At 59.3% G+C, this 57,671-nt stretch carries 52 protein-coding genes (1 of these 52 running past the window's edge); 33 read left to right on the forward strand and 19 right to left on the reverse strand.

Annotated features, from left to right (window positions below):
• Positions 1-1,266, reverse strand: a 1,266-nt coding sequence (locus AC781_RS10545; RefSeq protein ID WP_218107272.1) for a helicase-related protein, incomplete at its 3' end; no start/stop codon positions are given.
• 31 nt (positions 1,267-1,297) lie between these two features.
• On the opposite strand from AC781_RS10545, the gene AC781_RS10550 reads away from it, so the two are divergent.
• The 9 genes from AC781_RS10550 (at position 1,298) to AC781_RS10590 (ending at position 12,638) form a co-directional block, all read left to right on the forward strand.
• The gene (locus tag AC781_RS10550) at positions 1,298-2,179 is read left to right on the forward strand and encodes an HAD family hydrolase (RefSeq protein ID WP_067777166.1); all 882 of its coding nucleotides are present in this window, start codon (positions 1,298-1,300) and stop codon (positions 2,177-2,179) included.
• 55 nt (positions 2,180-2,234) lie between these two features.
• A complete protein-coding gene (locus tag AC781_RS10555) occupies positions 2,235-3,632 on the forward strand; it encodes an alpha-L-fucosidase (RefSeq protein ID WP_083076972.1) in 1,398 nt (465 codons plus the stop codon).
• 19 nt (positions 3,633-3,651) lie between these two features.
• Positions 3,652-4,566 carry an alpha/beta hydrolase gene (locus tag AC781_RS10560; RefSeq protein ID WP_141675885.1) on the forward strand — a complete coding sequence of 305 codons (915 nt, stop codon included), beginning with the start codon at positions 3,652-3,654 and terminating at the stop codon, positions 4,564-4,566.
• Positions 4,567-4,600: 34 nt separating this feature from the next.
• The gene (locus tag AC781_RS10565; RefSeq protein WP_172801777.1) at positions 4,601-5,512 is read left to right on the forward strand and encodes an alpha/beta hydrolase; all 912 of its coding nucleotides are present in this window, start codon (positions 4,601-4,603) and stop codon (positions 5,510-5,512) included.
• Between the two features lie 21 nt (positions 5,513-5,533).
• Positions 5,534-6,880 (forward strand): NADase-type glycan-binding domain-containing protein, encoded by a 1,347-nt coding sequence (locus AC781_RS10570; protein WP_067777538.1) that lies wholly within the window; start codon positions 5,534-5,536, stop codon positions 6,878-6,880.
• 58 nt (positions 6,881-6,938) lie between these two features.
• Positions 6,939-8,303, forward strand: a complete 1,365-nt coding sequence (locus AC781_RS10575) for a hypothetical protein (RefSeq protein ID WP_141675886.1) — start codon at positions 6,939-6,941, stop codon at positions 8,301-8,303.
• Positions 8,304-8,346: 43 nt separating this feature from the next.
• The gene (locus AC781_RS10580; protein WP_067777540.1) at positions 8,347-9,699 is read left to right on the forward strand and encodes a DUF4424 family protein; all 1,353 of its coding nucleotides are present in this window, start codon (positions 8,347-8,349) and stop codon (positions 9,697-9,699) included.
• A 71-nt stretch (positions 9,700-9,770) separates the two neighbouring features.
• On the forward strand, positions 9,771-11,174 hold the full coding sequence (locus AC781_RS10585) for an NADase-type glycan-binding domain-containing protein (protein ID WP_141675887.1): 1,404 nt from the start codon (positions 9,771-9,773) through the stop codon (positions 11,172-11,174).
• A 30-nt stretch (positions 11,175-11,204) separates the two neighbouring features.
• Positions 11,205-12,638, forward strand: coding sequence for a DUF4424 family protein (locus tag AC781_RS10590; RefSeq protein WP_141675888.1), 1,434 nt, complete (start codon positions 11,205-11,207; stop codon positions 12,636-12,638).
• Between the two features lie 17 nt (positions 12,639-12,655).
• Here the strand turns inward: AC781_RS10590 and AC781_RS10595 are convergent, their stop codons facing one another.
• The 5 genes from AC781_RS10595 to AC781_RS10615 all read right to left on the reverse strand — a co-directional run bounded on the left by AC781_RS10595 (position 12,656) and on the right by AC781_RS10615 (position 21,146).
• Complete coding sequence (locus tag AC781_RS10595; RefSeq protein WP_083076978.1) at positions 12,656-13,966, reverse strand: Lcl C-terminal domain-containing protein; 1,311 nt, start codon at positions 13,964-13,966, stop codon at positions 12,656-12,658.
• Between the two features lie 21 nt (positions 13,967-13,987).
• On the reverse strand, positions 13,988-15,394 hold the full coding sequence (locus AC781_RS10600; protein WP_067777543.1) for a sulfatase-like hydrolase/transferase: 1,407 nt from the start codon (positions 15,392-15,394) through the stop codon (positions 13,988-13,990).
• Between the two features lie 154 nt (positions 15,395-15,548).
• Positions 15,549-16,364, reverse strand: coding sequence for a hypothetical protein (locus tag AC781_RS10605; protein WP_067777544.1), 816 nt, complete (start codon positions 16,362-16,364; stop codon positions 15,549-15,551).
• Positions 16,365-16,982: 618 nt separating this feature from the next.
• On the reverse strand, positions 16,983-17,804 hold the full coding sequence (locus tag AC781_RS10610) for a hypothetical protein (protein WP_067777545.1): 822 nt from the start codon (positions 17,802-17,804) through the stop codon (positions 16,983-16,985).
• A gap of 582 nt (positions 17,805-18,386) precedes the next feature.
• A complete protein-coding gene (locus AC781_RS10615; protein WP_067777546.1) occupies positions 18,387-21,146 on the reverse strand; it encodes a hypothetical protein in 2,760 nt (919 codons plus the stop codon).
• 248 nt (positions 21,147-21,394) lie between these two features.
• Between AC781_RS10615 and AC781_RS13795 the strand changes: the two genes are divergently transcribed.
• The 5 genes from AC781_RS13795 to AC781_RS10640 all read left to right on the forward strand — a co-directional run bounded on the left by AC781_RS13795 (position 21,395) and on the right by AC781_RS10640 (position 35,187).
• Positions 21,395-24,037, forward strand: coding sequence for a CapA family protein (locus tag AC781_RS13795; protein WP_067777547.1), 2,643 nt, complete (start codon positions 21,395-21,397; stop codon positions 24,035-24,037).
• A gap of 111 nt (positions 24,038-24,148) precedes the next feature.
• Positions 24,149-25,558, forward strand: a complete 1,410-nt coding sequence (gene mpl / locus AC781_RS10625) for a UDP-N-acetylmuramate:L-alanyl-gamma-D-glutamyl-meso-diaminopimelate ligase (protein ID WP_067777548.1) — start codon at positions 24,149-24,151, stop codon at positions 25,556-25,558.
• A gap of 22 nt (positions 25,559-25,580) precedes the next feature.
• Entirely contained in the window at positions 25,581-26,162 is a 582-nt protein-coding gene (locus AC781_RS14370) for a sugar O-acetyltransferase (protein ID WP_067777560.1), read from the forward strand.
• A 389-nt stretch (positions 26,163-26,551) separates the two neighbouring features.
• Positions 26,552-34,408, forward strand: coding sequence for a hypothetical protein (locus AC781_RS10635; protein ID WP_067777549.1), 7,857 nt, complete (start codon positions 26,552-26,554; stop codon positions 34,406-34,408).
• A gap of 353 nt (positions 34,409-34,761) precedes the next feature.
• Positions 34,762-35,187, forward strand: a complete 426-nt coding sequence (locus AC781_RS10640) for a hypothetical protein (protein WP_141675889.1) — start codon at positions 34,762-34,764, stop codon at positions 35,185-35,187.
• Between the two features lie 204 nt (positions 35,188-35,391).
• Here AC781_RS10640 and AC781_RS10645 read toward each other — a convergent pair whose 3' ends face one another.
• The 13 genes from AC781_RS10645 to AC781_RS13805 all read right to left on the reverse strand — a co-directional run bounded on the left by AC781_RS10645 (position 35,392) and on the right by AC781_RS13805 (position 42,978).
• Entirely contained in the window at positions 35,392-35,964 is a 573-nt protein-coding gene (locus tag AC781_RS10645; RefSeq protein WP_067777551.1) for a hypothetical protein, read from the reverse strand.
• A gap of 58 nt (positions 35,965-36,022) precedes the next feature.
• Positions 36,023-36,490: a hypothetical protein gene (locus AC781_RS10650; protein ID WP_067777552.1), complete on the reverse strand. Its 468-nt coding sequence runs from the start codon at positions 36,488-36,490 to the stop codon at positions 36,023-36,025.
• 7 nt (positions 36,491-36,497) lie between these two features.
• Complete coding sequence (locus AC781_RS10655) at positions 36,498-37,016, reverse strand: host-nuclease inhibitor Gam family protein (RefSeq protein ID WP_067777553.1); 519 nt, start codon at positions 37,014-37,016, stop codon at positions 36,498-36,500.
• Between the two features lie 45 nt (positions 37,017-37,061).
• On the reverse strand, positions 37,062-37,307 hold the full coding sequence (locus tag AC781_RS10660) for a hypothetical protein (protein WP_067777554.1): 246 nt from the start codon (positions 37,305-37,307) through the stop codon (positions 37,062-37,064).
• A gap of 46 nt (positions 37,308-37,353) precedes the next feature.
• Positions 37,354-37,647: a hypothetical protein gene (locus tag AC781_RS10665; RefSeq protein ID WP_067777555.1), complete on the reverse strand. Its 294-nt coding sequence runs from the start codon at positions 37,645-37,647 to the stop codon at positions 37,354-37,356.
• A complete protein-coding gene (locus AC781_RS13800) occupies positions 37,644-37,874 on the reverse strand; it encodes a hypothetical protein (RefSeq protein ID WP_156850336.1) in 231 nt (76 codons plus the stop codon). The genes AC781_RS10665 and AC781_RS13800 overlap by 4 nt, the downstream gene beginning before the upstream one ends.
• Before the next feature lie 122 nt (positions 37,875-37,996).
• Positions 37,997-38,242 carry a hypothetical protein gene (locus tag AC781_RS10675; RefSeq protein ID WP_067777557.1) on the reverse strand — a complete coding sequence of 82 codons (246 nt, stop codon included), beginning with the start codon at positions 38,240-38,242 and terminating at the stop codon, positions 37,997-37,999.
• Positions 38,243-38,244: 2 nt separating this feature from the next.
• Complete coding sequence (locus tag AC781_RS10680) at positions 38,245-39,252, reverse strand: AAA family ATPase (RefSeq protein WP_067771830.1); 1,008 nt, start codon at positions 39,250-39,252, stop codon at positions 38,245-38,247.
• Between the two features lie 20 nt (positions 39,253-39,272).
• Positions 39,273-41,309, reverse strand: coding sequence for a hypothetical protein (locus tag AC781_RS10685; RefSeq protein ID WP_067771827.1), 2,037 nt, complete (start codon positions 41,307-41,309; stop codon positions 39,273-39,275).
• A complete protein-coding gene (locus AC781_RS10690; RefSeq protein WP_141675644.1) occupies positions 41,306-41,998 on the reverse strand; it encodes a hypothetical protein in 693 nt (230 codons plus the stop codon). The genes AC781_RS10685 and AC781_RS10690 overlap by 4 nt, the downstream gene beginning before the upstream one ends.
• Positions 41,999-42,069: 71 nt before the next feature.
• Positions 42,070-42,348, reverse strand: coding sequence for a sigma factor-like helix-turn-helix DNA-binding protein (locus AC781_RS10695; RefSeq protein WP_071133351.1), 279 nt, complete (start codon positions 42,346-42,348; stop codon positions 42,070-42,072).
• A gap of 1 nt (position 42,349) precedes the next feature.
• Positions 42,350-42,754, reverse strand: coding sequence for a hypothetical protein (locus tag AC781_RS10700; RefSeq protein WP_141675643.1), 405 nt, complete (start codon positions 42,752-42,754; stop codon positions 42,350-42,352).
• Between the two features lie 8 nt (positions 42,755-42,762).
• On the reverse strand, positions 42,763-42,978 hold the full coding sequence (locus tag AC781_RS13805; RefSeq protein ID WP_156850337.1) for a helix-turn-helix domain-containing protein: 216 nt from the start codon (positions 42,976-42,978) through the stop codon (positions 42,763-42,765).
• A gap of 86 nt (positions 42,979-43,064) precedes the next feature.
• Here AC781_RS13805 and AC781_RS13455 point away from each other — a divergent pair, with 86 nt between their 5' ends.
• From AC781_RS13455 to AC781_RS10790, 19 genes are all read left to right on the forward strand, one after another.
• A complete protein-coding gene (locus AC781_RS13455) occupies positions 43,065-43,382 on the forward strand; it encodes a helix-turn-helix domain-containing protein (RefSeq protein ID WP_083076310.1) in 318 nt (105 codons plus the stop codon).
• 19 nt (positions 43,383-43,401) lie between these two features.
• The gene (locus tag AC781_RS10705; protein ID WP_067771815.1) at positions 43,402-44,043 is read left to right on the forward strand and encodes a hypothetical protein; all 642 of its coding nucleotides are present in this window, start codon (positions 43,402-43,404) and stop codon (positions 44,041-44,043) included.
• Between the two features lie 14 nt (positions 44,044-44,057).
• Complete coding sequence (locus AC781_RS10710; RefSeq protein ID WP_067771812.1) at positions 44,058-44,633, forward strand: hypothetical protein; 576 nt, start codon at positions 44,058-44,060, stop codon at positions 44,631-44,633.
• Complete coding sequence (locus AC781_RS10715) at positions 44,630-44,905, forward strand: hypothetical protein (RefSeq protein WP_067771809.1); 276 nt, start codon at positions 44,630-44,632, stop codon at positions 44,903-44,905. Before AC781_RS10710 ends, AC781_RS10715 begins: the two co-directional genes overlap by 4 nt.
• A gap of 88 nt (positions 44,906-44,993) precedes the next feature.
• On the forward strand, positions 44,994-45,248 hold the full coding sequence (locus tag AC781_RS10720) for a hypothetical protein (protein WP_067771806.1): 255 nt from the start codon (positions 44,994-44,996) through the stop codon (positions 45,246-45,248).
• 170 nt (positions 45,249-45,418) lie between these two features.
• A complete protein-coding gene (locus AC781_RS10725) occupies positions 45,419-45,718 on the forward strand; it encodes a hypothetical protein (RefSeq protein ID WP_071133352.1) in 300 nt (99 codons plus the stop codon).
• A 49-nt stretch (positions 45,719-45,767) separates the two neighbouring features.
• Positions 45,768-46,382, forward strand: a complete 615-nt coding sequence (locus tag AC781_RS10730) for an N-acetylmuramoyl-L-alanine amidase (protein WP_067771800.1) — start codon at positions 45,768-45,770, stop codon at positions 46,380-46,382.
• A 4-nt stretch (positions 46,383-46,386) separates the two neighbouring features.
• Entirely contained in the window at positions 46,387-46,800 is a 414-nt protein-coding gene (locus AC781_RS10735) for a hypothetical protein (protein WP_067771797.1), read from the forward strand.
• A gap of 58 nt (positions 46,801-46,858) precedes the next feature.
• A complete protein-coding gene (locus AC781_RS10740; RefSeq protein ID WP_067771794.1) occupies positions 46,859-47,122 on the forward strand; it encodes a hypothetical protein in 264 nt (87 codons plus the stop codon).
• A gap of 67 nt (positions 47,123-47,189) precedes the next feature.
• A complete protein-coding gene (locus AC781_RS10745) occupies positions 47,190-47,750 on the forward strand; it encodes a phage protein Gp27 family protein (protein WP_067771791.1) in 561 nt (186 codons plus the stop codon).
• On the forward strand, positions 47,747-49,360 hold the full coding sequence (locus AC781_RS10750; protein WP_067771788.1) for a hypothetical protein: 1,614 nt from the start codon (positions 47,747-47,749) through the stop codon (positions 49,358-49,360). The genes AC781_RS10745 and AC781_RS10750 overlap by 4 nt, the downstream gene beginning before the upstream one ends.
• A 3-nt stretch (positions 49,361-49,363) precedes the next feature.
• The gene (locus AC781_RS10755) at positions 49,364-51,637 is read left to right on the forward strand and encodes a phage portal protein family protein (protein WP_067771785.1); all 2,274 of its coding nucleotides are present in this window, start codon (positions 49,364-49,366) and stop codon (positions 51,635-51,637) included.
• 123 nt (positions 51,638-51,760) lie between these two features.
• Positions 51,761-53,011, forward strand: coding sequence for a phage protease (locus AC781_RS10760; protein ID WP_083076308.1), 1,251 nt, complete (start codon positions 51,761-51,763; stop codon positions 53,009-53,011).
• A 21-nt stretch (positions 53,012-53,032) separates the two neighbouring features.
• Positions 53,033-53,464: a hypothetical protein gene (locus AC781_RS10765; protein ID WP_067771779.1), complete on the forward strand. Its 432-nt coding sequence runs from the start codon at positions 53,033-53,035 to the stop codon at positions 53,462-53,464.
• Between the two features lie 14 nt (positions 53,465-53,478).
• On the forward strand, positions 53,479-54,417 hold the full coding sequence (locus AC781_RS10770; protein ID WP_067771776.1) for a hypothetical protein: 939 nt from the start codon (positions 53,479-53,481) through the stop codon (positions 54,415-54,417).
• 68 nt (positions 54,418-54,485) lie between these two features.
• Complete coding sequence (locus AC781_RS10775; protein WP_071133353.1) at positions 54,486-54,914, forward strand: hypothetical protein; 429 nt, start codon at positions 54,486-54,488, stop codon at positions 54,912-54,914.
• A complete protein-coding gene (locus tag AC781_RS10780) occupies positions 54,911-55,351 on the forward strand; it encodes a DUF1320 family protein (RefSeq protein ID WP_067771770.1) in 441 nt (146 codons plus the stop codon). Before AC781_RS10775 ends, AC781_RS10780 begins: the two co-directional genes overlap by 4 nt.
• 163 nt (positions 55,352-55,514) lie before the next feature.
• Entirely contained in the window at positions 55,515-56,306 is a 792-nt protein-coding gene (locus AC781_RS10785) for a hypothetical protein (RefSeq protein WP_067771767.1), read from the forward strand.
• 22 nt (positions 56,307-56,328) lie between these two features.
• Positions 56,329-57,671: the 5' portion of a hypothetical protein gene (locus tag AC781_RS10790; protein ID WP_067771764.1), read on the forward strand. 688 nt of this gene lie beyond the right edge of the window; the window shows 1,343 of its 2,031 coding nt (coding positions 1-1,343); its start codon is at positions 56,329-56,331; its stop codon lies off the right edge, out of view.

Raw genomic sequence — 57,671 nt, forward strand, 5'->3', positions numbered from 1 at the left:
GGGCAGGGGGAATTCGGAGAGGGGCGGGAGGTTCAGGTCCGCCATGCGGAGGATGACTCCGGCGAGGGCGCTGCGCCGGATTTCCGGGTCGGTGAAGGGGGGGCGTTCTTCCCAGTTTTCTTCGCTGTACAGGCGGATGCAGACGCCTTCGCAGACGCGGCCGCATCGCCCGGCGCGCTGGCGTGCGCTGGCCTGCGAGATTTCTTCGATCTGGAGCCGCTGTACCTGCCGGGCGGGGCTGTAGCGGCTGAGGCGGGCGAGGCCGCTGTCGATCACGTAGATGATGCCGGGGATGGTCAGCGAGGTTTCGGCGACGTTGGTGGCGAGGACGATGCGGCGTTCTCCGCCCTTGGGCTGGAAGATGCGCTGCTGTTCCGCCAGTCCGAGGCGGGCGAAGAGGGGGAGGATGGCGGTGCGGGGGAGGTTTTCTCCCGCGAGTTTGTCGGCGACTTCACGGATTTCGCGTTCGCCGGGCAGGAAGACGAGGACGTCCCCCCGGTTGTCCATGCTGCTGAGCCAGTGGACGGCGCGGGCGACGTGTTCGGGCAGTTCCTCCTGTTCGTTGCGCGGCGGCATGTAGTGCATGTCCACGGGGTAGGTGCGGCCTTCGACGCTGACGACGGGTGCGCCGTCGAAGAATTCCGCGAAGCTGCCCGCGTCCATGGTGGCGGAGCTGATGATGAGTTTGAGGTCGCGCCTGCGCTGCAGGAGGAGTTTGAGGTAGCCGAGGAGGAAGTCGATGTTGAGGCTGCGCTCATGGGCTTCGTCGAGGATGATGGTGTGGTATTTGCGGAGGTCGCGGTCGGTCTGCGTTTCGGCCAGCAGGATGCCGTCCGTCATCAGCTTGAGGCGGGTTTCCTCGTTGCATTTTTCGTCGAAGCGCACCTGGTAGCCCACGTAACCGCCCAGCGGGCATTTGACTTCTTCCGCGATGCGCCGCGCAACGGCGACGGCGGCAAGGCGGCGGGGCTGCGTGCAGCCGAGGATGCCCCGGCGGTCTCCGGCCACTTCGAGGGCGATCTTGGGGAGCTGGGTGGTTTTGCCGGAGCCCGTTTCCCCGACGACGACGACGACCTGATGCTGCCGCAACGCATCCGCGATCGCCTGCCGGTGGCGGGCGATGGGGAGGTCGGGATAGGCGAATTCGGGCGGCATCGGCGGCCTATCGTACTGGCTGCAAGGCTGGGGCGCAAGCCTCGCGTGCGTCTTGGCGCATGGTGGGTGCGGGGCGGATTCGATGGCGAAGGCGGCTTTTCCGGTTGACACCGGGCGCGTTTGTGAGAAACTGGAGGAGAAAATGTCCGTCCCCCAGAATACCATTGCTCTGATTTTCGATTACGACCAGACCCTCAGTCCGCATAACATGCAGGAGGATACCGTGTTCCCCGAGTTCGGCATTTCCGCGCCGGAGTTCTGGAAGAAGTGCAACAGGCGCAGCGCGGAGGAAGGCTGGGACGGGGAGCTGAGCTATCTGAAGGAGCTGCTGGACGAGCTGCGGCTGGACGGCGTGAGCAATGCGGATCTGATGCGCCTTGGGCAGAAGCTGACCTATTTCAACGGGATTCCCGAGTTCTTTTCCGAGTTCGAGCAGCGCGCCCTGCTGGACGATCACAAGGCTGCCGGGCTGAAACTCGAATATTATATCGTTTCTTCCGGCCTCAAGGCGATTATCGACGGTTCTTCCATCCGCCCGCATCTGAAGGCGGTGTTCGGCTGCGAGTTCAGCGAGCGGGATGGCTGCATCGACTTTCCGAAGCGCGTGATTTCCCATACGACAAAGACGCAGTTCCTCTTCCGCATCAACAAGGGGATGCTGGACTACACGCAGGACGTGAACGACCACATGCCGGAAGATATGCGCCCCATTCCCTTCAAGCACATGATCTACATCGGCGACGGGCCGACGGATGTGCCGTGCTTCACCGTGATGCGTGCGCAGGGCGGCCACACCGTCGCCGTGTACAATGCGGACGACCTGACGGGCGCCAGCTTCCGCAAATGCTTCCACTTGAAGGCGGATTCGCACCGGGTCGATTTCTTTGCTCCGGCGGACTACCGCGAAGGCAGCCATCTGTCGCTCATTCTTGAAGAGATCGTGCGCACGGTCGCCCACGGCATTCTGGAATCGCGCCGCCGCACGGTGGAGGAATCCCTGTATTCCGCGCCCAAGATCTATTGATCGTTTTATTTCAATCAATGATAAAACATGATAGCCATGTGCGTAGTATGATGGTATGTCTACAATATCTCATCTATTGAAATCGGTTGTTGTGGCGGTCGCCTCGGCAAGCATGCTGCATGCGGCGCCAGCTGAAACGGAGCAGGAGCGGGATGGCAGAATGCAATGGTGGCGCGACGGAAAATTCGGTATGTTCATCCATTACGGGTTGTATTCCGGGCTGGCCGGTGAGGTCGACGGCAGGAAGTATGACGGCTGCGTGGAGTGGATACAGAACATGGCCGGCCTCGACAGCGACAGCTACGCGGCCAAGGCTCTCCCGCTGTTCAAGCCGCAGCGCGGTTGCGCCAAGGCATGGGTCGAGCTGGCCCGGGATGCCGGATGCAAATACATCGTCCTGACGAGCAAGCACCATGAAGGCTTTGCCCTGTTTGATTCGAAGGCGAGCGAGTTCAACAGCGTGAAGGCAACAGGAGCCGATATCGTGAAGGAATATGCCGAAGCATGCCGGGCAAACGGCATCAAAACGGGCTACTATTATTCCCTGCTGGATTGGCACCATCCCGACTATGACGGCAAGCTCGCCCTGTCGCGCGGCATCTCGTATCCTTCCGGCAATCTGAAAACCCACCGTTTCGGCAATCATGATGCCTACAAGGCTTTCCTGAAACGGCAAATCGGTGAGTTGACGTCGAACTACGGAGCAGTCGATCTGATCTGGTGGGATTTCAGTTCCCGGGGATTTCAGGGTGACGAAGCATGGGGTGCGTCCGATTTGCTGCGCATGGTCAGGGACAAGCACCCGCAGGTTGTCATGAACAACCGGCTTTACGATGCGGCTACGGTCAAGGACCACGGGCCGATGACTGCCACGGCTCGCGAAAAGGGCGATTTCACCACGCCCGAACACTATATTCCCGAGAAGGGCGTGCGTGGCGACTGGGAAGCCTGCATGACGCTGAACGGCACATGGGGCTATTCAGCGACCAATAACGACTGGAAGACGCCCGAAGTTCTCGTCCGGCAACTGGCGGACACCGTCAGCCGGGGTGGCAATTTCCTGCTGAATCTCGGGCCGAAGGCGGACGGCAGCATTCCGGAAGAATCGGTTCGCCTGTTTCAGGCCATCGGCGCATGGATGAAGATCAATCAGGAGGCCATCTACGGTACGACGGCGAGTCCGTTCGCCGAGCCGTTCCCGTGGGGCGTGGTCACCGGAAAGGGAGATGCGCTTTACCTCATCATGTACGAGATGCCGAAGGACGGCATCCTGAAGCTTCCTTATGCCATGCAGGGCTCTCCTTCGGCTCAGGCTCTGGCTGACAGCTCGTCCGTGCCTGTGCGGCAGGAGGAAGGCGGAACCGTGCTGGATGTCTCGAAAATCCGCATGATGCCCTGTGCAACGGTCGTCAAACTTGCAGGCAAGGGAGAAGTGCTTCCCATGCGCCAGTAAAAAAGATATACTGAATTCCGTGAAAGCTGTATTGATGTGTTTGCTGATGATGGGAACGGCTTTTGGCGAATCCGGATGGCAGCCCTTGTGGCAGCCGAAGGAAAATACGCCCGGTTACGATGCCGCCGCTCCTGCGGAGTACAAGCTGGATGCCGAGCGCACCACGAGCATCCACATGCCCGCCTACAGCCTTTATCTTCCTGAAGGCCGTCCCGGCAAGCCGATGCCTGCCGTGTGTATCTTCCCTGGCGGGGCGTACTGTATTTTGGCGCTGGATCTCGAAGGTTCGGAACTCGCGGGGTGGCTGAACAAGCAGGGTATCGCCGCCATCGTGGTGAAATACCGGGTCAGTTCCGATCCGAAACATCCCGAAAGATTTCCCCGCCAGCTGATGGATGCCCGCCGCGCCATCCGCACCGTGCGCTCTCACGCGAAGGAATGGAATATCGACCCGGATAAAATCGGCGTGATCGGTTTCTCCGCCGGAGGCCATCTCGCCGCGCTGGCGACGACGTGGACGGGGCCGCTCGAGGGAGAGACGGATGACGCGATCGACAAGATATCGCCTGCCGTCAACTTCGGCATGTTCATCTACCCCGTGATCAGCATGGGCAGGCCGTACACGCACAGTTCGCTGAAAGGCTTGTTCCCGCAGCAATATGTGCAGGGCGAAGGCATGGCGCGTGTGTCCCCCGACCGTCAGGTTACGGAGCAAACACCGCCGCTTTTCGTCGTCCAGTCGGCAGATGATTTCGTGTCCCCGCTGAACAGCCTGGACATTGTACGCGCTGCGCAGGAAAAGGGCGTGCCTGTGGAATACCATCTGTACCGCACGGGCGGTCACGGCTACGGCGTGCGCCTGCAGAACAAGCCGACCGATGCCTGGCCTCAGGCGGCGGAGCAGTGGCTCAAACAGTTCAAACCCGAAAACTGAACGCTTCCCGACTCCACAACGCCAACCCTTCCAAATGAAAACACTCATCGCTTTGACCATGCTTGCTTCCCTCTCCTTTGCCCAGGAATCCGGATGGCAGCCCTTGTGGCAGCCGAAGGAAAATACGCCCGGCTACGATGCCGCCATGCCTCCGGAAAACTATCCGGATGCCGAACACGTGACCAACGTACACCTGCCTGAATACCGTGTCTTCCTTCCCGAAGGGGAATCGGACAAGCCGCGGCCTGCCGTGTGCATCTTTCCGGGCGGAGGGTACCAGAATCTGGCGTTGGCCAAGGAAGGCGAGGAAATCGGCCGCTGGCTGGCATCGCAGGGCTTTGTCGGCATGGCCGTGAAGTACCGTGTCAGTGCGGACGGCAAACACCCCGAAGCATTTCCCCACCAGCTGATGGATGCGCGCCGCGCCATCCGTACACTGCGGGCGCATGCGAAGGAATGGAACGTCGATCCGAATAAAATCGGTGTGATCGGTTTCTCTGCCGGAGGCCATCTGGCCGCTCTGGCGACGACGTGGAAGGACGACGTGCAGGGCGAGACGAAAGATACCATCGACAAGGAATCTCCCGCCACCGGCTTTGCCATGCTCATCTACCCGGTCATCAGCATGGACAAGCCGTATGTCCACGGAGGATCGAAGAATGCTCTTCTGGGGCAGGCGAAGGATGCGGAGCTGGTCAAAAAATGCTCGCCCTACCTGCAGGTTACGCGGCAGACTCCTCCCTTGTTCGTCGTGCAATCCGCCGATGACGGCGTCTCCGCGCTGAACAGTCTCGACATGGTGCGCGCCGCACAGGAAAAAGGCGTGCCTGTGGAATACCATCTTTACAGGAAAGGCGGCCACGGCTACGGCATGCGGAAGCAGAACAAACCGACCGATGCCTGGCCGCAGGAAGCCGAAAAATGGCTGAAACAATTCAAGCAATAAAACAAACATTCCCCCTCCCCTATGAACCTGCCCTACTCTCTGAAACTTGCGGCTCCTCTGGTGGCCGCCCTCCTTCTGATGCCTTCGCCGGCCCTCGGCAACGGAGGCGGCTACAGCATCGACGGAACGAAATCCGGTTCCATTCTCCCCTTCGACATGGAAGACATTGCCGCCGTGGCGATGGAAACGGAAAATCTGGAGATTGATCTCGGTATGCGCGGTGCGTCGATACGCGTCGATTACCGCCTGCGGAATACGCGGAATGAACCGGTGAAGGTAAGATTCGGCTTCCCCATGGAAAGCAGTCCGGGCGACAAATTATCCGGGTATCAAGTGCTTGCCCGAGGTGTGGCGCTGCCTCACCGGGAAGTTGTACAGGCCGACGATTCGGTGCCCGATCAGGACGGAAGGGTTATGGTTTCCATCATGCCGGAAACGATTCAGAGCTGGATGGTTTCGGAACTCGATTTTGCGCCGAACGAGACTTTGACTCTTGGCATCCGGTGCAATGTACCCCATTTCTGCACGCATGGAAGCGGGGTCTTCTCTTCCTGCAAGCGGATGGTTTACCGCCTTTCTTCCGCCGCCGTCTGGGCCGGGCCGATCCTGAAAGGGAAGATCACGGTGCGCGCCCCGTTCATGGAAGAGGATGACCTGCGGATCGAGTCTCCCGCCAATCGTTTCAAAAGAAAAGACGGCGCATGGGTATGGGAGTTCTCCGATCTGGAGCCGACGCTGGCCGATGATATCAAGATCGATCTGGACGGAGGCAGGGAAGAACACGACGTCGAGGAGGCAAAACCCCGGGGAACTTACATCATCCAGGGTCGCAAATACGGCCAGAGCATTCTGGCGCACGATATTTCCATCACCGCTTCCGCCACGCAAACGGGCAACATTCCGGGGCTGGAAGCAAGGGATATCACCTTCAATGTGCGGAACCTTCCGCAGGATTACAAGCACGACGGAAAATGGTATGTCTGGGGAGTTCCGGGCAGGGGAATCGGCGAATCCGTGACGGTGACTCTCGACCGCCCATGCCGGTTGGCAGGCTTTTACCTCTGCCCGGGAGTCAAGAGAGGAGGCGGAGAATTCGACCGGAAGACAGCCCCTTCCTTCGGGCAATATGGAAGCGTGGAAGAAATGGATGTCGTCGTCAACGGGACATGGAAACGCAAGGTGCGCTTCGAGCCGGGAGCTGGCGGGAGCCGCTGGGTTTCCCTGCATGCCTGCCCTGAGGAAGCGCGGACGATACGCTTCATCATCAGGCAAAGCAGCCCGGGCAGCGGCTATAACGTCACCTGCCTGTCCGATCTGCGGTTGTACCGCAAACTGTCCAAAGAGCCGAAAATCACTCCTCTGCGCTGATTCTCTTACCCATCTTCATGAACCAGAACATGTATTGCAATCGATGAAACAGAAAAATATGATCTTGTGCAGCCTGTTGGCTGCGGTGTATTCGTGGGCCGCAACTCCGGCTCTTGCCCAGAGCGAGTGGTCGGAAGGCATTCGCTCCGGCGCGATTCTCCCCCTCTCCACGGATGCCGGCGATTCCGATGAGAACCTTTCTCCCGTCACGAAAGAAATTTCCCCCGTAGTGATGGAAGAGCAAGATCTGTCCATCGACCTCTGGACGTCCGGAGCGGAGATCCGGGTAACCTGCCGCCTGAGGAACGTGACGGATCGCCCCGCATACGTCCGGTTCGGTTTTCCCGTTGAAGCGTTGAATGGCAAAGCCGTGAAAGAGTACGGCATTTCCTCGCGGGGAGTACGGTTTATCGGCTTTCAGGAAGGCTACCGGGAAGTGATGCGGCGCGTCGAACCCGCCAAACATTCGGAGGATGAACAGGCAACAGAATCTTTTGTGCCTGAAATGAGCCGGGGGTGGATGGTTTCCGAACTGGACTTCGCACCGAAGGAGGAAGTGAAAGTCCGCATTCGGTGCCGCGTACCCTATCTGGTGGAATACACCGGAGATACGGCCATGAACAGGAAACTGGTTTACCGCCTTTCCCCGGCATCCTTCTGGCATGGGCCGATCGGCAAGGGCAAGGTGACAGTGAAGGCCCGCTCCGTGGATGCGGACGATGTAGCGATCTCTCCCGCCCATCGTTTCGTACGCCGCAACCATGCGTGGGAATGGTCGTTCGAGAATCTGGAGCCGACAGAGGCGGACGATATCGAAATCACGCTCGATCCGGAAAACGATATGAACGACAGCTGCCGCCGCGACGAAATCGTCCGGGGGGCGGATGGCGCTGCGGTTCGGTTCGTGCCGGTCGAAGGCATGGCTGTAGCGGCCACTTCGCAGGCAAAGGGAACCGTACCCGAAGTGGACATTCCGGGGCTGGCCTTCGAACCGGAAAACATGCTGGATAATCCGAAGCGGGAAGGCCAGTGGTATCATGTATGGGGCGTGCCGGGGAAAGGGCGCGGCGAATCCGCCACCGTCACCTTGCCGCAGCCGGAGAAACTGGCCGGATTCTTCATTTGCCCGGGCTTCGGTACTCCCACGATTGCCGGGGGGCTGGAATCCCTGTTCCCCGAATACGGCAGCGTGACGGAAATGGAAGTCATCGTCAACGGGACGTGGAAACGCCAGGTTCGCTTTGAACCGGGGTACGATGGCAGCAGGTGGGTATCGCTGAAAGATTGCCCGCTGAAGGCCGAAACCGTGCAACTCATCATCAAGGACAGCGTACCCGGCAGCGTGTACGATATCACCTGCCTGTCCGACATGCGTTTCTACCGTGAATTGTCAAAGGATGACTCGGCCCGGCAGGAGCGTTAAGGTATGAAGCGGAACGTGTCAATTTATTCAACAGATCATCAACATGAACATACAATCTACCCTTGTGCCGTCTCTGCTGGCGACGCTCTGTTTCCTGATGGTTTCCCCGGTGCAGGCCAATGGTGGAGGCTGGTCGTCGGGAGTCCGCTCCGGCGCGATCCTTCCCTTCGACATGGAAGATATTTCCTCCGTGGCGATGGAGACGGAAGACCTGACGATCGACCTTTGGACGTCCGGCGCAGAAATTCGGGTCACCTACCTCTTGCGGAACACGACGGACAAACCCGTGGACGTCCGGTTCGGCTTCCCCATTGAATCGACGTACCGGAATGCCGTGACGGAGTACAGCGTCGCCGTGCAGGGCGAGCGGAAAACGGGCTACCGTGAAGTGCTTCAACCTCGTGACCCCGAAGAACCGCCAAAAGAGGAGGAGCTCTTCGATGGAGAACCTCTGCCGGAAACGATTCAGGGCTGGATGGTTTCCGACCTGCGATTTGCCCCGAAGGAAGCATTGAAGCTCCGCATCCGGTGCCGCGTCCCCTACCTGTCGGAATACAGCGGGGATATTGAGCAAAGCCGAAAAATGATATACCGCCTTTCTCCGGCATCCGTCTGGCATGGCCCGATCGGCAAGGGCAAGGTGACGGTGCGGGCCCGCTCCGTGGACGCGGGCGATGTGGCGATTGCCCCCGCCCATCGTTTCGTGCGCCGCAACCATGCGTGGGAATGGTCGTTCGAGAATCTGGAGCCGACCACGGCGGACGATCTTGAAATCACGCTTGATCCGGCAGAAGTGCTGTACGATGAATCCGGGGAGAGAGTCATGTCCCGGAAGATAGGCAATTCGGCGGCGCAGTGCATCCTGCCGGATGGCATGGCCGTATCGGCGACTTCCCAAGCGAAAGGTTCCGTATCCGAGGTGGACATTCCGGGGCTGACCTTTGCGCCGGAGAACCTGCTGATCCGACGGAGTACGGCAGAGCGGTGGTACCATGTCTGGGGTGTACCGGGAAGAGGGCGCGGCGAATCCGTCACCGTCACTCTGCCGCAGTCCGAGAAATTGGCGGGATTCTTCATCTGCCCGGGCTTCGGCATTCCCATTCGCGACTCGGGGCTGGATTCATGGTTTTCCGAATACGGCAGCGTCACGGAAATGGAAGTCGTCGTCAACGGGACATGGAAACGCATGGTGCGCTTTGAACCGGGATACGATAGCAACAGATGGGTATCTCTGGAAGATTGCCCGCTGAAAGCCGAAACCGTGCAACTCGTCATCAAGGACAGCGTACCCGGCAGCGTGTACGACATCACCTGCCTGTCCGATCTGCGCTTCTACAGGAATATGGACAGGAAGCCGACGGGCAGCTGGAAGCCCCTCGAAGAAAAAGATGAATAAAATGCTGTTTTATTTCGGACGATATGCTGCTTGACGCGTTATAGTAAATAAAGTATTTTACGAAGATGAAAATGATGATGAATCGCCTGTTTGGCATGGCTGTGTTGTCCGGTTTAGCCGGGTGTATGGCTTTGCTGCCTTCGGTTGCCGAGGCGAACGGCGGCGGTTATACGCGCGGCTCGGCGTACGGCGATATTCTGCCCTTCGAGATGGAAGAGATCGGACAGGTGGCGATGCTGGAGGAAGACCTGCAAATCGACCTCTGGACGAGCTATGCCGATGTGAAGGTGACGTACAAAATGAAGAATACGCAGAACCGCCCGGTGAAGGTGCGGTTCGGCTTCCCCATCGAATATACGAGGCTTGCGGAAGAGGAAAGCGTTCGGAATTACCGCGTGTCGGCGAGAGGCTCCGAAGTAGCGGCCCGGCGCGTCCGGCAGGATGTAAAGCCCGTGAAGCAGGAGGAACAGCCGTTCAAACCCGTGTCCGTACAGTCGACGTTCGCTCATCCGGATGATGAATTGGAGGGCATTGAATCATGGATGGTTTCCGAGCTGGAATTTGCGCCCGGTGAAGAGCTGGATCTGACGATTTCCTGCCGTGTACCCCATCTTGAGATTCACAATTCCGTTTCGGACAATGTCGATTCATACAAAACGATCGCCTACCGCCTGTCTTCGGCAGCGGTGTGGAACGGGCCCATCCGCAAGGGCAAAATCACGATCATGCCGCGTTCCGTCGAAGCGGACGAGGTATTGGTGAAGGCTCCGGCGAACCGTTTCAAACGCGAAGGCGATGCCTGGGTGTGGTCATTCGAGAATCTGGAGCCGACTCTGGCGGACGATCTTTCGATTGCCGTGGAACCGGATACGCAGGAGCTCGGGTCTACTGTTGTTGAATCGCCGGATTCGCCGCAATATTCGTCTCTGGCAAATCGCGTGCAGAAACGCGGGAGCATCTGGATGCGTGGCTTGCCGGCCGAAGGCATGAAGGTGACGGCTTCTTCCGAACAGCCTGCCTTGCCGCCGTCCGCAGAAGGATTGCCCCGCGAGTTCAAGGCGGCGGGCGTCTTGTGGGACGGCACCGGGGAACGCCGCGTATGGGGTGAAGGAGCAGCTGGAGACGGCACGGGCGAGAGCATCACGTTCACGCTGCCTGCACCGGTGAAGCTGGCGGGCTTCCACCTCGTACCGGGATGCCGCGATCTGGACGACAAACCGGGATTGAAGGAGTACGGCAGCGTGGCGGAAATGGAAGTCATCGTTAATGAGACATGGAAAAAGACCGTCGTTTTCCAGCCCGACAATTTGTCTGGTCGTTGGGTGTCGCTGGTGCAATGCCCGGAGGAAGCGAAGACGGTGCGTATGGTAATTCGAAAAGTGTATCCGGGCACGAAACATGATGTGACCTGCATTTCGGATGTGAGTTTCTACACGCTTCTGAACAAGGAACCGAAGATCGATCCTTGCCGTTGATTCGAGAGATTTCTCATTATACCATTCATCATGAAAACGAAAGTAAGCCATCTATTCGGCATGGCCGTGTTGTCCGGTTTAGCCGGGTGTATGGCCTTGCTGCCCTCGTTGGCCGAGGCGAACGGCGGCGGGTATACGCGCGGCTCGGCGTACGGCGATATTCTTCCGTTCGAGATGGAAGAGATCGGGCAGGTGGCGATGCTGGAGGAAGACCTGCAAATCGACCTCTGGACGAGCTATGCCGATGTGAAGGTGACGTACAAAATGAAGAATACGCAAGACCGCCCCGTGAAGGTGCGGTTCGGTTTCCCTATTGAGGCGGAGATGTTGCCGTACGATAGTTCCAAAGAGAATCACCGGAAAAGCACTGCGCCGCGGCGGTACAGGGTGGAGGCTCGCGGGCAGGAAGTTCCGTTCCGTCAGGTCAGCCAGGCTGTGGCTCCGGATGAGGGCGGCGAGAATGTGATTGCGGCATGGATGGTTTCCGAGCTGGAGTTTGCACCCGGCGAGGAGTTGACTCTTTCCATCGACTGCCGGGTCAATCATCTGGTGCGTGTGTCGTATGTGTCCGATGAATCCGTCGAACGCCGGGAGATGGTGTACCGCCTGTCTTCGGCGGCGGTGTGGAGCGGCCCCATCCGCAAGGGGAAAATCACGGTGAGGCCGCGTTCTGTGGAAGCGGACGAGGTGAGTATGGGCACGCCCGCCAACCGGTTCAAACGCGAGGGCGATACGTGGGTTTGGTCGTTCGAGGATTTGGAGCCGACTCTGGCGGATGATATTCGCATTGCCGTCGAACCTGTCGAGGAGACGTGGCGTTCCGTGGTGACGGATCAGAAAGATTATTTTGAAAGAAATGCGGATTTGAGAAACTTTGTGGTGCATCGCGGCACTGTCTGGATGCGCGGAATGAGCCCCTGTGAGATCGATCTCGAAGCTTCCTCGACGAGCAAGCCGCTGCCTGCCGTGAAGGGTGAAGATGCACCGTGCGGATTCGATGCCGGGAGTCTTCCGGTCGAATCCATGGATTGGGATACCCGCTATACATGGGGTGAAGGCGTGCCGGGGCCGGGGAGCGGCGAGTCTGTGACGGTGACGCTGAAAAAGCCCGAACGGCTGGCCGGTTTCAGGATCGTGCCCGGCTATGTCGATCATTATGGGGTTTGCATGAAGGACAAAATGCCGGCAGACTCATCGGATGCATCCCACGCTTCTTCGGATTTCAACAGCGTGACGGAGATGGAAGTGGTGGTGAACGGCTCGTGGAAGAAGACGGTGGTGTTCGAACCGGGCCTGCAGGAAGACGCATGGGTTTCTCTGGCTTCCTTCAAGGGCAAGGTGAAGACGCTCCAGCTGATTATCCGCAGGATCGAACCGGGTACGAAGCATGATATCACCTGCCTGTCGCGCCTGATGCTGTACAGGCTGCTGGCGAAGGAGCCGAAGATCGACCCCAGCCGCTGAGGCGTGGGTGCGGCCTGTTACTTCTGCCGCACGGCGTAGCGGACGCAGCGGGCGTAGTTGTACACCCGGCGTTCGTCGCCCTGCGGGCCGAGGTATTTCGGATAATCGGCGGCGTTGCCCGTTTTTGGATCGCTGCGCTGGCAGCCTGCGCCGTGTACGTCCTGCACGGTATCCTGTATTTTTCCGGTTGCTTCGCCGAAGGCGATGTACACGCCCGCATTGCCCTTCGGTCCGTCGAGATGCGTGGTCGAGGTCCAGAAGTACGGGTAGTCCGGCGTGCCGTGCGGGCGGATGACCGTCGTTTTGAAGAGGGGGGAGATGGCGGCGGATTGCGTCGTTTGCGGAGCGCGCGAGTAGTCCGCGATGCTTTGGAGTTCCTTGGCGGTGGGGAGCCGCCAGTCGGCATGCCCGGCCAGCTTCAGGTTGAGGGCGTAGTTCATGGCGTCTTTCCAGTCCAGAGCCTTGCCGGAGTCGGCCTGTTGCCACATGAGCCCGGTGGCGTGGTCGGTGATGGTGCCGTCTCCGTTGTCCGTAAACTTGTTTTTGCCGTATGCGGTGTTGCCGCGCACGAAGCGGAAGTGCCACGGTTTTTCGGAGCGCATGCCCTCCGGCCTTTCCGGTCGCATGCCGGGGCGCTGGGGGCGCATGCCTCTGTCCGGGCCGGGACGGCCGGAACCGCGCGGTTTGACTCCGTAGCCCTTGATGCGGCCGTCGATGAAGTTGACTCCGAAGATGCTTTCGGATCCCGCTTTGGTCTTGCCGAGGCAGGGGGTGGCGGAGAGCGTTTGCGCGTCGATGATGCGCTCTCCCCTGGAGGAATCGCCGAAGGGTTGCTTGAAGTACCGGGTGTCGATGTAGATGGTGGAGGGGTCCGGGTTGGCGGTGTTCATGTGCGGGGTGGTGCCGGAGAAGAGGATCAGGGAATACAGTTCCTTGATGGTGGGCACGCGCCAGTCGTCGTAGCCCCCGAGGCGGCAGGTTTTGGCGGCTGCGGCTGCGTCGCCGGGTTTCATCTTGGCTCCCATGTCCTGTTGCCACATGAGGCCCGTGATGTTGTCGGTGACGGTGCCGTCTCCGTTGTCCGTGTAGGACGGTTTGTTGTACGGGAGGGCGGCGTCCTGCCGGTAGCAGGCGGAGGTTTTGGCCGGTTGCGGGATGGGCCCCTGCTCATCGTAGAAGGTGGAGACTCCGGTATGGACGATGGGGTAGGAGAGGGCGGGCCGCTGTGCCGCTGCGGGTTTGGCGGCGGCGGGAACCGGGGAGGGTTCGGCGGCGGCAAGCGGCAGGGCGAAGAGGATGGCGGGGATGGCTGCGGTGATGGCGGTCATGGGAGTGGCTTGTGAGGTGGGTTATTCGCCGTCATGGGCGGAAGAGGTTTCGCGGGCGGCACGTTGCTTCCAGGCATCCCGGGGTGAGGCAGGATCATACTGTCTGACTCCGGGCTGGCTGGTGGGCGCCCATGCGGTTTTTTTGTTGAGGCGGTTCCAGCGGGTGAAGTCGGCGGCGAGGGAGGCGGCCAGCTCCTTGTGCCGGGGAAGGAGATCGGTTGTTTCGTTCGGATCGGTTTTGAGGTCGAAGAGCAGCGCGGGTTGTTCGTCGATGAGGAGGAGTTTTGCATCTCCCCGGCGGATGGCTCCGATGCGGCCTTGCCGCCAGTAGAGTGTGCGCGGTTGTGGGGCGGCTGCCTCGCCGCGCCAATGGGGCAGCAGGCTGATGCCGTCCTGTGCGCCGTGGAGGGATGAGGGCGGTACCCCGGCTGCTGCGAGGACGGTGGCGGCTATGTCCAGCGAGGAAACGGGCGATTGCTGAATGCCGGGTTGGCGGATGCCCTGCGGCCAGCGGACGAATGAAGCGACTTTGATGCCTCCGTCGAACAGCGAGCCTTTGCGGTTGCGCAGGCCGCCGTTGTCGAAATTCCAGTAGGTTCCCGCTCCGTTGTCGTTGATGAACCACAGAATGGTATTGTCGAGCTTGCCGCGCTGTTGCAGGGCTGTGGCGATGCGGGCGACTCCTTCGTCGAGGCTGGCCTGCATGGCGGCGAGGGTGCGCCGCTGGCCGTCCTCAATGGAGGAGAATCGGCTTTCCGTACCCGGCTTGGCCTGCATGGGGGAATGGGGGCAGTTGAAGGCGACGTAGAGGAAGAGAGGCTTGTTTTTCGGCTGGTTGCCGATGTAGTCGGCGGCGCGGGTGGAGATGGCATCCGTGATATATTCGCCGAGGGGTTCTTCCACGCCGTTCAGGGTCATGGCTTGTTGCTTCGGCCTGCGTCCGGCAGCCGGAAGATAGTCGTGGGAGCCGCCGAGGAAGCCGTAGAAGTGGCCGAACCCCCGTTCGTTCGGGGTCATGCCTTGTGCGGTGCCGAGGTGCCATTTGCCGAAGGCGGCGGTCGTGTATCCGGCTTGTTGCAGGTAATCCGCCAGCGTTTTTTCCGGCAGGGGAAGCCCTCCGGTGTCGCCGCGCCCCTGTGGCGGGTTGAATTCGTGGCCGATGCGGGCCGGATGGCGGCCTGTGAGAAGCCCGGCGCGGGACGGGCTGCATACCGAGGCGCAGACGTAGGCATTCCGGAAGACGATGCCCTGCGAGGCAAGCTTGTCGAGCGCGGGCGTTCGGAAATCCTTGCAGCCGTTGAACCCGAAATCGGAGTAGCCGCCGTCATCCGAGACGATCAGCACGACATCGGGCCGTTTGTCCGGCTGCTCCGTGGCGGCCGATACGGTTCCCGAAGCGAACCATGCAAGAGCGAGGAGAAGGCGCATATATCCATGTTGACCCCGCTTGTGCATGATAGTTGCAAAAAAATACAATGAAATGACATGCCATGAATGGAGCGTGTCTGTTTTTATGCGGCCAGAATGCCGGAGACGAGTGGAATCCTACCCGTCGCGGTCGGAGCAGGGCATGAGGAGAACGTCAGTCCTGTTTGCCCTTTTCGCCTGATGAATGTTTGGACTCGGATCGTTTGAGCCCGCCTTGCAGTTGTTCGTCGAGCATGCGGGCGAGGGGGCGGACGTCGTAGGACGGGTTGTCCGCAATGAAGTAGGCTGCCGTGTTGCCCCGCATGAAGTAGACGGCTGATTTCTCGCTGCCTTCCACGAGGGCTCCTTCCCAGTTGAAACGGGGTTTGGTGCAGATGTCGAAGTCTCCGACCCATCCGGGCCGGACGTTTATGTTGTCGATGGCTGCCCGCATGGTGAAGTCGCCGGGTTTCTCGACGATGCGGGGCGTTCCTCGCTCGTCGGCGTACATGTTCCAGGCGAAGAGGGTTTGCCGTGCATCGACGGGGTTGAAAGCGTGGTAGATGCAGTAGCGGATGGATGTTTTCTTGTCCTTGAGTGTGGCGGTCATCAGGTAGTTGCCGCCTTTGCGTGCGGTGAGTTGGAAGCCTTTTTGGATGAGTTCGGCAAGGAAGGGTTCGCAGCCGACGCCCGTGTTGATGTTGGGGATGGTGTTGCGTTCGGGGAGGGGTTCGAGCTTGAGGAGTTCTTCGATTCCTTTGCCGTAGTTGGCATTATCCCAGAAGACGTGGGCGAACTGTCGCGGTTCCTGCTCCTGCCGTTTGTTCCATTCCTGCGTGGCGCGCATGGGCAGGTGTTGTTCCCATGCTTCCCGGCATTCCTTTGCCCGTTTGTTGTGGAGCGCTTCGCGGCGGGTGAGTTCTTCGAGGTCGCGTTTGGGTTCGACCTTGCCGCTGGCGATGTCGAGGATAGTAGCACAGAATTTTTCCATTTCCTCGTTGGAGGGGTGCGGTATGGGTGTCGGCCAGACGGGGTCAATATCAAGAAGAGGTCTGCCGAAACCACCAAACCCACCTAAATATTGTTCGCCGTAAGATTTTATTATTAAACCATCATTACCACGAAAATATTCGCCAAGGTAAAATCTTGTGGGTTTCGGTTGTTCTTGTTGATCGCATGGATCCAAAACTATAATGGCATTTCCTTTACGCATGACGATTGCCAATTTTTGCCGTTTATGTTCAATAAACTCGACGATGCGCTCATCCATTCGTGTGGCAAATAAGAGTTCAGGAGACGTATTACTCATTAATGAGAATCTGAAAACGCTATTACCATTGATATCATAGATTTCTCCGAAATTGCCTACAATCCAGTTGCCAACAATACATCCATGCAACCGTTTATAATAATCGCGAGAAGGCCGCAAATCACCACGTTCACGCTTATTGTTGGGCCAAGGAATATCTTTCAGTTCTTTAATGGAGATGATTTCATCTGCACGTGTAAAAAACGTTAAAAAAATGGTTAATAGAAATATGGTTTTCATGTGTTGAAGGTATAGATAATAATCTCCTGTATACATGGAGACCCCGGCAGTCTGTTACTATTACCGTTTGTCCGTGGGTGGTTTCGTGTGGTCGGCGGGTGTTTTGGCCGCTTGCTCCACTCCCTTCTTCAACTGCTCGTCAAGCATGCGGGCGAGGGGACGGACGTCGTAGGACGGGTTGTCTGCGATGAAGTAGGCTGCCGTGTTGCCCCTCATGAAATAGACGGCCGATTTCTCGCTGCCTTCCACGAGGCTGCCTTCCCAGTTGAAGCGCGGTTTGGTGCAGAGGTCGAAGTCTCCGACCCATCCGGGCCGGACGTTCATGTTGTCGATGGCCGCCTGCATGGTGAAGTCGCCGGGTTTCTCGACGATGCGGGGTGTGCCTCGTTCATCCGCATACATGTTCCAGGCGAAGAGTGTTTGCCGTGCTTCAGTGGGGTTGAAGGCGTGGTAGATGCAGTAGCGGATGGATGTTTTCTTGTCTTTGAGTGTAGCGGTCATCAGGTAGTTGCCGCCTTTGCGAGCGGTGAGCTGGAAGCCTTTTTGGATGAGTTCGGCAAGGAAGGGTTCGCAGCCGACGCCCGTGTTGATGTTGGGGATGGTGTTGCGTTCGGGGAGCGGTTCGAGCTTGAGGAGCTGTTCGATTCCTTTGCCGTAGTTGGCGTTGTCCCAGAAGATGGGGGCAAATTGTCGCGGTTCCTGTTCCTGCCGTTTGTTCCATTCCTGCGTGGCGCGCATGGGCAGGTGTTGTTCTTTCTCTTCCCGGTATTCCTTCGCTCGTTTGTTGTAAAGGGCTTCACGGCGGGCGAGTTCTTCGAGGTCGCGTTTGGGTTCGACCTTGCCGCTGGCGATGTCGAGGATGGCGGCGCAGATTTTTTCCATTTCCTCGTTGGAGGGGCGTGGGATGGGTGTCGGCCAGTAGGGGTCGAGATCGAGGAGCGGGCGGCCTCCACTCCCGAATGGACCTAGAGGCTGCTGTCCATACGCTTTGATCTGGACACCGTAATTCCCGCGATAATATTCTGAAAGATAGAATTTGGTGGGCTTTGGTTGCTCTTGTTTGTCCGTAGGATCAAGAACGACGATAACATCACCTTTTCGGATGACTTGCGCCAAATCCTGTCGAGTGCACCCCAAGGAATGGGTAATACGCTGATACATTCTTGTCGCAAACAAGATTTCAGGAGATGGATTTTTCATCAACGACCATTTAAAAATACAGTTGCCTTCTACATCGTATGCGGCATCTCGAGCATTGATAATCAATGCTCCAATCTTAGCGCCATGAAGCCTTTTTTGGCATTGAGGATCAGCTCTTAAATCGCCGGGTTCCGATTTATCATTCGGCCAAGGAATATCTTTCAGTTCTTTAATGGAGATGATTTCATCTGCATGCGTAAAAAACGTTAAAAAAATGGTTAATAGAAATATGGTTTTCATATGATTGATATATAGTGAAATTGCTTATTGGTTTAAGGGAGCAATAGGTTCCAACCTGACCTTGGTACACACCTTTCTCAAAAGGTTATTATTGAATCCTTTTCGCTGCATATAGACACGGATGTCCGTATCAAGATATGGAGCCTGATATTGATCATTATTAAACCGCATTTGGTCTTCTTTTATATTATTGGCAGGATTACGTTCATCTATAAAATATGGCGTAACATCATACACTCTGTTATTCAGAACGTTAAAGTAATGTCCCTCAATGGTGCTTGGCATGCCGTTTACTTCATCAATCCTTTTTGCAGCCCAATAAATCTCCACACACTCGCGGAAACCGCAAATACGGGGCAGCACCGCCGTCATACTGGCCGCCTCCAGACACATCGCCTTCGGATCATCGGCTCCGTGCTTGGACAACACATCCCCGACCAGCCTCACCACATCGAACACGATCAGCACCTCTCCCCCGGACGGCTGCCACTGGTTGTTCTCTTTTGTATACGGAACCGCCTGTCCACTGTAATTCGAGCGATATACCCTTCTGCTCTGATACGTCCAGTCCCGGGACGGGTACCCCGGCCCCACCGGATACGTCGCCAAATGGAAAAACGCATTGGCGGGCGGCTTCAGCGTCGCCTCGTTCCTGTACGTATTGCGGTCCGCCATATAGGCGCGGCACATCACCTTCAGCGCATCTTCCCACACCAGCACGGCATTGCCGTAGGGAGTCGCCATGTCCGCGATGGCTCCGCTCTTCGGCCAGGTGGAATCCCCGTAAATGGTATAGACTTCCGTCATCTCCGTACGATCCGTATATCGGCGGTGTTCTCCTCGGCGCAAGACCCACACATGCTTCATGTTCCCGTAGCGGATGCTTGGTGTCAAGGCGTAATCCTGCACCACGTCCACTTCATAGAGGAAGTAGCGCCCCGGCTTTTCCGGAGAGGAAAAGGTAATCGACCTCCCCAGGGAACGCCGGCCGACCTGTCTCACTGTCCTCGCCAGATTCTCCTTCGTATAGGCATAGTACGTTCCTTCGTCAAGCAGCTCACCTTTCATCGGCTCCGGCTCCGCCATCAGCGACCATTCCCCATCGACATCCTCCCTCACGGCGACGAGGAGGCGGTACTTGAGGCCGGAGGCTCCCGCGCGGAAGGCGGCGGGGGATTGCAGGGCGTTTTCTTCCAGCCGCACACCGGAGTCGGCCCCCTGCCATGCGTAGGAGGCTTCCTGCGTTTGTGCGTCGGTGCGGAAGGTGTAGTAACTGCGGGCGATGCGGCTGTATTCCGCACGATCGACGCGCTGCTGGAGATCCTGCTCCAGAGTGGCGTTGGACTGGTATGTCTTCGTCACGGTAATCCCATCGTCGGCAGACGACCGGTCCTTCCAGTCGCAGGCGATGGCAAGAACGACAAAATCCCCATCTCGTCGCGTCGCCCGCCCGTCTGACAAAATCACGGCCTTGGCAAGTGCGGCGGTGTTGCCGTCCTCAGGCGTATTTTTCTGATGCACCTTGGCGGCAAAGGGGACGAGATGGACGAAAGGGGGCGTCCCGGCATCCTTGTTCGGATCGACCTTCGCTTCCTTCAAGGCTCCGGCGTACACGGCGGTTTGGGAAAACGGCACGGCATTCGTCCGGGGCGGACTGGCAAACTTGCCGGGAACCGGGTGATCCTGCACGGACTTCGGCAGCAACATCTTCTTGATGAAATCCTTCTTCATTCTCTCCGCATCCTTCAGGCACAACAAGCCGTCGTATGCACCTGCCGTCTCGTTGAGCGTTTTCACGAACTCTTCCTCCCAGACGACGGCTCCGGCATCCCCCGGCGTCGCACCCTCCGAGAACGCCAGCCAATCCGACATCCACCAGTGGACGAACGGCGACCTGCTGCCGGCATTTGCCCGTTGCAGCCATTGGCTTGCCACCCACTCGGAACGCACTGTTCCGCCCGGCACCCTGCGATTCAGCATCTGCTCCCACAGCTCAAGCTTCCGCTTGCCATTCGATGCGGGAATCGTCAAATCCCGGAAATCGTGAACAGCCGTATTGCGCTGCAGAGCATCCACCAAAGGGTAATAGGCCCTGCTTCTGCGCGGATACTTCTCCCCCTTGAACTGAAACCGGGCAAGAAGCGCATTGCTCACATCGGCCTTGGAGAGGCCGGAAGAGCCGTTCAACACATCCATCAACTTGTCTTCGGGATAATTCCCATTCGTAAACAGGCCGAGGGCGGACAAAGGCTTGTCCGCAAGACCCGCATAATACCGGGAAAGCACCTGCTGCCATGGCCGCATACCCCGGGTCCAGTCGACGAAATCGACCTGCACCTTCCAGTCCGGAGTGCCGTCCGGCTTCTTGATGGACCGGGTGGGGTGGGTGCAGGAGTAGAAGGCCGTAGAGGGCCGTTTCCAGAAGAGGGGAACGTCCTGATGGTACAGGTGGTCGAGGGTTCCCCAGACGCATTCCCACTCTCGCAAAGGCTCCTCCTGCCGCTCCACCGTATTGTAGGGCCGGACGAGGAGAACGGCCGCGCCCTGCAGCGACGCCACGGGATCGTCTCCCTGCACGGGGGCGTAGAAGAGCTGGGCTCCGTCCAGCGTGGCGGGATCGGCGATGTAGTCGGAGGGTTCGACTTCATAGAGGAGGTCGGGGGTGAGGGAGACGAAGTGCGGCGGCCATGTTTCGGGGCGCTCGGGCGGAGGGCTTTGCGCCTGCAGCGGAAGGACTGCTGCGAGAGCGAGGAGGAAGAGGAGTTGTCTAACGAAGGAATACATTTACCATACGATTACATGCTAACATGAATCATGTAAAGTGCATTCTTTGTAACAGAAGTGTAACAGGAAATATAACTATATAAAAGCCAACAGATAAAACGATGTAAAATAATTGTTCGTGCCCTTTGCGCCCGGGAAGGCATGCTGCGCTGCCCGGTGGCGGCGCTTTGAAGGAAGTGTGCCGGCTGCCGGACGTGCCGACAGTATTTGCCTTGACAAGGCATAGCCGCCGGGCGTTAATTCCATCCATGCCTTTCGTGGCCCCTTTCTTCCTGAAATATGCCGTTTGGCGTCTCCGGTGCGTGGCGTTCGTTGTGTGTGCGGCGGTGCCGGTGTGCATGGCGCAGCCGGTGCGTATTCATGTGGAGGATAATCATGCGGGGAGTTTCGCCTTTTTCGCCGAGAATGCGGATTTGGAGTCGCCGCACCGCCTGCTGCTGATTGATGCGCACTGCGATGCGAACGGGGTGAAGTATTCGGATGATTTGCGCGAAGGCGTGCGCCGCGTCGCCAATCTGGCGCAGCGGCATGAACGGCTGGCCGGTTGGCGGCGGGAGGGGCGGATTCAGGCCTATAACTGGATCGAGCCGCTGATGCCCGCCCCCGTGGCGGAGGTGTACTGGATGCCTCCCCCGGCTCTCGTGGCGGCGGCGGGAGCGGAGTCTTTGCAGAAGGATGCCGCCGATTATCTGGATGGGCGTGCGGAGCTGGACGAGCGGCGCGGCCCGGAGCTGGGCGGCCGTTTCCGGGTGGTTCGGTCGTGGGAGGAGCTGCCCGCTGCGGGCGATATGCCGTGGCTGGCGACGATCGATCTGGATTCGTTCGCTTCGTCCGCCGATCCTGTGGCGGAGCTGCGGGCGGCGTGGTCGCGCGTGCTGGCGCTGCACGATTTGCGGGCGGTGAGCATTTGCGTGTCGCGCCCCTGGCAGCCGGATGATGCGAGGGCGTTCGCGCTGCTGGAGGAGGCGTTGCGGCTGGCTCTGGCGACACATCCGGCGCATGTTTCCTTCGAGCCGTTGATGCCGGAGGGGCCGGATGCTTCCCTGCAGGCAGAGAGTTTTGCCAAGCTGGGGAAGCCCGTGCCCCGGCTGGAGATGAAGAAGGCCCCGGCTTCCCTGCTGGCTTTGCTCCGGGCGGAGAGGGCTCAGTACGATGTGGCGGAGCGGAGGGAGGAATGGGATGCCCTGCTGGACGAGCAGGCGGATGCTCCGCTTGAGCTGGGCGTGCAGGGGCGGCTGAGGTCGCCCGATGGGGTGTGGAGGCTGGACCGGGGAGCGGAGGCGGCTTTGCAGGTGGAGGGGGCGTTCGGTGCGGATGCACGGGTGACGTGGTTCCGGCTGGAGCCGGAGAGGGAGGTGGCGAATCTGGTGCCTTCGATGGCTTCCGGCAGGTATTTTTCCGGGGGGACGTTCCGGGCGGCGGTATGGCATGCACGGCAGGTGGCGCAGACGGATGATCCGCTGCTGGCTTCCGCCGTATGGCGGCAGGGGGCGGGCGCCGGGCGTTCGTGGTGGAAGGTGCGTGCGGAGCAGGATGGGCGTGTGTGGGAAAGTCCGGTTGTCTGCGTGGCCGTGACGGAGGGGGAAGGTTTTCATGCGGGGCTGGCGGAGCAGCTCGGTACGCCGTACATGTTCGGCGCGGGGATGGAGCGTGAGCGGGGGCTGGCCGTGGCGGAGAGCGGCTACGGGAACGATTGCGCGAATTATATGGCTTATGCCTGGCGGCGTGCGGGGAAGGCGGTGCCGTGGTCGAATCCCGAGCAGCTCAAGGCGTGCATGGAGCCGCTGGGCCTGCAGCTGGAGCCCGGCAGCCGCGTGGCCGTTTCGGCTGAGGATGTGCGGCGCGGGGTCGTGTACCATGCGGGCAATCATGTGTCCGCGCTGTGGGAGGACAGGCCGCCGCTCGGCAGCTTCGGCGCGGAAGATGTGCTGGTGCATCATTTGTCCGGATTCCCGGAGTTGCTGACGCGGGCCGAGTTCGAGCGCAAGTATCCGAGGGCGGGTTACGGTCTGTGGACGCTGAAGCGGGAAGGCCGCTCCGTGCGGGTGGCGGCTTTCGGGGATATTTCGCCTGCGGGGGATGATGCCCGGTGGGCGGAGCTGGCGACTGCGGCAGGCCGGGGAGATCTTGTCGTCGGGAATTTGGAGGGGAGCGTGGAGGAAGCGGCGGGCGAGGTTCCGCCGAAGCGTTCGTTCTCCTTCCGGGCGAAACCGGGTGCGCTTGCGCCCCTGCTGCGGCAGGCGGGGCTGCATGTGGTTTCGCTGGCGAACAATCATGCGGAAGACGGAGGCGCGAGCGGAGCCCTGCGGGCGAAGGAGGAGCTGGAGCGTGCCGGAATCGGCTGCGTGGGTATCGGGAGGAGCAGGGAGGAGGCCGTGCAGCCGTGGATCGGCGTGCGGCGCGGGAAGTCGTTTGCCGTTTGGGGAGTCGCCCACGACGAGGCGATGAATGCACCCCTGCCGGGCGTGCATGCGGCCCGCCTGCCGCAGGATGCCGGGCTGTTGCTGGGCAGTATGCGGACGTGGCGGCGGCATGTGGATTATTGCATGGTGCTGGTTCATTGGGGCCGGGAGAATACGGAGAAGCTCAGCGAGGCGCAGCATGTGTGGTCGCGCTGGCTGGCAGCGGCGGGGGCGGATGTGGTTTTCGGCTCGCATCCGCATGTTCTTCAGGCACCGGATACGGTGGGGGGCTGTATTGTCTTTCCTTCTCTGGGCAATGCCCGCTTTGAGGCTCGAGGCCCGGTGCCGGGGTTTTCGGCTCGCGGGTATGGGGAGGTGGAGCTGCGCGGGCGTGGCGACCGCACCTGGCGTTTCGTGCCTTTGCCTGCCGGAGGGAAGGCGCGGCCTGCCGCCGGGAACGGGGCTTCGGATAAATCTGCATCCGGGTAGCCGAAAAGGGGAAAACTCTCTTGATTTTGAAGGGCAACTGCCGTATGATTTCCCGGTCCGGGCGGGAGTGTGAAGCCCGGCATGCGCCAATAATCAAGGGAATCTTTTTATATGCAACATTTTCATTTTCTCGGAATCTGCGGTACGGCGATGGGCGCCGTGGCGGCAGCCATGGCCCGCAAGGGCTACACCGTGACCGGATCGGATGCGAAGATCTATCCTCCGATGTCCGACTTCCTCGCTGCCGAAAACATTCGCATGTTCGACGGCTACGCCGCTTCCAACATTCCGGCGGAGGCCGATGTGATCGTCGTGGGCAATGCGATGAGCCGGGGCAATCTCGAGGTGGAGGCCGTGCTGGAGCGGAAGCTTTACTATGTGTCGCTGCCGGAGGTGATGAAGGAGCATTTCCTGCGCGGCAAGAAAAACTATGTGGTGACCGGCACCCATGGCAAGACGACGACGACTTCCATGCTCGCATGGATCATGGAGTACACCGGGAAGGATCCCAGCTTCATGATCGGCGGCATCGCCAATAATCTGAAGCGCGGCGGGAGGTTCACGGATTCCGAGTTCTGCGTGCTGGAGGGCGATGAGTACGATACCGCCTTTTTCGACAAGCGTTCCAAGTTCCTGCATTATCTGCCGGAGGTCGTGATCGTTAACAATATCGAGTTCGACCACGCGGATATTTACAACAACGTCGAGGAAATCAAGAGGAGTTTCCGCCACCTGCTGCGAGTCGTCCCCCGCAATGGCCTTGCCCTCGTGAATGCGGACGATCCGAATTGCCTCGACCTGACCCGCCCCGGCGAGGACGGCAAGCCCGTACCCTGCCCGGTTCAGACGCTCGGTTTCTCGAAGGATGCCGACATCCGAATTTCCGATGTGGAATACAAGCCCGAAGGCTGTACGTGGAAGCTGGAAGGCTATCTCTATGAACTGCCGATGATCGGCGAGTTCAACGTGCGCAATGCTTCGATGGCCATTACGGCGGCGCGGTTTGCAGGCATTCCCCAGGAGGTCGTCGCCGAGAGCCTTCGCAGGTTCGAAGGCGTAGCCCGCCGCCAGCAGGTGCGCGGCGAGGAGGACGGTATCACCGTGGTGGACGATTTCGCGCACCATCCCACCGCCATCAAGCACGCGGTGACGGGGTTGCGGCAGCGCTATCCCGGAGCGCGCATCTGGGGCGTGTTCGAGCCCCGTTCCAATACGACGATGCGGAAGATTTTCCAGAATGAGCTGGCTCTTGCGCTGGCCACGGCGGACAGGCCCGTCGTCTCCGCTCTGGAGAACAAGGAGAAGATCAGCAAGGAAGACCAGCTGGATATCGACAAGCTCGGCAAGGATCTGGAAGCTCTCGGCCGCCAGGTTTTCATCGGGCAGGATGTGCCCGCCATCGTGAAGCATATTCAGGCCGAGGCCCAGCCGGGCGATGTGGTGCTTGTGATGAGCAACGGCGGTTTCGACGGTATTCACGGCAAGCTGCTCGAGGCGTTCAAGAACAGGAAGAAAGACTAGAAGGGAAAGGAAGGCCGCCATGATGACCGAGCGTGAAAAGATGCTGGCCGGCGAGCTGTACGATTGCGGCGATGCCGAGCTGATGCGCCGGTGGCATGAAGCGAAGGATCTGGCCCGCGAGTACAACAATCTCGCCTCTGCCGATTTGGAAGGCCGGGAACGCGTGCTTGCGCGGCTTCTGGGCAGCCGGGGTGCGCATAGCTGGATCACGGCGCCCTTTTATGTGGACTACGGGGAGAATATCCACCTCGGCGATCACTGCGAGATCAATATGAACTGTACCTTTCTCGATTGCAACCGCATCGAGATCGGCGACCATGCGTTGATTGCGCCGAACGTGCAGATTTACACCGCCTTCCATCCGACGAATGCGGCGGACAGGTTCGGTGAATCCTCCGGCGAAGGGTTCGCCTTTTGCAAGACGCTTACGGCGCCGGTCGTGATCGGCAAGAATGTGTGGATCGGGGGCGGTGCGATGATACTGCCCGGCGTGACGATCGGGGACAATGTCGTGATCGGCGCGGGGAGCGTGGTCACGCATTCCATCCCGTCGAACACGGTGGCGTTCGGCAACCCCTGCTGCGTTGTCCGTGCGAATCGTTGAACGGGAATGCAAATTCCGCCTGTGGAACAGGGGGATTGGCGGTATGTACGGCTCTTCAATGGGCAGAAATGCATATTCGTTTGTTATCCGGCAGGTCCTGCCTTTGCGTCCGGAAATTTCGCCCTTGCCGTCAAAAGACCACAAGTAGACCAGAGATGCAATCCTAATTGTATATACGGATGTTTTCAACTATGGGGTACACGTTTCCCTTATGCTTTTAATGGTAATATTAATCGCTCATAATAAAAGCTAACAATTTATGGGATGGATTTGTTTCTCAATATTATGCAATCTCAATTGTAATTGTTTGATTGCCATGAGACGTCTTTTGCGATATCATCTATTTACTTGATACCAAGCGCGCGAATTGCTAATTAATAAAAGTAACTATGAAATTGCATATCCCCACAGCATGGCGCAAGGCAATTCTTGCCGCCCAACTGACTCTCTCCCTGACTTGCAACCTTGCCCATGGGACTACCCATACGTGGCTGGGTAATAACTCTTCGGTAGGTACAGCGGCGAACTGGGATCCGGCGGTCAACTCTGCAGGTACGGCGGCAGGTTTCAGGATAGGCAATACAGCCAATCCTTATGCCAATATCATGCTTTTGGGGGAAGAGCCCGCCAATAAAACTCTCAGTGTGGATTACGGCAATTCGAATATAACGCATTTCACGATCGGCGGCATGGTTGTGTCCGGTTCAGGTTATGCCATAAACGCCAACAATGCAACGCGTGTGGCGAACTTCACGGGAGGCTCCGTTGTAGACGGGAGGACGACCTGTTTGCTGGATCTGCGCTATTCGACGTCATTCAACGGCAGTTTTGTCGCCATGAATTTGTGGAGCAATCTGGATGTGAGCATTGCAGCCGGCCAGACGTTGACCTTCAACAAGTATCTGACCAATAATACGACCGCCGGAAGAACGGACATGGGGAACATCTATGTATATGGAGGCGGTACATTTTATGTCAACTCGTCGGGGGCGACTGCCGCTTTCAATCAGTCCAGCGTGACGGGCGCGCCACTCTCTTCCGGCTGGTTCGTCAGCGATGCATCCACTCTGCGCGTCAAGGATGCCACGACGCTGGGCACGGGCGCCATTACCTTGAACGGCGGAAGATTGGAGTTTGACGCCATCCCTGCCGCCATTGCCAATGCGCTGAATGTCGGCGCACAGGGAGGAACAATCGCCGCCGGAACGGAAACCGTAAATCTGGCCGGAACTCTCTCATGGCAGGGAACATCGCTTGGAACGCTGGATTTTGGTTCGGCGAATGTCACGCTGGCTACGGGGCAAGTCATCCATCTTGCTCCGGGCGTTGCAGACGGATCCTACATCCTGCTGACGACGACCGGGACGCTGAGTTACGATGCCGCGCAATTTCAGGTGACCGGTTTATCCGGCCGCACGACCGTCGACTGGTCTTCTTCGACGGCGCAGTCTCTGATTGCGAATGTGGCTGCGATCGATCTTGTCTGGAACGGCTCGCCGGGCAGTATGACCTGGGACATCGATAATAATTCCAATCAGAACTGGCTGAATGGCAGTGCCGCCGATTACTTCCATGCCGACGACCATGTCACATTCTCCGCACAAGGGGCAGGCACGGTCATACTGAGCGGCGATATCGGCTCGCCTTCGATCCATGTGGCAGGCGGCGATTACACCTTCGTGGCGGATGCCGGAGGAGGCAAGCTGACGGGGAGCAATACGGCATTGAGGGTCGGAGCAGGGTCGTTGACTTTGAATTTGACCAATGATTATGGAGGCGGTACCACGGTAAGCGGCGGTACGTTGATCGTGCAGCAGTCAGGCGCATTGGGCACCGGTGCCATATCGGTAAGCGGGGGCTCGTTGGTCGTGCGGCATACGGGTGGATGGGGTACCGGAGCAGTATCGGTGACAGGCGGGTCGCTTGTGTTCGATACGGCCGCGTCAATGATCCTGAGCAATGCGATCACATGTACGGATGGCCGCCTTGTCGTCTCGGGAGGCAACACGAGATTCAATGGCGCACTTTCTTTGGGTGCGGGTGGGCTGAGCGTGGGCAATGATGCTGCCGGGTACGTATTCATGACCGGCACCGTTGGATTGACGGCATCCCAGACATGGGATCTCGCAGCGGGCAAAACACTGCGCATAGGCGCACCGGCAGGTGCAGCGACCATCTCGGCGACAAATCCGGGTACTGTCATTACCGTGGCCGGAGGAGGTCGCGTTCAGATGGATACGGGATCCAACCTGTCGAACTTGAACTGGATCGTTACCGGAGGATCTTCATTGGCCATTGCTGCGCATAACTGGGGTGGTTCGGTCACTCTTGACAACGGCTCCATGGCGACGGGTTTTGCCGGCATGACGGTTGATGGTACGGCTTGGAGAAACAATCAGGGGAACTGGACCATGCCGATGTCCATCAATATTGCAGATGGCGGCGGCGTATTCAGCATGTTCTTTAATAACAATGCGGCCCGTGCAGCCACCTTATCGGGTGTTTTGTCGGGCAGCGGAGCGTTCACCATCACCAGGGATGTTTCTTCCTTCACCGGGGCGAACGCTGCCTGTACGGGTGCCTTGACGTTAAGCGGCGACAATGCGGGCTATACGGGGATTCTGACGCTCGACGGTGCGGGCAGCACGGCGGCGATGTCGCTGTCGGTGACCGGTACCATGTTCCAGGGCGATTTGGTCTTGCAGGGAACCAATACGAGCCTTACCATCGGTGGAACCACTGCCGACGAAACGTACGGCGGAGCCATCAGCGGCACCGGAAGCGTGACGGTGAATCGCAGCGGCCAGACGGTAACGTTTACCGGAACCAACACCTATACCGGCAATACGACCATTGCGGCAAATACCACGTTGCAACTGGCGGGAGCCGGCACTCTTGGCACGGGCGATATTACCCTGAACAACAATTCCACGCTGCGGAGCGATGCGGCGGCGCGTACGATCAATGCCAATGTAGCAGTCTCAGGCACGAGTGCCGTGACGCTGGGAGCTGCCGGCAGCGGCGCCTTGACATTTGCCGGAAGGTTGACATTGGGCAGCGATCAAACATTCAATGTGGCGTCGGATGTCAGCTTTACAGAAAGCCTGTACGACGGAGGCACAAAAACATTTGCCTTGGCGGACGGTGCGAATATGAAACTGGGCCGCATCACGTCAAGCGACACGACGGCAAGCGGAGCCCATTTGACAGTGAGCGGCCGGGGTACTCTGGATGCTGGTACGATGACACGCAGTGCCGGAGCCACGTGGGCGTTCGATACAACATTGGGGGCAGATGCCGTACTCCTGTTTTCGACGGGCGATACTTACGTTGCGGGCAGCGTGAATGATTGGGAGACAAAAATCACAGGCGAAGGAAGCATCGTCATGGATGGCGGCGGCAGTGTGCGGCTTTCCGGGTCCGGCAACAATGGAGCGAGCGATTATACGGGCGATACGGTGATCCGAAACGGAACCCTTATCGCAGGGAGTGCCACGGCGTTCGGTGCGAGTTCGATCATACTTTCCGGCGGCACGCTGGATATGGCTGCGTTTACGGTGGCGAATCCGATCCGTATTACAGACAGCAATTCCGTCTTGACGGCCGGCACGGGCGGCGCCTCTACCGGAGGGATCACTCTTGCTCCCCATATAACTCTCAATACGAGGAATGTGACGCATACGGGCACCATTTACTTTACGAGCGCCGACAACTTCTGGAATATCCGGGGGGATGCTCCGGCAGGTACGGTCGTTGATTTCAATGGAGTGACCGACTTCACCATCGGTGACCACATCAAAGTGGCCCTGTGGGACGGCGGTGCGCTGACGGATGCCATGGTGACCGTAGCTGCCTCGACGACAGACGTATCCTACACGCTGGAATATCTGGCAAACGGCGAACTGTGGCTTCAGGTGGATCCGAATTTCCAGGATGCCTACGGGTGGCGTGGCTCATCGGCCGATGCATCTTTGGCCGATGCTTGGATCGTACCGTCCGGGCACACGGGTGCGCCGACGGCAAACGATCGAATCGTATTCGCGGATTCGGCTTTTGCAGCGGCGGCTGCGACGACGCTCCAAATCAACCCCGGTGGATTGAGTGTAAGAGATATTCTCGTCAATATGTCTGCTCAGAACACATATGAAATTATTGGTGATTCCGGCTTCACGACGACTGGGTCATTGGTGAAGAACGGTGCTGGCACTTTGGTTGTAGGAGTGAACAACCACTTTGCGAATGTAGAACTTCGGGATGGTACGACGGAAATCCGGACGGCGGGAGCGCTGGGCACGGGCACCGTCACCATGAGCGATGGGGCGACGCTGAAATACGGGGCGAACGCCTCGGGCTGGGAAGACGACATCCTCTCGGGCAACCTGACGCTGGCCGCGGGCTCCACCGCCGCGCACATCGACATCTCGCAGGCGGCAGGCATCGTCACATGGACCGAGTACCTGGGCACCACCGCCATCACCAAGAGCGGAGCCGGCACCCTCAAACTCAGCCAGACGGCGCTCACGACCGCCGCCATCACCGCCACTGACGGCGTACTGGAACTGGCAGGCGCCACCACCTACAGCGGCAGCATCACCCTCAACGGCACGGCGAGCGCCCTCAACCTCACGGGCACCACCACCTTCGCCAACGGCTTCACGCTGGCGCTGGGCGACAAAACCATGACCCTCACGGGCACGCTCACCGACCGCAATGCGGCCGTCGGCTACGATGCCACCGTCAACGGGGGCACCCTCACCTTCGGAGCTGCCGCCAGCACCTACACGGGCAAACTCACCATGACGGGCAACGCCACGCTCAGCACGGATGGCAACGCCACTCTGGCCGGCACCATTGCACAGGTAGCGGGCAGCACGCTCAACCTCGCGGGCACGGGCACCTTCATCGGCACACTGGGAGCGACGGATGTCGCGCTCGGAGCCGGCACGGGCCTCCAGCTCAACGCGAACGCCACGATGAACAACCTTGTCATGACGGACACCTCCCGCCTGAGCGGAGCGCACACGCTCACCCTCTCTTCGGGCGACCTGAACGGCACGGTGGACAACGCCACCGCCATCGCCATGACGGGCGGCACGAACGGCACGGGCAGCCTGAACCTGAACGGGATCGACATGGGCGCCCTCACCGTCACGGGAGGCAACATCACGGGAGCGACTGGAACGATCGGACAGGTCCACATCAACGTGGCCCGTGCGCTGACGACGAACTTCGGAGGCATGGACGCCGCCAAAATCACATCGCTCCGCACCACGAACGGCGGAGCGCGCATCACGGGCCTGACGGGTACGGCAACGCTGAACACGGCCTTCCTGACCTTCGGCACCGGAACGGCCAGCATCAACGGCGCAGGTGCGGACACCGCGAAAAGCATCGTCACGGGAGCGAACCTCACTGTCAACGGCGCCTTCACCGCCAACCTCTCCGACGAACTCGTGGCAGCGCTGAAAACGGCCATCGGCAACGACTCGGCCACAGTCAGCCTGTTTGCCACGAACGGAACGCTGACGGCGAACATCGGCGACATCGTCTTCGGCAACTCGATGTCTCTCAAAGTCGCGGACACGCAGATCCAGGGCGGCAACATCAACTTCACCGCCCGCCTGAACACGGTCTTCGTGGCTTCCGTGGACGGAGCCTTGACGCAGCCGGACGCCTACACGCTCGCAACCTATCAGAGCCTGGACGGCTTCACCGCCGTCCAGATGGACCATGACATGCTCATCGACCTGCCGGGCACGGCGCCTGCCGACAAAACGGACGGCCTCGTCATCAACCAAATGTACGGCAACGGCGAAGCCAGCCGCACGGCCACGCTCACCTTGCAGAGCAGCGTCGCGGGCGAACAGACGCTCGTCACCCTGCGCAACGGCACATCGGACACCACCTACCTCGGCAACCTCACCGCCACCGACACGAAACTGGTCAAAGACGGAACATACGGCCTCGGCATCGGCGGCAACGTCACGATTGGCAGCAACAGCCTGCTTCAAGTCAAAGAAGGCAAACTCGCCCTGACGGGTGCAGGCAAAACCAACGACATCTCGGCGCTGCAGGTGGATGCGCACGGCACCTTCGCCGCCACGGGAGCGCAAAGCCGCACCACCCTCGGCACGCTGGACCTGCAGGGCGGCCGCATGGAAATCGGAGGCAACCGCAGCACCCTCACGGTAAACGGACTTGCCGCCGGATCCAACGGCTCCATCGACGTGGCCGACAACGCCACCATGATCCTGGCCCTGCCGCAGGCATCGATGTACACCGGCAGCCTCGCGAGCAGCGACAACACCGGCAACCTCGACATCCGGAACGGCTCGCTCATGCTGGCCGCGGACAGCAGCATCCGGGGACTCTCCCTGAACCTCGCCGCCTCCACCGGCCTTGACCTTGCAGACGGCAGCTCCGCCACCGTACGCGGCCTCCAAATGGCCGCGGGCAGCAGCCTCACGGGCACCGGCGACGTCACCACCACGGCCGGAGGCACGATCGAGGGCGACCTGCACAACTACAGCGGCACCCTGGCCAACACGAACGGCACCCTCGCCATCAACGGCACGGGCGGCCTTGAAACCGCACTGACCGCCACGGGAAGCGGCACGATCGCCCTGAACTACGCCGGAGGCAACGCCAGCTACCGCCAGGTCAACATCGGGCAGGGCGGCACAGTCATCCTGAACGGAGCCAACGGCAACGGACAGAACAACCAGCTTCGCATCGACGGCGGCTCCATCGCAGCGGGCGGCACCCTCGGCTTCATCGTCAACACGGCGGCGGCCGGACTCTTCCCCAACAGCGACAGCCCCCTCATCAGCAACACCGGTGTCCTGAACGTATCGGACGGAGCCCGCTTCAGCTTCTCTGCAGCGAGCAACCAAAGCATCATCAACGGCAGCATGCCCATCGACATCACCCTGGCCGACGGAGTCGTCCTGACGGGAGACGGCAACTACACCATCTCCTACGACAAACTCTTCAGCAAATACTTTGATGCGAACCTCTCCACCGTCCACGTCAAAAACGGCAAACTCGTCCTCACCACCTCCGCCAACACGCGCGGCTTCTACGTCCATGAAGCCACGACCGTCAACGGACGTGCCGGCGGCGCCCTGCTGGACAACATGCTGGTCACGGTCAACCCGCAGGCGACGGCTGCAGACAGCAACCTCTCCAGACTGATGACGGAACTCGACAACCAGATCAACCAGAACACGGCATCGGGCAAAGCGGCAGCCAACACCATCATGGCGGCGGCTGCAGGGGCCACGGTCACCACCCTCAACGCGGCGCAGCTCGGCACCCAGGAACGCAACATGCGAGCCATCCGCAACCGCACCGTCACCATGGGAATCGACCCCTCTGTCGTCCAGCAGGACCTCCCCTACTGGAACGCCTGGGCCAGCTTCAACGGAGCCAACAGCGACATCTCGCAGAACGGAGACCAGCCCGGCTACAAACTCAGCAGCTGGGGCGGCACCATCGGAGCTGACAGCGACATCAGCCGCCACATCACCCTCGGCGTCGCCTTCACCGCCAACTACGGCAAACTCACCGCCACCGGGGCGGACACCGCCAGCGGACATGTCGACAGCTACCTCGCCAGCCTCTACCTCCGCGGACAGAGCGGCAAATGGTCCCACGTCGGCATCCTCACGGGCGGCACCGCGAAAGCCGACCTCGACCGCACCGTCAACTACGGCGCCGGCCAGTACAAAACCAGCGGCACCACGGACGGCAGCAGCTTCGGCGCCATGTACGAACTCGCCTACGACATCGCGCTGGACACCGACTACAAATCCCTCGTCCAGCCCCTCTTCAACGCCAGCCTCAACAGCGCGCGCATGAAAGGCTACACGGAAACGGGAGCGGGCAACGCCAACCTCAGCGTCGAAAACATGGACACCACCTACGGCACGGTAGGAGTGGGCGGCCGCTACATCGCCTCCGTCGGGCAAAACCTCTTCAACCGCACGGCCACCCTCGAAGCGCGGGCCCTGCTCCTGCAGGACATAGGAGACCGGCAGGTAGAAGCGGACGTAGCCTTTGCGGACGCGAAAGGGTACAAACGCACGGTAGAAGGAATCAAACCCGGAAGCACGGGAGTGGAAGTAGGCCTCGGACTCACGATACCGGTCGAACTGCAAAGCAGCATCTTCATGGAAATCAACCTTGATGCGCGCAGCCGGAGCACGGAAGTAAGCGGAGGAATCGGCTACCGCTACAACTTCTAAAGGAACGGCGCGAACCAACCGACCGCAACCACGCAACGGCAGAGCCGGAGGGGATTTTTCCCCTCCGGCTTTTGCTTGTGCACAAAAAGAATTATTTATACCATTATAATCGCAGCGTATTTATTGGTAGCGGATTGCATATCCGTTTCCATGTTCGTGCTTCACATAAAATAACATAGACAAAATTTTGGTGCTTTTATCACTTTGCAAAAAACACGTAATAATCATAATCTATTGAATAAATGCATGTTGCAATTACATATTGACAACGGATATGCAATCCGGTAAAATGCAGTTTCTTTCGTGGCGGAGAAAATCGTCTGAATGGTAACTTCCTTTATATTACATTGATTATGTTGAAAACACTCTTTTTATCCTTAACGTGCATGGTCGCCGTGGCACATGCAGGTGAACGTTTGGAAGATCGCCTCAAGTATCTTTGGGATTTTGATCTGGCTCCCAATGCCGGCGGGGTTGATTTGTCCAATAGTGCGCTTTCGGCCGGGGCCAAAAATCCCGGCATCCAGTCGTTGGGGAAGACGGGAACGCAGTACTTGAATTATACGACGGCGTCGAATGGAGGAAAATTCGGAACTTCCTATAATGCCTCCAACACGGGCACCTATCCCAAGATTTCGAATGCAAACGGTATCGGTCTGACGTATCAGGACGGTTTTACCGTATCGATGTGGATCAAACCGACGAATAGCACCGTGTGGGGTGATTACTTCACCATCGGCACATCTACCCGTTCGGGTGGTGCGACCAATGATCAGTGACACTAGGGGTGAGATTACCTTAGATATGGGTTAAAAGCCTTGAAAACACGGGGCTGGCGGGTGCGATCCGGGGCAAATGCGTATTTGAGATGAAGACCTGTAAAAACACCGGAGTTGACATGTAGTTTAGACGTAGCGACGAATACGGGCAAAAGAACGCCGCCGTGCATTTTTGGTGCTCGGCGGCGGCTTGTTGCAGGCTGTTTAGCGTTTTCCGGGGCCACGGATGTTGAAATGATCGGCCAGGCGTTCGGGAGGAACGCTGGGTTGTGTGGCGTGGTGTTCGATCGGGGGTTCGTCCAATCCCAGAGCGTCGATCTCGCGGCGTACTTTGGCGCGGCCTCGGTTGTTGACGGTGTAGACGAGTTGCCAGACTTGGCCAGGTTTCAGCATGGCGCACATGTCGTCCAACGTCCATCCTGCCTCGATCGTGATGTGGAACTTGTCGCGGATCAGTTTCGCCATGTAGACCAGCGGCAGCTCGAAACGCATGATTGCATCCTTCAGGAAGTGAACCGCTTTGGCATGGGGCGTGTATGTCTGGTAGGATTTGGCGGGATTGGCTTCGCCTGCAATTCCGGCAAAGGCATCATAGAGCCGTCCATAGTCGCTATTGGAAAGCTGCGTGAAGGAGTCCTGCCCGCAATGCTGTGTCGACAATGTGCGCCGGAATTCTTCATAGGAACCATACGCGCCGGTACCGGCTATCTGATTCCATGCCTTGCGGGATACCGCGAACAGGGATTTCCGTTGCCGCTCTGATAATTTCGTAGCCATATTCAAAAAAGTGGGTAAGCATGCTCCGCGTACCATCCATGCACGGAGCATGCATGGGTCAGGCACCGGGCGATGATTTGTCCGGAAGCTCCCCTGTCTTTTGTTGATGTCGTGCCATATCGGAGTCAAACCTATAAATAGGAATCCCCATATCATCAACTGCCACCTGCGTGACCCCCTCTCGCTTGAGGCCGACGGCCATGATGGGCATGCCGTCTGTGGCTCGGTAGCCTGACACGCACATAGTAAGCATGGCGGCGATATGCGCCTTATGCCTATTGATAGATGGGACAGCCACCGCAGACAGGAGGTTGATCGCATAATGAACCATAGATGCATCGTGATGCAGATCGCCGCTTGCGTGACAAAGCGCATGCGCTGCATCCTGTAAATCGGGAAGAGACGTGCGGATCAGGCCTATCGCCTCATCAGCAAATTTGATATTATCCTGTATCTCGCTTACCTGTTTACATGTTTTTTCGTCCGTGTTTTTCATCGTCATTTTCGTTTGTTGGTTTCTGTTCATGCACAGGTCAGTTGTTTTCGTCAATCGCATTATCCTTCGCCTTGACCCAGAAGCTTTCTGCCTGGGCGGCGACGACTCCGCAGGCGATCATCTCTTCCGGAGACAGGCCGGACAAGACGCGATCCTTCTGCACTTCCGTGACCGTTCGCACGCAGTCGTCATGCCCGTTGCTCTGGAGCCGGGTGCAGACAAGTTCCCACGTGTTGTCTTTGACAAGTTCCAGCCTTCGCTTCCCGGTGCGGAATCCGAATGTGGCCAGTTCCGTGGAACCGCTCTTCTTTTTCAGGCCGATCAGCCTCGCCCGGTGGCGAACAGCGTAAGATTCGGCCAGGGCAATCAGCGCGTCCCGGTCCTCAGTCAGCCTGTTGATTTTTTCTTCATGAGGTTCACGCGCCTTTTGCATGGCTTTGTCCATCTCGGCCGTACGGCTGTTGATGCGCACGTTCAGGCGGGCGATCCTGTTCACGGTATCCGTGAATTGCTGGTCATCGGCAATGCCGGTATTTCTGGTATTGGTGGTGGTCATCGTCTATCGAATAGTGAAATGGTAATGGGTAGTTGGGGAATCGCGTTACGCCCTATTTACAATCTCCGCGCAGAATTGGCAAAAGAGGCTGTTGAGGTGCTTGGCAACCTCAATCCATCGACTCTGCTCCTCGGAGGAGAGATTGAGGAACCCCGTATAAGCCTCATCGGGAGACTTACCGTCTTCCAAGGCGGAGTCAGTGGCATCGCGCAAATACACGAACCGCGCTTCAGCGGCGTAGTATTCCATCTTATCCTGCATCATTTTTTTAGTGTCGTTTTCTGTTTCCATTTTTTTGGTCTTTGTGTGTTGTTTGGTGTGGGTAGTTGAAGATTGTCTAGTCGAAGATGGCGGTTGGAGGGTGAGGCTGCGCGGCACGCTTGCGGTCAAGCAGCGCGACGATAATCTCCGGACTCGGCAAGTGAGTACTCAGGTACCGGGCGAACATCAGGGCATCAACATTAGCCTGGTGCGGCTTGAGCAATGCTGGCTCGGGACCGTAGGCAATATTGACAACACCGGGTTGAGTGGTCGGTTCGGCATTGCAGTAGGGAGACAGTCGAAGCGCGACCAGCGCCCTGTTAATCTCCGCGGCTGCCCATCGGTTGGCTTCTGGCGCATTGTCAATCATGCCTCACCTCCTTGCTCTTTCGGGGCCCATGGAGAACCGGGTGTGACGACGTATTCGCCATCCCGTCCCGGATGGGGAGACAGCGTCACTACTTGCAGCAAATGATCGCACAGCAGGCGGCGGTATTTGGGGCAGCGAGTCTGGTAAAACATATCCTGATGCGGCATATCCCGCAGGAATCGCATACACAGATAGAGGCATGGTTCGTCGCACAGGGCGGCGCTCATCAAATATCCAGCCGCCAGATGAAAGCAGTTGAAACATTTATGGCGCGGTTCCGGCCTCAGTAGGTCCACAGTGGAGCATTGGCGCCGGATCGCGGTCCGTCTTTTTTGTAATGGGTGTGTGTTCATGATTCGAATTGGTAATCATTCGGGATTTCGGAGGGAGGTACCACGCGCCAGGCATTGGCGCATTGGATGTAGGTGGCGGCCGCCCAGTTGGTGATGGCGGCGTAGCAGAAGGCGTAGCGGTGTCCCGTCTGGCGCATCCAGACTTCCACGCCCATCATCACATCGTAGTGGGCGACGACGTGCCCGGCGTGCATGGCCGTAATGGCTGCATAGGTCGAAAGCGGATAATGCGGTTTGTCCATGGTCATCGGTTGGTGAGTTGTTGTTGCGGCTGCGGGTTGCGGGCGGCATGGAAATAGGCCCATGATCCGGCGGCATCCTGCAGCATGGCCTGGCGGCGGGCGCGGTGCATGTAGAGGCAGAGCCTGCCGAGGCCGTCTTCCCTGCCGATGGAGCCGATGACGGACCACGTATCCGCATCCGGTTCCGGCAGCCCCGCCTGCCGTGCCAGTGCGCGCACCTCCGCCTTGCTGGGGTATTCCGGCAGCAGCAGGGTTTCTCCGCTTTTGGCGATGCGGTCGAGGAGGTCGATTTTCTCCAGGGCATCGCCGAACGTCGGATCGCCGCACAGGATCATGCCGCAGCGCGTGGCTTTGTGAAGATCGAGCAGCCACAGCAGCACATCCGTGATGCCGCGCCTGCCGGCGTGGATCGCCTTGTCCACATCGTCCACGATGACCAGGTAGTTGCGCGTGATGACGCGGCGCAGGTGGTGCATGGCCGTGAAGTCGTCCGTCGGCGCATCCACCCCGGCCGCTTCGCACAGGAGGCGGCCCAGTTTGAAGGCGGTCGGCCGGGTCGGCATCGTCACCATCAGCGTGAGCGGGGCAAAGTCCGGATTGGCGGCATACGCCTCCAGCGCCATGGTTTTGCCGCAGAGGGCGCGTCCGGCGATGCAGTTGACGGTCGAGTCCGCCACGGCGGCCAGGCACAGGCGGTGTATCTGTTCGCCGGTTTCCGTGGGCACGAATTCCACGGATCGGCCCAGCATGCGGGTGGCGATGTCCGCCCTCCGCGTCGCTTCGGCGCGGTGGCCGGCCGTCTCGACCTGCAGGCGCAATTTGCGGATGGCCTCCAGCACGTTGGTCATATCCGCATGGTAGGTGCCTGCCAGCAGGCGGCGGACGACGGTGGCGCTGTACCCCATCTGTTTGGCGATGCTGGCCGCCGTTTTGTCCCGGGCGTAGCCGCGCAGCCAGTCGAGGGCTGCATCCGTGCCGGGTATCGGTTGTGTGTGTTCGTTGTCGCTCATGGTTGGTGTGGTGGTGATGGTCAATAGTTGGTTTCGGGGAGGTCGTTGTCCGGGGGGAGCCTGGGGGGAGGATCGTCCATGCGGGGCAGCCCTTTTTGCCGGGCGGCGATCCGGCGTTCCGCACGGCGTGCTTCGCCGTCTTCCAGCCGTTCCTGCGGCGTGCGGCAGGTGCCCTGGATGATGGAGGCATTGTGTTCCCGGCGTGCGACGATGGCCGCTTCTTCGTTCATGCGGGTCACGCGCATGTCCTGCAGGCGGGAGGCCGTCTGGCTTTTGGCGCGCCCGAGCTGGGAGCGCAGGGCTTCGTCGTCTCCCAGCCTGCCGCGCTGCACCAGCGGCGCGTAGCCCAGCACGACATCCCGCTCGTCGAGGACGTACATTTTGCCGAGATCGAAGGGGTTGATGATGCCTTTGTAGCCGATGCGCGGGCCGAAGTCTTTCAGGTAGCCGTCCGGCGTGACCAGTTCGCGGTCGTAAATCAGTTTTCCGGGGGCAAGCTTCCGGTCCTGTATGTAAAAATAGCTGCCGTTCGCCCGGATGTCGCGGGCCATGCGGATGCCCAGCAGTTCCGCCGCCTGCACGATGGAGAGTTTCACCAGGGTGTTGACGGGGTTCCGCATGCTGGAGTCCCATGCTTCCTGCGGGCTCATGCGGCGCATGCGGATGTGGCCCTTGCTCCGGGCTTCCAGCTGCAGCAGGAAGTTTTTCTGATCGGCGTCCAGTTGCGACAGGTCGCCCCATTGGCCGCCGGATGGGTCGAAGCTGTATTCCTGCCGGAAGAATCCGCAATCCGCCCATCCTTCCAGATCGTGGTCGGTGCGTCCGTTCAGATCGGCCACGATGGAGGGCAGCATGGAGCACACTTCATGGAACGGCAGCAGGATGTCTTCCAGCATCGCCGCCTTTTCGGCAGGGAGCCTGTCTTTCGCCTTGGAGATTTTCCGCTGCTCGCGTTCCATGCCCCACAGCCATTCCGGTTCCGTGCGGTCGTGGCCCGTTGCGCCGGGAAGGAACGACAATCTGTTGTGCTGGGGATTGTGGTAGCTTTCGAGATAGGCCTTGTTTCGGGGGTTGCCGCAGGATTTGCCGCCGAACTCGTGCAGCATCGCCTGCACGCTGCCGTGCATCCCGCCCCGCTTCACCCGCACGCATCCGCCCGTCAGCAAGAGCAGCTGTTCCTCGATTTCGCGGGAGATGGAGGCCGTCTGGTTTTCCACCAGCAACACGGTGCCTCGCGGGCTGTAGCCCACGTTCACCAGGTAGTCGCAGAGGATGTAGAGCATTTCGTCGCCGTTCAGCCCGGCGCGTGTGCCGTCTTCCCGTTCGAAGGAGAACTTCGTACCCCAGCAGAGGCGGCGGCCCGTGAAGACATCGTTGCATCCCAGCTGGAGGGGGCGGCCGATCTGGTCCGTGCCGTTCACGCGGGCGATCGTCTTCACATCCAAATGCACATCATCAAAAGCCACGAAGGCGCAGGGGTAGGAGCCTGCACGCGTCCGGAATACCTGCGGCAGGTACCGCGCTCCGGCCCGCATGCCGTGTTTGGCCAGTACCGCCTCCTCCTTCGTCGGGAAGAGCCGGGCGATCTGCCGGTAGCTCCAACCGGGCGGGATGCTCACCAGCCCGTTGGCATCCATCCGCCGCCAGTCCTCGTAACCGGGTATGGGCATGCCGGATTGCAGCCTGCGCACCAGCTCGGCATGCGCCGCCTTGCCGTTGCGCTGGTACTTATAGAAGAGCTCTTTCACATAAGTGCGGAACAGGCCGTTGCGGGAGCGAGTCGCCTTGATCGCGCCCGCCCGGTACCGCTTGTCCACCGCCGCCAGCGCATCCCGGCCGGATTTCAGCCACTCGTTGAAGACGCGCTGCATCGACTTCGCCGAGTACGACACACGCAGCATCAGTGCCAGGCGGCGGGCCGCATCTTCATAAGCCTGCGTGCGGCATCCCGCAGGCGTTTCATCCAGCGTGCGGCAGGCAGCCAGCAGCAGCCGCGCCTTCTGCAGCTGGTCCAGAGGCAAGGCGAGCCCTTCGAGTTCCGCTTCCGTCATCGTCATGCCCTCCCTTCCGTTTCAAGCCCGCGCAGGATGTTCCGCATCTGCGATGCGAACAGGCCGTTGAACTCCCGCGTGCACAGCCCCGCCCGGCAATCCCGGTACGCCTCCGCTGCGGCCAGCAGCTTCGCCGCATCCTCCTGAGCCTCCCGCTCCCCGGCCACCTGGCGCTCCATCGCCTCCTCCATCGCATCCCGCATGTTCGCCTTGCTGTGCTTCGCTCCGCGGGATTCGGAATCGTCCACCACCTCGGCCAGAAACTCCTTGATCGTGCTGGCCTGTGAAATCTCGCCCAAGGCCAGGTAAAAATCCTGCCCGGGTCGCGTGGCCAGCATCTGCATCACCGCCGCTGCACGCTCCTCGCTGATCCGCTTCGCCGCCTCCACAGCCGCATCGTACACGGCCATGTAATTCCCGGCCTGTTTTTCTCCGAAATTGAAATGCGAAATCAATTTCGCATTTGATTTACTGCGGCTGTTTTTGAAAAGTTTCCCCCACTCTCCATGCTTGCATTGGTCTTTGATGGTACGCAGCGTATGCCCGAGCACCACAGCCATCTGCCAGGTGCGCACGGCCATCTGCTGCACCTGCCCGTGCAGGTGGTTGGCGTAATCGATGCGCGCATCCGGCAAAAACACGGTCACGGGTGCGGCATCCGGCACGATCATCAATTCATATCTCTCGGTCTTCATCTCGGTATCGGGTATTGTCTTCTTGAAATCCATCAAAAAAAATCTGTGTCGCATCTGCGGAATCTGTGGCTCTACCCCTGCCTCTCGGCCCGGCGTAGCTGGTCAATCACCTGCTGCAGCTCCTGGAGCAATTGGGGGTCGCGCACCAGGGCGAGACGCATCTTGTGCAGGGCTTTCCCTTCGATCTGGCGCACCGCCTCGGCGGAAATCCCCATCACCCTGCCCAGCTCCTCCCGGGACGGGCGGTCGGACACTCCCCAGGCATCCCGGAAATCGTCCAGATCCAGCAAAGCCAGCATCAGGGCTTGTTCCGTCGGCGTCAGGTCCATCTTGAAAGGTAAAAGTGCCACGTTAAAAAATCAGGCGAAAGGCCTGTCCGATCAGCAGCAGAATACCGAACAGCACACCCCAGGCGAGCGGCAGCAGCACGATCACCGGCAGGCGAAGCACGATGCGCTCGGCTGCCTGCAGGAAGCGGCTTCGGCGGCGCGGGGCGGAAACCCTCCACAGCCAGCAATCGTCGATCGGCAGCGTTCCGATATGGCACAGCACCGGCGCATGCACCGGCTGCAGCCTGACCACGGCCATGGCTTCATCCCGGCGCGACCACTCGCGAAAGGTCATCCCTGTCCGGCGGTAGCGGCGGCGGTGTTCGGAGGCCCGCATCCGGTCGAGGAACAGCGTCATCTCATCGGGAGCCATACCGCTGGAGGGCGGCATCGCAGGCACGTATCTCATGGTTCCAAGGGCTATCATGGCGTCAGTCAGGCTTTGGATTTTCGGCGAATCACCAGCTTCTTGCGAAAAGGCAAAGACAGCAGCTTCCGCAGCACAACCTGGCTTCGGTTGCGCCCGGCGAGCACCCTGCAGATCGTCGATTTATGGTATCCCGTAGCAGCGGCGGCCTGAGCTGCAGTCCACCCGCGGCTGTAGAGCCATCGCATATCATAGCAATGTGATTGATTTGTGTCGGTATTCATGATAACTTGCCTTTTGTAAAAGCAACTATGTTGCTTCGCATGTCATTACTAATATGTCGAACGACAGAAAAAATCAATAATAAAATATGCCAAATGACATTTTTATTTCTCGCTTACAAGTGATGTCTATTCGTTTGAAGTTAACACAGAAAACATTAGGAGAACTTTGCAATGTAAATCAAGCGACCATATCTTCTTATTTATCGGGGCGAAGAAGTCCTGGAGCCGATGAATTGGCTCGTCTATCTGCCGCACTCGGTGTATCTATGGATTGGTTATGGGGCGTATCCGAAAAAATGGGAGAATCTGATATCTCTCAAATGGAAAACAATAAACTACAAAGAAAAATGGAAGCCTTAAAAAAACGTTTGATTTCCGATTTGGCGTTTATTGATGAATCATAACTAAACAAAAAGAAAATATATGAATCAGATAAATGACGAATCGCATATTGATACGAAAAGTTTATATCTTACATGGATCGGATTTGTGGAAGCGATAATATATTGCATGCACTTGAAGCATGATGAAGAAATAGAAACTGCAAATATGAAATCGCTCATCTCATCAGACAAAATGGATAGTGCGATGCATCAATTTTGGGATCATGTTTTTTACGATGGATCCATTCCTCGGTTCTGTCCAGATATGGCATTTCAGGGAATTATGAGATTACAATTCGTAAGAGATTTATTTGCATCATATATGGAAATGTTTGACGAAGATATTGTGTTCCCTGGATTCGGACAGAGAGGAATCAGAGAAGACTTGGGCAGAAATTATAATTTGCATAAAATTTGCAAACGAATCACTTCACAGATTTGGAGAAAAAAGGCAGTTGGATGGTTATATCAAAAATTACACCTTGATGCAGATGAGTGGACATTGGGTAGTAGTAACGTTTTTTGTCGAACCTTAACAGATGAAGAAAGTGAATTTGTTGCATCATCCAAAAATGATTTTTTGCATATCTTCCAAGATGCTATCATGCCATCTGATAAAAAAATCGATCGTATGCAAGATGTTTATAAAATATATATTTATAAAACACATCCTAAAAAATAATCTTGCATCGAATCATGAAAAATCAAAAGTATAGCTCTATTCATATCGCGAGAATGAAAATTATAACTTTCAGTTTAATTTCCTGTTTTCTCGTTTCGTGTGGTAAAGAAGACAATCCGTACAATAAACAGCTGGAAGAAAATGCAAAACAGATAGCGCGGCTTGAACGGGAAATACATCAGGAACGCTTGAAGGAAGAGCAGCGGCAACGGCAAGCTGAAAGGCAAGCAGCAGAGAACGAAAAAAACAGAATCAAGGCAGGTGAAATAGCCACCGCGAAGGCATTCAAAGAAACATCTGCACGATCAGCCCAAACTGAAGAAGAAATCAGAAATTTTAAATTAGACGGATTACTCGCAATAGTCCAAGGTAAAGAGGCGAGGGATGAAATAGCTCATACTTGGGCTTATCGATTCAAAAATAGAATTAGCGAAGAACGTTCCAAATCATATCTGACTCTGCACAATAAACTGTATCAGGAATACGAAGAACAAAAAATCACCAAGGAGGCATATCAGGAAGCGATGAAAAACGCGATGGAAGAATCGAAAAGGAATCTTGAAGACTTGGAATATCAAATTAATAAATGACACCCTCCTTATGGACATGGCAAATCGTGGCCTATCTATGCTGCGTAGCCATCGGCTGGCTGGCGCATGATGCGTACAATCTCGCGACGAAGCCCGATCGGGTGCCGGAGCAAAAGAAATCCGCCGTGCGCTACTGGGTCAACACGAAGTGGAAAGCTGCCGGACGCATCCATGTGGACGGCTGCAAATGGTACGGCATCGGCCATGGTTACTACACGGCCAATCCTCCCGCAGAAGCGGTGCCCTGCAAGTTATGCCAGCCGCAAAACTAGCCTACGAAACAACGTGGGATAATGATGCAAACGCCTCACTGTGTATCGTATGGCACAATTTGCTTGTGACGTATGGTATCATGAGTGCATGAGCGACACCTTGCCCCCTGTAGAAGACCGTATCGGCGTGTACGATGCCATGGAGATACTGGGCTACAAGTCTCGCCACACGGTATTGTCCATGATCGGCGACGGCGTACTGATGGGGTGGAGGCGCCCCCGCGGCCGGAAATACATCCTGAGCCGCAGGCAGGTGGAACATCTGGACAAACAATTGATTGAAAAGGCCCGGCAAGACATGGAAGAACGCCGCGCCGTAAGCCAGCTGCTGCTGGACATCTGATCCGCGCCATCCTCTCTGTCCACAGGCTGAAAACCGACCGCACCGCGATGGTGCGGTTTTTTTGTGCGTTTTGTGCAAAACGTGTATTTTGTGCGTTTTGTGCGTTTTGTGCATCGGCAGCATGTCGATTGAAAAACCTGTGGCAAGCTGTGTGCATGTCCAGGCCGTCCATGATCCGCACGATCGCCCACACCGTCGCTCAATGGGTGAGGTATCGTCGCTGCATGGGCCTGCTCGGAACACCCGAATACCCGGCCACGGGCTGCCCTTGCCGCCATCATCGTGCTGCCAAGTCCCGTCCTGCCACCGTGCAGGGCGGGCACCCCGCCACGAACACGCCGGAAACAAACACATCCCATGAAACACTCAGCCACAGATTCCACGGATTGGCACTGATTTATTTTGTCGATCAATACTTTTGCTTTATCAAACCGGCAGTCGGCCGGATTCGGGTGCCCGGAAATCTGTGAACCATCTGCGCCCATCTGTGGCTAAAACCCTCATCCACCACACACGATCATGAACACAGTCGCCTTATCCATCGGCCACAGCCCCCGCGACGGCGGAGCCGTCATGGCGGACGGCAGCCAGTCGGAATACCAGTACTGGCTGGAGCACGCCCCGAAAATCAAACGCATCCTGGAGCAGCAATACGGCATCTCCGCCGTCATCGTCAACCGCCTTGTCAACGGCGGCGGAACGACGCCCGGCCACGCCGCCGCAGCCTGCAACGCCACGGATGCCATCCTCGCCGTTGATCTCCATTTCAACTCATTCGAACCCGCATCCAACGGCACGGAAACCCTCTGCTGGTACAACAGCGCACGCGGCGAAACCGCCGCCCGGCACCTGCAGCGCGCCATCTGCGAATGCCTCGGCACGCGCGACCGCGGCATCATCTACGTCTGCCCGGACAAACGCACGGAAGCCATCATCGCCTCATCCGGCGTACGTGCCGACAGCTCCCGCGCCGTCAGCTACTTCCAGAAAACCCGCATGGCCGCCATCATGATCGAACCCTGCTTCGGCGGCAGCAACCCGGGCGAATGCCGCCTCCTGCAGGACCGCGCGGACGCCCTCTGCGCCGCCATCGCCCAGGGCATCGCCGGAGCCGTCAAAGCCATCGCCGCCTGACGCCATGATCGCCTCTCTCCCACTACTCCTCGCCGAAGCGGCCCCCGACGGCTACATCTCCGTCGCCACCGTCGCCGCCCTCATCGTCGCCATCCTCGGCGCGGCGGGGGCTGCCGGATGGAAAGTCAACAAAACCGCGCGGGAAAAAGGAGCCGAAGAAGAACGCGCCCGCCTCAAAACGGACACCCTCATCTCGCCCACCCCGCTTCCCATCGTCAAGCACCCGGAATACATCACGCGCGACGAACACGCGAAACTGGAAGGCCGCGTCACCCGCCTGGAAGAAAAACACGAATCCGTCACCCGGCAAATCTTCGACAGGCTCAACCCCATCGCCGAAACCGTCGCGGAAATGCGCGGCGAAATGAAAGGACTCCACCAGCTCCTCCAGCAAATCGCCTCCGCCTCGAAAAAATGATCCCGCTCCTCCTCATCATCATCCTGGCCGCCTACGGCCGCAAACACCCCGCTGCATCATGAACGAAGAACAGACACTCGCCGAAGTCAAACTGGCCATCATGCGCACCCTGCGCGTCATCTCCGCACCCCTCCTGCTGCCGGACACCACCCTCCGCGCCCATGTCGACATCGCCCTGCCGACGCGCATCCCGGACGCAACCTACAACGAAGCCGTCGCCGCCCTGAAAGTACGCGGCTACATCACCGGCACGCCGAACGAACTTGCCGGGTACAAATGGGCGCTCACCGACGCCGGACGCGTCGCCGCCCAGGAAATATGAACAGTGAAAAATGAAGAGTGAATAGTTAAAAATTATTACCTCTTACCTGATACCTCTTATCTGAATCATGGCCGCCACCCCAAAAAAACTGCGATCGGACAGCGTCATCGGCTCCCTCCCTCCCGACATCCGGGCGGAAGTGGATGCCATGGTCGTCTCGAACGCATCGGGCAGAGCCATACGCGACTACCTCGCGGAACAGGGCATCCGGTTATCCCTGAACAGCGTCCACCAATACATCAACCGCACGCAGGGGCAGGACGACCTGGCCACCCTGGCAGCCATCGCCCGCACCATCAACTCCGCCCCGACCGAAGGCATGACGGAAGCCATGCGGTGCCGCGTCAAACAGCGGGCCTTCGAATTCGCCCTGGACTCGTCGACCGATCCCAAGGCACTGGTGCAGCTGGTCAAACTCGTCAACGACTCGGAACGCGTCGGACTCATGCGCCGACAGGTCGAACTGGCTGAAATCCGTGCCGCCGAAGCCGTCCTGGCCAAAGCCATGTCGCCGGAAGTGCAGGAAATCCTGCACGGCGCCGCCACGCATGAGGAAAAAATCGCCATGCTCCGCCCGATCCTCTTCGGCGAAACGAAGCCCTACACCCCCACCTTCACCGAAGCATGAAACCCGCCCCTTCCGTCAAACCCCTGATCCAGTTCAAGGCTTACCAGCAAGTAGCGTTCGCGTTGCGGATGCGCATTGCCTTCTTTTTGTGGAGACGCCAAGGCGGGAAATCCTATACGATTGCAGCCAAGGCTCTCGACCGGATGTTATCCAAAGCAGGCCGCTCCTGCTTCTTCATCTCGGCATCTCTGAATGTAGGAAAAGAATTGCTGGAGAAGGAAGCAACCATCTGGCATGACGCCCTGCAGAAAATACACGATGCAGAAAACACCCTGAACGTGAGGCTGGGAGGAAACGTGGTGGACAGGAAAACACACCAACTGCTGGATGTATCCGATCTGGCAGAAATCATGCAAAAGAATTCGGCCCAAATACGCATCTATCACAGCCGCACCCGCTATAGCCGAACATTGATATTACCGCCAAATCCGGCAACGGCACGAAGCTGGACCGGAGACGTATTCGGTGACGAAGTCGGCTTTTGGCCCCATTGCCTCGAAGTACTGGATGCCGTCGAACCCATCATCGCCAGCAACCCCGAATTCATGATGTGGATGTTTACCACTCCATCTAAAGAGGAAAAACACTACATGTACGACGTGTTGAATCCGGGAACACGCAAGTTCACACCGAACCCGGAAGGCAATTTCTACAAGACGGAAACGGGCTACCCCGTGCACCGGGTGGACGCATACGATGCCGCTCTGGCAGGAGTACCCCTCTACGATCCGCAAACCGGGGAAGCCGTGGACTATGACACCTACCGGGCGCATTCCCTGGACAAACAATCGGCGGATCGCAACTATCTGTTGTCCTTCCTGCCCAGTGGCGAATCCGCCGTCAAACGCGCATGGCTCGACCGTGCCCAGGAAAAAGGAAGCGGCACATGCACCGCCATCGACCTGGCCGGACAGGACGTCACCGCCAACAACATCGCCTCCCTGATCGGCACGGCATGGGCGGACACCCTGACCGCCGACCCCTGCACCATGGGGCAGGACGTCGCCAGCACCACCAACAAAAAGTCCAACCCCTCGGCCCTCACCGTCCTGCAGAAAACGGACGGCATCTGCCATGCCCGCCTCATCGTCCGCTGGAAAACGGGAGACTACTACACCATGCAGGCGGCCATACGCCATGTGCTGCACCAGCTGGGGCGGGCCAACATCAGCGGCCTGTGGGTCGACTCGTCCAATGAAAAATTCTACTCCAACCTGCTGGCACGGGACATGCGCCACCACCTCAACGTCCGCGGCATCGCAGGCGGCGACAAAGTCCGCTACCAGGGCATGGACTCGGATGCCAAAACGGCCCTCGGCACCGCCTACTGCGCTGCTCTGGAAGACGGCACGATCGCCTTGCCTCCCGGCCAATGGGTCGCGGAAGACCATCGCCTCGTCATCCGCAACGGCGCCCGCTTCGAAGCCGAAATCTCCAAGGAAGGCTACCACGCCGACACCTTCGACTCCACCAAACTCGCCTACTGGGGCCACATCCGCCCCTCCTGCGACATGCTGCCGGAACCGATCGAACTTGCCCGGCCGGACATGCTGAACCCGTGGGATGCCTCCCTCCCCAACAACGCCGCATTACTCAACCGCCCGTTTTAAGCCATGAGCACACCCGTACCGGATTCCCGCCCGCTGCACTTTTCCAGCCTCGACCTCCAGGAGATGTCCGTCTCCCGGGACCAATGGCTGGAACGCACCCACCCTCTGGACTACCTGACGCTCCCGATCATGCGGGATGCCGTCAACGAAGCCATGCGCGGAGCCTGGTCCAACATTCAGTGGATATGGCACAACATCGAACAGGCGGACACCTACCTTTCCGTCTGCGTGGACCGGCGGCTTGCCGCCCTGAAGAAACTGCGCTGGGACATTCGGCCCAAAGACGGCCTGACCGATGCCGAAGCCTGCCTCGCCGACGCCCAGGCACGCACGCTGACCGACTTCTGCAACGCGATCGACAACATGGAAGAAGGCATCGCCGGACTGGCGCAGGCATCCTTCCGGCATTACCGCCACCTCCAGTTGCTTGAAACCGACACCTCCCTCCGCCTGAACCTCACAGACAACTGGAACTGGTGCCGGGACGGGTACAAGGGACCCTGGCGCTGGAATCCGGAAGCCACCTACGGCGCCACGATCGGAAAGGATCTTCCCGTCTCCATGGACAGCATCATCACCCGCATCTGCCCCCGGCCCATCGACCAGGTGGCCATGCTGCTGGTATTCGACCGCAAGAACGGCAAATGCCAGCTGGCGGTATACAATGGCCGATACGGCACGCCGCCCATGTACATCATCATGCCCGACGGAATCTCGGAAGAACAGAAAAAAGCCTTCATCGAATTCGGACGCCAGTGCCTCTCCAACAGTGCCGGAGTCCTGCCGCCCGGCAGCAAGGTGGAAACAGTCCAGCCCGGCTCCCTCGGCCCCGACTCTTTCACGCGGTACATCGACATGGCCTCGCAGGAAATCGTCCTACGCTGCACGGGCGGCCTCATGACCATGCTCACGGCGCCGGGAGAAGGAACGACGACCTCCACCGGCAACGCCCACCAGGACGCCTTCGATGCCATCGCCGCCGCCGAAGGGGAAGACATCGCCGCCCTCCTGCAACGGCATCTCTTCGCTCCGGCATTGAACCAGTGGCACCCCGGCCAGCCGCATCTGGTCGAATTCACGCTCGCCCCGCTGGAAGACAAGGGCACCTCCGAAATCGTCCAGTCCATCGCCATGCTCGCCTCCGCAGGCTACCGCCTCACCGACGACCAAGTCGCAGAACTCACGGGGCTGGACGTCACCAGCGCCAACATGGACGCCCGAGCCATCTACGCCGCCAAGTCCGCAGGATTCGTGCCGACCCAACAAAGCCTGGAAGAACGAATGGGCATGCCTCTGGCTCCCGTGCCTCTCACGCCGGAGCAGCAGGCTGCCGGCATGCTCAACAGCATGCACCGTCGCTTTGCCCCCACCATGCTGTGGCCGCAGGCCCGCAGAGTGTATGACGCCGCCACGGCCGTACGCATGCACAACCTGTCTGCTCGCCCTGCCGCACAGGTGCAGCCGGAAGACGGCATCACCGCCGAACAGCGTGCCATCCTCACACGCCTCGCCTCCATGCCGCTCGACCCGGCCCGCATCGAGGCCAAGGCGGAAAGCCTTCGAAAGGCCCTGCAGGAAGCGATCGCGCCCTATGCGCCCGATGATGCCTCCGACGCAGCATCCCCCCATGCACGCCCGATGCACGGCGCGGCACGGGGCACATCCGAACAGGATGGTGACAACCATGCGGCACAAAACGCGCAAACCTCCCCGGAAGACGAACCCGTCGCCGAAAATTACGGCACCAGCGAAGGCGCCAAAAAGGGGTGGGACAAAAGAGGACGCGGCCGCAAAGACCTCAAAACCGGATTCGGCCATGCCGCCGTCGGCAAAACGGGAACGGCCGAACAACTCGGCCTGGGCAGGCTGAAAGACATCTCGCCCGATCCCGCCTCGACTGCCAGCCACCCGGGCCGTGCCAAACGCGGCCTGACGCGCGGATTCAGCGCCCGGAGTATCGACGGCCAGAACGTGCACTTCACGCGCGACGTCCTCGACCACTGGGAAGCGGCCGGGAAAACATCCACCGAACAGGCCCGCCGCCTGCGCCACCTCTCCGAAGCCGTCCGCGCCGTCAAAAGCCCTCACGAAATATGGGAAAACCCGCGCGACGGGCAACGCACGTACCTGCGCTCCTACAAGGATGCCTCCGGCCATTACGTCCTGGCGGGCTTCGTCGTCGGCAAAACGGGCAACGTACGCACCTACTTCCACAACCGCAGACTGTCCAGCATGGAAAAAACGAGAAAAGGAACCCTCAAATACAAACGGGACTGAACCAAAGAGGACCGGACGCGGGGGCGCCTCCCGCCGATCGGTCGTCCGCTCCTTAACTTGCAGGGCCGCCAGAGCAGATTTCCAAGCACACCATAGCACAACGCCACACAAAGTCAACACGCCATGTCACAAATCCCCCCCTTCGACCAGTCCCCGCATGCACCGTTTCCCGTAGGGGAAGTGCCGCGATCCGCCTGGTACTGCATCGAACCCACCTACAACCACGCCACCGTCGAAATGGAGAAAGTCGGTCGAAGTCTCGGCTACGACATCCCCGAGAGCTGGTCGGATGAAGAGCTGCAGGCATTCGCGGAAAAAAACGGATTCGCCCGCGAACTGTCCACGGAAGAAGACCTCCTCCGCATCGTCGACAACTTCGAACGGTACGACAACGAAGGCAAAGGCATCCTCGTCACGCGCGACCATCTGTCGTGGGTGGACGTGCCGGACACGGGCGCCAGAGGATGGATCAAGGCATTATGCGTACCGGACGGCCGCCTGTGGGCGTGGATCGAATGGACGGATTCAGGGCACGCCCTCGTCAACTCCGGCGAATACTGCTTCTTCTCGACGGAATACGAATTTGCGGACTTCCGGAAAATCGAAGGCGGCGTCACACCTACCGCCCTGTATGCCTGCACCATCACCAACACCAACCGACACAAGGGACAAGTCCCCATCACCAACAGCCTCACCTCTACCCAAACCAAACACCACAACCAAACAAAACACATGAAACCCAAAGCAACACGCAATCGCGGCACGCAACCGATCACGGGCCAGCGCCGCAACTCCGGCACCTGCGAACCCGAGAAAGACCAGGAAAAGGCTGCCAACTCGGATGCCGACCCGGATGATCCCGATACCGCGACCAACTCCGAAACCGATCCGGACGAAACCGACCCCGAAACCAATGCGGACGGCGACGAAGAACTGACTCTGGACGACGCCGTCGCACAAATCGCCGAAATGCTCGGCCTCGATGCAACGGCCAATCCGGCCTCCCTCGTCTCGGCCGTATCCGACCTCCAGCGCAGCAACGAAGAACTCACCTCCGCCCTGGCCGAAGCCAACAAGGCAGCCGGCACAGGCGGAGCCGCCACCAACTCCGCCCGCTATCCCGGCCTGTTCGGAGTGCGGCGCAATGCGGCCAAACCGGCAGCGCCTCTCAAAGGGCACACGCCGAACCGCACCGTCACCATGCGCATCAACGGCGCAGACATGCAGGTACCGACCCAGGACATGGCCCTCGTCGACTACTGCCGGAAACACGTCAAGGAAGAATCCGCCCGCCTCGGCCGCCCTCTCAGCCCGGCCGAATACAATGCAGCCTACAACTCCGCCGTCAACTCCTACTCGGATGCAAGGCGCTAACCCACAACCGCACACAACCACATGATCGTACAAGACATCCCGCGCTTCCGCGCCAATTACACCGCCGAGCTGCGCCCCACGGGCCACCTCCACGAAGGCAAGTTCGGCAAATTCACCGCTTCGGGCGAAATCGCCCTGGCGACATCCTCCTCCGACATATTCGGCATCATCTCGGAACCCGACAGCCAGCTAGCCCAGATATGCGGCAACACCACGGGAGCCACCCTGATCCCGTACACCTTCGGCGGAGTGGTCGACGTCCAGCTCGGCGCCAATCCCGGCGTCATCTCCAAGGGCATCACGAAACTCAAGCTCAACAGCGACAGCACCGTATCCGCCGCCACCGGAGCATCGGGCGAAATCATCGTCGCCATGGCCATGCAGAACGTCACGGCCCAAACGGCCGGGCAACTCGTCAGCGCCATCATGCTGCCGCCCTCCACCAAACCCTAATCCCTCCCATCATCATGAGTACCACCACAGAATTTTGCTATCCCCTCTACGACCGCGCCGTCAACTACTTCAAAATCCCGGTCTTCAACGTCCTCGAATTCCTGGCTGCCCGCTGGGCGGGCAACATCGGAGGCATGGGCACCTACAAAAGCTGGCCGCAGGGCTACGTCTGGCGTCCTGTCGAAACGGAACGCGGCCTCCACGAAGTCGCCAAAACCATCAACACCGGCAGCGTCGACCTCCCCTTCATGCTGCAAGACCACAGCATCCGCATCGGGGTGGATGACAAGGAACTCAAGCGCAACCCCGGCAAAACGGCCGACCAGATCGCCAATGCCAAACTGGGCACCCTGCTGGGCACCTGGCGCACCTCGCAAACGGCCCAGGGCCTCCAGGCCCTGCGCGACAATGTGCCGGCTCTCTCGGGCATCGGCAATTGGTCCAATGCCTCCTCGAAACCGCTGACGGAACTGAAAGACCTGATCAGCGACTACCGCAACAACCACGGCGTGGAACCCAACCGCATCATATTCTCGCACCAGGCATGGGACATCCTGTCCGAAAACCCGAGCATCCTGCCCAGAATCCAGTACAACTCCACGCAAACGCTCACCCCCGAACGCCTGTACGAACTGCTGGGCCTCGATGCCGCCACCGGCACGAAGATACACCGAGTCACCGTCCCGGTAGGCACGGCCGCACCGGGACCGAACGTCCAAACGACGGGAGCCAACATGCTGGGTTCCGACGTCATGCTCACCTTCATCGACGATCAGAGCCAGTATGACGACCTCTGCGGCATGGCTATCCTGTACGGAGGAGACTCCGGACCGGTTGAAGTCCCCATCAAGTACCGCTCCGATGCGGAACACACCTGGTGGTACGAAATCGGCATGTCCCGCCAATTCGTCTTCCCCGCCATCGGCCTGAACAACCGCATCACCGTCAGCTGAACCATCCCCCATGCACGGCGCATGCCTGCACCGTGCATGGCGCCGCAACACAAAACCAGAACACACACATGGCTACAAAAAATACCAAGCAGGAACCTGCACCCGCCGCACCCAACAATCCGGAAATGGACGAAAATGCGGTCGCTGAACGCCAGCAACAAACCGACATCCCCGATCAGGAAACAAATGAATCGGCTGCCGCCAAAACAGGCCAAGACAAGCCTGACGAACAGCCCACAGGCACCAAACCAAATCAAGCGGAAGGCGAAGACAATGCCGAAAGGTTGATCCTTGACGGGTGCTGCTCCCTGCAACCCGTATCCGTCGAACCGTCACGCACGGAAATCCGAGTCCGCATCGCCTGCGCCCTGATCCAGTCACCCACATGGGGCAGCGTCATCACCGACGACAAACACCTGGAATGGATGATGGGCCGCGTGGACGCCGTCGCCGACGCCCTCCTGCAACACGAACAACCCTCCGAACAGGAATCATGAACTACTGGGTCGCCATCAGGCCGGACGACTTGTCCGCCGTCTTCGTCGGTGAAGAACTCACCGCCCTCACCAGGCCGGAAGCATCCGCCGCCGTCCAGGACGCCATCGACGACGTCACGGCCATCGTACGCGATGCCGTCGCGCAGAACCTGGCCAACATCCTGCCTGATGGCGCCCTCATCCCCCGCAGCCTGCGTCCGGCCGCGCTGGACATGATCGCATGGCGCCTCCTCAAACGGTACGCGCTGGCCATCACCGACGAACGCAAACAGGCCGCCGCCGAAGCCGCCGCCCGCATCGCCGAAGTACGCACGCAGAAGCAGCTTGTCCTCGATGCCACGGGCAAACTCCCCATCCAGCCCGCCAGCACCCCGGCGATCATCGCCCCCGACCCCGCCTACGGCAACGACGGCCCCGGACTCTACCCCATACCTTGATCCGGCGGCCACGAACGCAGAAGCCACAGATACCGCAGATGAACACTGATTTATTTTATATCAAAATATTACAGCTCCATCAATCCGGCGATCAGCCGGATTCGAACCCGGAAAAATCTGTGCATCGATCTGCGCCATCTGTGTAACCCAGCCTCCACCCACCATGCCATCCGCTGCCGACATCCTCAACGCCAAAACACCGCTCCCTGTCCGCATGACGTCGGAGCAGTGGGCGCGCATGTCTCCGGAACTCACCGTCCGCTCCATCTTCGGCGCTCTGGTGGACGACCTGGCCACCCTCCTGAAAATCCGGCAGCAGGCAGCGGCCATCCTCACAGGCGGAGCCTCCAAAACCGAAGCCCGCCATGCGATCACCGACATGCTCGATGCGATCGGCTACACTCCCGAACCGGGCGACGAAGGAACCATCCGAGACCTCTCCGGCACGGCGCGGAAAAACCTCATCCTCGAAACCCAGACCACGCAGGCAGCCAGCCGCGCCCAGGCCGAAGCCTACCGCGGATCGCTCGCCTTCCCGGCATACCGCCTCGTCCGCATGGGCGAACGCACCCAGCCGCGCGACTGGCCCTTGCGCTGGCGCATCGCCTACGGCGCAGTAGGCGGCGCCGGAGCCAGCGCCACCGAAATGGTCGCACTCACCACCTCGCCCATCTGGGCCGCCCTCTCCCGCTGGGGCAGCGACTACGCCCCCTACGACTACAACAGCGGCATGGACCGCATCCCCGTGGCGTGGGAAGAAGCGGCAGCCCTCGGCCTGATGGACGCCGCCGCCTACAACTCCCTCGACACCGCCCGCAACACACCGCCAGAACCCCTCTCCCTGGAAGCAACACTCCCGGACCTGCCGCCCGACCTGCGCGACCAGGCCACCGCCCTGATGGACGGCCTCGCCATGTGGGACGGGGATACACTCACGTTCACAGGCAACAATTAACTAATCACGCTCATCCGACGCCATGGCCGCAACCAAGCACTACATCGAAACCGTCGCCGGAGTCACCCGGCACATGATCCTCCGCCTCGCCAACCAGGACGGCACCCCGGCCACTGCTGCCGACTACGCCATCTACGGAGCAGCGCGGCTGGGCGATCGCATCCACCCCTTCGGCGCCGCCCCGATGGATCCATCCAGCGTCCGCCTCTCCATCCCTCCGCTGGTAGCCAGCAACTACGCCTACGACCTCTACGCCAAACACACCGCGACGGGAGTCGAACACGCCCTCCTGTGCGGCAGCATCCGCGTGGCGGACCGCGTCGCATCGATGCCGCCTGCCGACCAGGGCGGGGAACACATCGAAGCCTCCATCTCCTCGGACCTCACAGCCATCACCGTCACCGTCCAAATCGTCCCCGTCATCACCGCCGCCACCTGGGAAGCCATCGAAGGCAGCATCGCCACCGCCGACAGCCTCCTCGAAACGGCCTCCAACCTCCTCCCCGCAGCCCGGCAGGAAATCGCCACCGCCACCGGCACGGCCAAACAGCACATCACGGCACACGCAGCCGTCGAAACAGCCGCCGCCAAAAAGGAAATCAACCAAACCGCCGGACAGGCTGCCGCAGACACCGCCGACATCATCGCCGCCAGCGGTGAAGCCGCCCTCGAATCCATCTCCAGCGCGGAAGCCACCGTAATCGCCCAAGCCACGAACGACGGCATCAACGCCATCGGCCAAAGCATCACAGCAGGCACCGGCACCATCTCTGACGCCACGGCCTCCGGCAAATCCTCCATCGACACCTACATCGCCACCACGCAGGCCGACCTCGCCCGCAAATCACAGCCCAACATCTGGAGCGGAGTCAACACCTTCAACGCGCCGGTCGTCGCCAACGGCGGTATCATCATCCAGCCGACTGCTGCCGCCTCTTCCGTTGGCACCCACATGAGTGCATGGCTCTGGGCCTCGACGTACTGCACGGAGAGGGCAATCCCCTACATCGGCCGCTGGACAAGCGCCGCATGGACGGGCAACGACTGCCTGATGGAGAGCTACACCGTACCCGACCAGTCGACCTATCATCACCGCCTCACCTGCATGGCCCGCGTCGACGTCGCGTACCTTACGCGCCGCCGCAACTGCATGGACGAGGCCAAAAGCCGCATCGCCTGCGGCATCGAAACGAGGCCAGCTTCCACCTACACCCCGCATGCGGGCACCTATCCGTGGGACTGGGCCAGCGGTAACGAACTGCGGATCGTGGACACACCGCGCCATGCCGTCCGCTGCATGATGATACGCCATGCCTACAGCGTCCTCGGCTCCGTCCCTACGTCGTGGCGGCTCATCTACCCCGG

The organism is Neoakkermansia glycaniphila, assembly GCF_001683795.1.
Classification (GTDB): Bacteria; Verrucomicrobiota; Verrucomicrobiia; order Verrucomicrobiales; family Akkermansiaceae; genus Akkermansia; species Akkermansia glycaniphila.

What these genes read in the sequence shown, in the direction of transcription:
- AC781_RS10555 (WP_083076972.1), top strand. Translation starts at nt 2,235, where the DNA reads ATGTCTACAATATCTCATCTATTGAAATCGGTTGTTGTGGCGGTCGCC.
- AC781_RS10665 (WP_067777555.1), bottom strand. Translation starts at nt 37,647, where the DNA reads ATGATTGACAATGCGCCAGAAGCCAACCGATGGGCAGCCGCGGAGATT.
- mpl (WP_067777548.1), top strand. Translation starts at nt 24,149, where the DNA reads ATGCAACATTTTCATTTTCTCGGAATCTGCGGTACGGCGATGGGCGCC.
- AC781_RS10780 (WP_067771770.1), top strand. Translation starts at nt 54,911, where the DNA reads ATGAACTACTGGGTCGCCATCAGGCCGGACGACTTGTCCGCCGTCTTC.
- AC781_RS10615 (WP_067777546.1), bottom strand. Translation starts at nt 21,146, where the DNA reads ATGTATTCCTTCGTTAGACAACTCCTCTTCCTCCTCGCTCTCGCAGCA.
- AC781_RS10755 (WP_067771785.1), top strand. Translation starts at nt 49,364, where the DNA reads ATGAGCACACCCGTACCGGATTCCCGCCCGCTGCACTTTTCCAGCCTC.
- AC781_RS10725 (WP_071133352.1), top strand. Translation starts at nt 45,419, where the DNA reads ATGATCCGCACGATCGCCCACACCGTCGCTCAATGGGTGAGGTATCGT.
- AC781_RS10565 (WP_172801777.1), top strand. Translation starts at nt 4,601, where the DNA reads ATGAAAACACTCATCGCTTTGACCATGCTTGCTTCCCTCTCCTTTGCC.
- AC781_RS10595 (WP_083076978.1), bottom strand. Translation starts at nt 13,966, where the DNA reads ATGACCGCCATCACCGCAGCCATCCCCGCCATCCTCTTCGCCCTGCCG.
- AC781_RS10745 (WP_067771791.1), top strand. Translation starts at nt 47,190, where the DNA reads ATGGCCGCCACCCCAAAAAAACTGCGATCGGACAGCGTCATCGGCTCC.
- AC781_RS10675 (WP_067777557.1), bottom strand. Translation starts at nt 38,242, where the DNA reads ATGGACAAACCGCATTATCCGCTTTCGACCTATGCAGCCATTACGGCC.
- AC781_RS10775 (WP_071133353.1), top strand. Translation starts at nt 54,486, where the DNA reads ATGGCTACAAAAAATACCAAGCAGGAACCTGCACCCGCCGCACCCAAC.
- AC781_RS10680 (WP_067771830.1), bottom strand. Translation starts at nt 39,252, where the DNA reads ATGAGCGACAACGAACACACACAACCGATACCCGGCACGGATGCAGCC.
- AC781_RS13795 (WP_067777547.1), top strand. Translation starts at nt 21,395, where the DNA reads ATGCCTTTCGTGGCCCCTTTCTTCCTGAAATATGCCGTTTGGCGTCTC.
- AC781_RS10580 (WP_067777540.1), top strand. Translation starts at nt 8,347, where the DNA reads ATGAACATACAATCTACCCTTGTGCCGTCTCTGCTGGCGACGCTCTGT.
- AC781_RS10600 (WP_067777543.1), bottom strand. Translation starts at nt 15,394, where the DNA reads ATGCGCCTTCTCCTCGCTCTTGCATGGTTCGCTTCGGGAACCGTATCG.
- AC781_RS10720 (WP_067771806.1), top strand. Translation starts at nt 44,994, where the DNA reads ATGAGCGACACCTTGCCCCCTGTAGAAGACCGTATCGGCGTGTACGAT.
- AC781_RS10705 (WP_067771815.1), top strand. Translation starts at nt 43,402, where the DNA reads ATGAATCAGATAAATGACGAATCGCATATTGATACGAAAAGTTTATAT.
- AC781_RS10700 (WP_141675643.1), bottom strand. Translation starts at nt 42,754, where the DNA reads ATGATAGCCCTTGGAACCATGAGATACGTGCCTGCGATGCCGCCCTCC.
- AC781_RS10590 (WP_141675888.1), top strand. Translation starts at nt 11,205, where the DNA reads ATGAAAACGAAAGTAAGCCATCTATTCGGCATGGCCGTGTTGTCCGGT.
- AC781_RS10715 (WP_067771809.1), top strand. Translation starts at nt 44,630, where the DNA reads ATGACACCCTCCTTATGGACATGGCAAATCGTGGCCTATCTATGCTGC.
- AC781_RS10785 (WP_067771767.1), top strand. Translation starts at nt 55,515, where the DNA reads ATGCCATCCGCTGCCGACATCCTCAACGCCAAAACACCGCTCCCTGTC.
- AC781_RS10660 (WP_067777554.1), bottom strand. Translation starts at nt 37,307, where the DNA reads ATGGAAACAGAAAACGACACTAAAAAAATGATGCAGGATAAGATGGAA.
- AC781_RS10770 (WP_067771776.1), top strand. Translation starts at nt 53,479, where the DNA reads ATGAGTACCACCACAGAATTTTGCTATCCCCTCTACGACCGCGCCGTC.
- AC781_RS10760 (WP_083076308.1), top strand. Translation starts at nt 51,761, where the DNA reads ATGTCACAAATCCCCCCCTTCGACCAGTCCCCGCATGCACCGTTTCCC.
- AC781_RS10740 (WP_067771794.1), top strand. Translation starts at nt 46,859, where the DNA reads ATGAACGAAGAACAGACACTCGCCGAAGTCAAACTGGCCATCATGCGC.
- AC781_RS10640 (WP_141675889.1), top strand. Translation starts at nt 34,762, where the DNA reads ATGTTGAAAACACTCTTTTTATCCTTAACGTGCATGGTCGCCGTGGCA.
- AC781_RS10685 (WP_067771827.1), bottom strand. Translation starts at nt 41,309, where the DNA reads ATGACGATGACGGAAGCGGAACTCGAAGGGCTCGCCTTGCCTCTGGAC.
- AC781_RS10765 (WP_067771779.1), top strand. Translation starts at nt 53,033, where the DNA reads ATGATCGTACAAGACATCCCGCGCTTCCGCGCCAATTACACCGCCGAG.
- AC781_RS10735 (WP_067771797.1), top strand. Translation starts at nt 46,387, where the DNA reads ATGATCGCCTCTCTCCCACTACTCCTCGCCGAAGCGGCCCCCGACGGC.
- AC781_RS10645 (WP_067777551.1), bottom strand. Translation starts at nt 35,964, where the DNA reads ATGGCTACGAAATTATCAGAGCGGCAACGGAAATCCCTGTTCGCGGTA.
- AC781_RS10575 (WP_141675886.1), top strand. Translation starts at nt 6,939, where the DNA reads ATGATCTTGTGCAGCCTGTTGGCTGCGGTGTATTCGTGGGCCGCAACT.
- AC781_RS10730 (WP_067771800.1), top strand. Translation starts at nt 45,768, where the DNA reads ATGAACACAGTCGCCTTATCCATCGGCCACAGCCCCCGCGACGGCGGA.
- AC781_RS13805 (WP_156850337.1), bottom strand. Translation starts at nt 42,978, where the DNA reads ATGAATACCGACACAAATCAATCACATTGCTATGATATGCGATGGCTC.
- AC781_RS10550 (WP_067777166.1), top strand. Translation starts at nt 1,298, where the DNA reads ATGTCCGTCCCCCAGAATACCATTGCTCTGATTTTCGATTACGACCAG.
- AC781_RS10655 (WP_067777553.1), bottom strand. Translation starts at nt 37,016, where the DNA reads ATGACCACCACCAATACCAGAAATACCGGCATTGCCGATGACCAGCAA.
- AC781_RS10585 (WP_141675887.1), top strand. Translation starts at nt 9,771, where the DNA reads ATGATGATGAATCGCCTGTTTGGCATGGCTGTGTTGTCCGGTTTAGCC.
- AC781_RS10635 (WP_067777549.1), top strand. Translation starts at nt 26,552, where the DNA reads ATGAAATTGCATATCCCCACAGCATGGCGCAAGGCAATTCTTGCCGCC.
- AC781_RS13455 (WP_083076310.1), top strand. Translation starts at nt 43,065, where the DNA reads ATGCCAAATGACATTTTTATTTCTCGCTTACAAGTGATGTCTATTCGT.
- AC781_RS10710 (WP_067771812.1), top strand. Translation starts at nt 44,058, where the DNA reads ATGAAAAATCAAAAGTATAGCTCTATTCATATCGCGAGAATGAAAATT.
- AC781_RS13800 (WP_156850336.1), bottom strand. Translation starts at nt 37,874, where the DNA reads ATGAGCGCCGCCCTGTGCGACGAACCATGCCTCTATCTGTGTATGCGA.
- AC781_RS14370 (WP_067777560.1), top strand. Translation starts at nt 25,581, where the DNA reads ATGACCGAGCGTGAAAAGATGCTGGCCGGCGAGCTGTACGATTGCGGC.
- AC781_RS10605 (WP_067777544.1), bottom strand. Translation starts at nt 16,364, where the DNA reads ATGGAAAAATTCTGTGCTACTATCCTCGACATCGCCAGCGGCAAGGTC.
- AC781_RS10750 (WP_067771788.1), top strand. Translation starts at nt 47,747, where the DNA reads ATGAAACCCGCCCCTTCCGTCAAACCCCTGATCCAGTTCAAGGCTTAC.
- AC781_RS10570 (WP_067777538.1), top strand. Translation starts at nt 5,534, where the DNA reads ATGAACCTGCCCTACTCTCTGAAACTTGCGGCTCCTCTGGTGGCCGCC.
- AC781_RS10650 (WP_067777552.1), bottom strand. Translation starts at nt 36,490, where the DNA reads ATGAACAGAAACCAACAAACGAAAATGACGATGAAAAACACGGACGAA.
- AC781_RS10610 (WP_067777545.1), bottom strand. Translation starts at nt 17,804, where the DNA reads ATGGAAAAAATCTGCGCCGCCATCCTCGACATCGCCAGCGGCAAGGTC.
- AC781_RS10690 (WP_141675644.1), bottom strand. Translation starts at nt 41,998, where the DNA reads ATGAAGACCGAGAGATATGAATTGATGATCGTGCCGGATGCCGCACCC.